51 protein-coding genes and 1 pseudogene (1 of these 52 cut by a window edge) are annotated in these 57,306 nt (G+C 59.9%); 33 read left to right on the top strand and 19 right to left on the bottom strand.

Going from position 1 to position 57,306, the window contains the following annotated elements; translation table 11 throughout:
* The 25 genes from tssG to ACTJKS_RS03790 form a co-directional block, all read left to right on the top strand.
* On the top strand, positions 1-475 hold the 3' portion of the coding sequence (gene tssG, locus ACTJKS_RS03910; protein WP_003229570.1) for a type VI secretion system baseplate subunit TssG. 533 nt of this gene lie to the left of the window's left edge; only the last 475 of its 1,008 coding nucleotides appear in the window; the start codon falls outside the window, past its left edge; the stop codon is at positions 473-475.
* An 11-nt stretch (positions 476-486) separates the two neighbouring features.
* Entirely contained in the window at positions 487-3,144 is a 2,658-nt protein-coding gene (tssH, locus tag ACTJKS_RS03905; protein WP_108184222.1) for a type VI secretion system ATPase TssH, read from the top strand.
* A gap of 10 nt (positions 3,145-3,154) precedes the next feature.
* Positions 3,155-4,675 (top strand): sigma-54 interaction domain-containing protein, encoded by a 1,521-nt coding sequence (locus tag ACTJKS_RS03900; protein ID WP_108184221.1) that lies wholly within the window; start codon positions 3,155-3,157, stop codon positions 4,673-4,675.
* 333 nt (positions 4,676-5,008) lie between these two features.
* Entirely contained in the window at positions 5,009-5,149 is a 141-nt protein-coding gene (locus ACTJKS_RS03895) for a hypothetical protein (protein ID WP_003229566.1), read from the top strand.
* Between the two features lie 18 nt (positions 5,150-5,167).
* Positions 5,168-6,361 carry a type VI secretion system-associated FHA domain protein TagH gene (gene tagH, locus ACTJKS_RS03890; protein WP_041071586.1) on the top strand — a complete coding sequence of 398 codons (1,194 nt, stop codon included), beginning with the start codon at positions 5,168-5,170 and terminating at the stop codon, positions 6,359-6,361.
* 5 nt (positions 6,362-6,366) lie between these two features.
* The gene (tssJ, locus tag ACTJKS_RS03885) at positions 6,367-6,867 is read left to right on the top strand and encodes a type VI secretion system lipoprotein TssJ (RefSeq protein ID WP_007962325.1); all 501 of its coding nucleotides are present in this window, start codon (positions 6,367-6,369) and stop codon (positions 6,865-6,867) included.
* A gap of 2 nt (positions 6,868-6,869) precedes the next feature.
* The gene (tssK, locus tag ACTJKS_RS03880) at positions 6,870-8,201 is read left to right on the top strand and encodes a type VI secretion system baseplate subunit TssK (RefSeq protein ID WP_007962327.1); all 1,332 of its coding nucleotides are present in this window, start codon (positions 6,870-6,872) and stop codon (positions 8,199-8,201) included.
* Positions 8,202-8,206: 5 nt separating this feature from the next.
* Positions 8,207-9,082 carry a type IVB secretion system protein IcmH/DotU gene (gene icmH / locus ACTJKS_RS03875; protein ID WP_047297298.1) on the top strand — a complete coding sequence of 292 codons (876 nt, stop codon included), beginning with the start codon at positions 8,207-8,209 and terminating at the stop codon, positions 9,080-9,082.
* A 13-nt stretch (positions 9,083-9,095) separates the two neighbouring features.
* On the top strand, positions 9,096-12,635 hold the full coding sequence (tssM, locus tag ACTJKS_RS03870) for a type VI secretion system membrane subunit TssM (RefSeq protein WP_108184219.1): 3,540 nt from the start codon (positions 9,096-9,098) through the stop codon (positions 12,633-12,635).
* A complete protein-coding gene (locus tag ACTJKS_RS03865; RefSeq protein ID WP_027610389.1) occupies positions 12,635-13,363 on the top strand; it encodes a PP2C family protein-serine/threonine phosphatase in 729 nt (242 codons plus the stop codon). The genes tssM and ACTJKS_RS03865 overlap by 1 nt, the downstream gene beginning before the upstream one ends.
* A complete protein-coding gene (locus ACTJKS_RS03860; protein ID WP_095695842.1) occupies positions 13,360-14,361 on the top strand; it encodes a serine/threonine-protein kinase in 1,002 nt (333 codons plus the stop codon). The genes ACTJKS_RS03865 and ACTJKS_RS03860 overlap by 4 nt, the downstream gene beginning before the upstream one ends.
* Positions 14,362-14,389: 28 nt before the next feature.
* Positions 14,390-16,426 (top strand): type VI secretion system Vgr family protein, encoded by a 2,037-nt coding sequence (locus ACTJKS_RS03855; protein ID WP_108184218.1) that lies wholly within the window; start codon positions 14,390-14,392, stop codon positions 16,424-16,426.
* Positions 16,427-16,436: 10 nt separating this feature from the next.
* Complete coding sequence (locus ACTJKS_RS03850) at positions 16,437-17,450, top strand: sel1 repeat family protein (protein ID WP_262949071.1); 1,014 nt, start codon at positions 16,437-16,439, stop codon at positions 17,448-17,450.
* A 15-nt stretch (positions 17,451-17,465) separates the two neighbouring features.
* Positions 17,466-20,588, top strand: coding sequence for a calcium-binding protein (locus ACTJKS_RS03845; protein WP_256198925.1), 3,123 nt, complete (start codon positions 17,466-17,468; stop codon positions 20,586-20,588).
* A complete protein-coding gene (locus ACTJKS_RS03840; protein ID WP_108184217.1) occupies positions 20,578-21,489 on the top strand; it encodes a tetratricopeptide repeat protein in 912 nt (303 codons plus the stop codon). The genes ACTJKS_RS03845 and ACTJKS_RS03840 overlap by 11 nt, the downstream gene beginning before the upstream one ends.
* Before the next feature lie 119 nt (positions 21,490-21,608).
* Complete coding sequence (locus ACTJKS_RS03835; protein WP_041071688.1) at positions 21,609-22,070, top strand: XAC2610-related protein; 462 nt, start codon at positions 21,609-21,611, stop codon at positions 22,068-22,070.
* A gap of 315 nt (positions 22,071-22,385) precedes the next feature.
* Positions 22,386-23,780 (top strand): TIGR01777 family oxidoreductase, encoded by a 1,395-nt coding sequence (locus ACTJKS_RS03830; protein ID WP_108184216.1) that lies wholly within the window; start codon positions 22,386-22,388, stop codon positions 23,778-23,780.
* Between the two features lie 9 nt (positions 23,781-23,789).
* Positions 23,790-26,240 (top strand): alpha/beta fold hydrolase, encoded by a 2,451-nt coding sequence (locus ACTJKS_RS03825; protein WP_108184215.1) that lies wholly within the window; start codon positions 23,790-23,792, stop codon positions 26,238-26,240.
* The gene (locus ACTJKS_RS03820) at positions 26,237-26,746 is read left to right on the top strand and encodes a hypothetical protein (protein ID WP_003229535.1); all 510 of its coding nucleotides are present in this window, start codon (positions 26,237-26,239) and stop codon (positions 26,744-26,746) included. The genes ACTJKS_RS03825 and ACTJKS_RS03820 overlap by 4 nt, the downstream gene beginning before the upstream one ends.
* Positions 26,747-26,833: 87 nt before the next feature.
* Positions 26,834-27,289 (top strand): hypothetical protein, encoded by a 456-nt coding sequence (locus tag ACTJKS_RS03815; RefSeq protein ID WP_108184448.1) that lies wholly within the window; start codon positions 26,834-26,836, stop codon positions 27,287-27,289.
* 4 nt (positions 27,290-27,293) lie between these two features.
* Positions 27,294-27,839, top strand: a complete 546-nt coding sequence (locus tag ACTJKS_RS03810; protein ID WP_108184214.1) for a hypothetical protein — start codon at positions 27,294-27,296, stop codon at positions 27,837-27,839.
* Positions 27,769-28,677: a tetratricopeptide repeat protein gene (locus tag ACTJKS_RS03805; protein WP_262949070.1), complete on the top strand. Its 909-nt coding sequence runs from the start codon at positions 27,769-27,771 to the stop codon at positions 28,675-28,677. Before ACTJKS_RS03810 ends, ACTJKS_RS03805 begins: the two co-directional genes overlap by 71 nt.
* Before the next feature lie 2 nt (positions 28,678-28,679).
* Entirely contained in the window at positions 28,680-29,435 is a 756-nt protein-coding gene (locus tag ACTJKS_RS03800) for a lysozyme inhibitor LprI family protein (protein WP_108184212.1), read from the top strand.
* Between the two features lie 88 nt (positions 29,436-29,523).
* The gene (locus ACTJKS_RS03795; protein WP_440828795.1) at positions 29,524-30,489 is read left to right on the top strand and encodes a hypothetical protein; all 966 of its coding nucleotides are present in this window, start codon (positions 29,524-29,526) and stop codon (positions 30,487-30,489) included.
* A 28-nt stretch (positions 30,490-30,517) separates the two neighbouring features.
* Entirely contained in the window at positions 30,518-31,606 is a 1,089-nt protein-coding gene (locus ACTJKS_RS03790; RefSeq protein WP_262949068.1) for a hypothetical protein, read from the top strand.
* A 63-nt stretch (positions 31,607-31,669) separates the two neighbouring features.
* On the opposite strand, the gene ACTJKS_RS03785 is transcribed toward ACTJKS_RS03790, so the two are convergent.
* The gene (locus tag ACTJKS_RS03785; protein WP_108184209.1) at positions 31,670-32,041 is read right to left on the bottom strand and encodes a DUF6124 family protein; all 372 of its coding nucleotides are present in this window, start codon (positions 32,039-32,041) and stop codon (positions 31,670-31,672) included.
* A 522-nt stretch (positions 32,042-32,563) separates the two neighbouring features.
* Between ACTJKS_RS03785 and ACTJKS_RS03780 the strand changes: the two genes are divergently transcribed.
* Positions 32,564-32,947 (top strand): helicase, encoded by a 384-nt coding sequence (locus tag ACTJKS_RS03780; protein ID WP_003229522.1) that lies wholly within the window; start codon positions 32,564-32,566, stop codon positions 32,945-32,947.
* Between the two features lie 264 nt (positions 32,948-33,211).
* Here the strand turns inward: ACTJKS_RS03780 and ACTJKS_RS03775 are convergent, their stop codons facing one another.
* The 6 genes from ACTJKS_RS03775 to exbB all read right to left on the bottom strand — a co-directional run bounded on the left by ACTJKS_RS03775 (position 33,212) and on the right by exbB (position 40,054).
* The gene (locus tag ACTJKS_RS03775; RefSeq protein ID WP_095137709.1) at positions 33,212-34,612 is read right to left on the bottom strand and encodes an aminoacyl-tRNA deacylase and HDOD domain-containing protein; all 1,401 of its coding nucleotides are present in this window, start codon (positions 34,610-34,612) and stop codon (positions 33,212-33,214) included.
* 79 nt (positions 34,613-34,691) lie between these two features.
* Positions 34,692-36,767, bottom strand: a complete 2,076-nt coding sequence (recG, locus tag ACTJKS_RS03770; protein ID WP_108184208.1) for an ATP-dependent DNA helicase RecG — start codon at positions 36,765-36,767, stop codon at positions 34,692-34,694.
* Positions 36,768-36,776: 9 nt separating this feature from the next.
* Entirely contained in the window at positions 36,777-37,706 is a 930-nt protein-coding gene (locus ACTJKS_RS03765) for a hydrogen peroxide-inducible genes activator (RefSeq protein WP_007962352.1), read from the bottom strand.
* A 210-nt stretch (positions 37,707-37,916) separates the two neighbouring features.
* Positions 37,917-38,666, bottom strand: coding sequence for a TonB family protein (locus tag ACTJKS_RS03760; protein WP_108184207.1), 750 nt, complete (start codon positions 38,664-38,666; stop codon positions 37,917-37,919).
* The gene (gene exbD, locus ACTJKS_RS03755; protein ID WP_041071566.1) at positions 38,663-39,091 is read right to left on the bottom strand and encodes a TonB system transport protein ExbD; all 429 of its coding nucleotides are present in this window, start codon (positions 39,089-39,091) and stop codon (positions 38,663-38,665) included. Before exbD ends, ACTJKS_RS03760 begins: the two co-directional genes overlap by 4 nt.
* Before the next feature lie 6 nt (positions 39,092-39,097).
* A complete protein-coding gene (gene exbB, locus ACTJKS_RS03750) occupies positions 39,098-40,054 on the bottom strand; it encodes a tonB-system energizer ExbB (protein WP_108184206.1) in 957 nt (318 codons plus the stop codon).
* A gap of 188 nt (positions 40,055-40,242) precedes the next feature.
* Between exbB and ACTJKS_RS03745 the strand changes: the two genes are divergently transcribed.
* A complete protein-coding gene (locus tag ACTJKS_RS03745) occupies positions 40,243-41,100 on the top strand; it encodes an SDR family oxidoreductase (protein ID WP_108184205.1) in 858 nt (285 codons plus the stop codon).
* Between the two features lie 132 nt (positions 41,101-41,232).
* On the opposite strand, the gene ACTJKS_RS03740 is transcribed toward ACTJKS_RS03745, so the two are convergent.
* The 6 genes from ACTJKS_RS03740 to ACTJKS_RS03715 form a co-directional block, all read right to left on the bottom strand.
* On the bottom strand, positions 41,233-41,973 hold the full coding sequence (locus tag ACTJKS_RS03740) for a hypothetical protein (RefSeq protein ID WP_027610405.1): 741 nt from the start codon (positions 41,971-41,973) through the stop codon (positions 41,233-41,235).
* 73 nt (positions 41,974-42,046) lie between these two features.
* A complete protein-coding gene (locus ACTJKS_RS03735) occupies positions 42,047-42,427 on the bottom strand; it encodes a RidA family protein (RefSeq protein ID WP_003229509.1) in 381 nt (126 codons plus the stop codon).
* 24 nt (positions 42,428-42,451) lie between these two features.
* Positions 42,452-44,557 carry a bifunctional GTP diphosphokinase/guanosine-3',5'-bis pyrophosphate 3'-pyrophosphohydrolase gene (spoT, locus tag ACTJKS_RS03730; RefSeq protein WP_041071922.1) on the bottom strand — a complete coding sequence of 702 codons (2,106 nt, stop codon included), beginning with the start codon at positions 44,555-44,557 and terminating at the stop codon, positions 42,452-42,454.
* Positions 44,558-44,614: 57 nt separating this feature from the next.
* Positions 44,615-44,878 (bottom strand): DNA-directed RNA polymerase subunit omega, encoded by a 264-nt coding sequence (rpoZ, locus tag ACTJKS_RS03725; protein WP_008030604.1) that lies wholly within the window; start codon positions 44,876-44,878, stop codon positions 44,615-44,617.
* Positions 44,879-45,045: 167 nt separating this feature from the next.
* A complete protein-coding gene (gmk, locus tag ACTJKS_RS03720) occupies positions 45,046-45,666 on the bottom strand; it encodes a guanylate kinase (RefSeq protein WP_041071927.1) in 621 nt (206 codons plus the stop codon).
* 10 nt (positions 45,667-45,676) lie between these two features.
* Positions 45,677-46,540, bottom strand: a complete 864-nt coding sequence (locus ACTJKS_RS03715) for a YicC/YloC family endoribonuclease (RefSeq protein ID WP_108184203.1) — start codon at positions 46,538-46,540, stop codon at positions 45,677-45,679.
* A gap of 270 nt (positions 46,541-46,810) precedes the next feature.
* On the opposite strand from ACTJKS_RS03715, the gene rph reads away from it, so the two are divergent.
* Positions 46,811-47,533 (top strand): ribonuclease PH, encoded by a 723-nt coding sequence (gene rph / locus ACTJKS_RS03710; protein WP_027610407.1) that lies wholly within the window; start codon positions 46,811-46,813, stop codon positions 47,531-47,533.
* Between the two features lie 29 nt (positions 47,534-47,562).
* Entirely contained in the window at positions 47,563-47,931 is a 369-nt protein-coding gene (locus tag ACTJKS_RS03705; protein WP_003229492.1) for a DUF4870 domain-containing protein, read from the top strand.
* 82 nt (positions 47,932-48,013) lie between these two features.
* On the opposite strand, the gene ACTJKS_RS03700 is transcribed toward ACTJKS_RS03705, so the two are convergent.
* Positions 48,014-48,793: an exodeoxyribonuclease III gene (locus tag ACTJKS_RS03700; protein WP_007920349.1), complete on the bottom strand. Its 780-nt coding sequence runs from the start codon at positions 48,791-48,793 to the stop codon at positions 48,014-48,016.
* A gap of 82 nt (positions 48,794-48,875) precedes the next feature.
* Here ACTJKS_RS03700 and pyrE point away from each other — a divergent pair, with 82 nt between their 5' ends.
* Positions 48,876-49,520, top strand: a complete 645-nt coding sequence (pyrE, locus tag ACTJKS_RS03695) for an orotate phosphoribosyltransferase (protein WP_041071932.1) — start codon at positions 48,876-48,878, stop codon at positions 49,518-49,520.
* Positions 49,521-49,645: 125 nt separating this feature from the next.
* On the opposite strand, the gene argB is transcribed toward pyrE, so the two are convergent.
* From argB to coaBC, 4 genes and pseudogenes are all read right to left on the bottom strand, one after another.
* Positions 49,646-50,551, bottom strand: a complete 906-nt coding sequence (gene argB, locus ACTJKS_RS03690) for an acetylglutamate kinase (protein WP_003229488.1) — start codon at positions 50,549-50,551, stop codon at positions 49,646-49,648.
* Between the two features lie 17 nt (positions 50,552-50,568).
* Positions 50,569-51,945 (bottom strand): annotated as a pseudogene (locus tag ACTJKS_RS03685) (phosphomannomutase/phosphoglucomutase); the annotation flags it as partial.
* A gap of 323 nt (positions 51,946-52,268) precedes the next feature.
* Complete coding sequence (dut, locus tag ACTJKS_RS03680; RefSeq protein ID WP_003229483.1) at positions 52,269-52,724, bottom strand: dUTP diphosphatase; 456 nt, start codon at positions 52,722-52,724, stop codon at positions 52,269-52,271.
* Positions 52,725-52,729: 5 nt separating this feature from the next.
* On the bottom strand, positions 52,730-53,938 hold the full coding sequence (coaBC, locus tag ACTJKS_RS03675) for a bifunctional phosphopantothenoylcysteine decarboxylase/phosphopantothenate--cysteine ligase CoaBC (RefSeq protein WP_108184201.1): 1,209 nt from the start codon (positions 53,936-53,938) through the stop codon (positions 52,730-52,732).
* Between the two features lie 133 nt (positions 53,939-54,071).
* On the opposite strand from coaBC, the gene radC reads away from it, so the two are divergent.
* Positions 54,072-54,746, top strand: coding sequence for a RadC family protein (gene radC, locus ACTJKS_RS03670; RefSeq protein WP_041071940.1), 675 nt, complete (start codon positions 54,072-54,074; stop codon positions 54,744-54,746).
* A gap of 70 nt (positions 54,747-54,816) precedes the next feature.
* On the opposite strand, the gene ACTJKS_RS03665 is transcribed toward radC, so the two are convergent.
* Positions 54,817-56,403: an ABC transporter substrate-binding protein gene (locus tag ACTJKS_RS03665; RefSeq protein ID WP_262948683.1), complete on the bottom strand. Its 1,587-nt coding sequence runs from the start codon at positions 56,401-56,403 to the stop codon at positions 54,817-54,819.
* A gap of 447 nt (positions 56,404-56,850) precedes the next feature.
* On the opposite strand from ACTJKS_RS03665, the gene rpmB reads away from it, so the two are divergent.
* Both rpmB and rpmG read left to right on the top strand, forming a co-directional pair.
* The gene (gene rpmB / locus ACTJKS_RS03660; protein ID WP_003229474.1) at positions 56,851-57,084 is read left to right on the top strand and encodes a 50S ribosomal protein L28; all 234 of its coding nucleotides are present in this window, start codon (positions 56,851-56,853) and stop codon (positions 57,082-57,084) included.
* Between the two features lie 11 nt (positions 57,085-57,095).
* The gene (rpmG, locus tag ACTJKS_RS03655) at positions 57,096-57,251 is read left to right on the top strand and encodes a 50S ribosomal protein L33 (protein ID WP_003177274.1); all 156 of its coding nucleotides are present in this window, start codon (positions 57,096-57,098) and stop codon (positions 57,249-57,251) included.
* The last annotated feature ends 55 nt before the right edge of the window (positions 57,252-57,306 follow it).

The raw sequence follows: 57,306 nt of genomic DNA, 5'->3' as shown, positions 1-57,306 counted from the left end.
GTACCTCGGTTTGCTCAGCTTGCGCGCGCACTCCGCGGCGCTGATCGAAGCCGTGCTGCGTTACTACTTCAAACACGAAGACCTGGTCATCGAGCAGTGCATCGAGCGCCGCGTGGAGATCCTCGACGAGCAGCGCAACCGCCTCGGTCGCGCCAACAGCCTGCTCGGTGAAGACCTGGTGCTGGGCGAGCAGGTGCGCGACCGCAGCGGTAAATTTCGCATTCACATCACCGAACTCGACTGGGAGCGATTCCACGAATTCCTGCCGATCGGTTTCGGTTACCAGCCGCTGTGCGCGCTGGTGCGGTTCACCTTGCGTGACCCGCTCGATTACGACATTCGCCTGGTGCTGCGCCCGGAAGAAATCCGCGAACTGCGCATTGGTGAGAAGAACGACTGTCGCCTGGGTTGGACCAGTTGGCTGGGCTGCGAGAAAGCAGACGGCGTGGTCACTCTGGGCAGCAAAATTCATTAAGGACGTGAGCCATGATCAACGTAGACCTGCAACAACTCATCCAGGCGCTGGACGCCGAAACCCGTCGTGATCTGGAGCGTTCGGCCGAACGTTGCGTGGCTCGTGGCGGCAGCAAGATCCTCGTCGAAGACCTGCTGCTGGGTTTGCTGGAACGTCCCAACGGCTTGCTCTCTCGCGCGCTGCAGGATGCCGACGTCGACGCCGGTGAACTGAGCGCCGCACTGCAATCTCGCGTTGAACACAGCGCCTCGCGCAACCCGGTGTTCGCCCCGGAACTGGTGCAGTGGCTGCAAGACGCGCTGCTGGTGGCGAACCTTGAACTGGGCCAGACCTCGGTGGAAGATGCCGCACTGATCCTCGCGCTGCTGCGCAACCCGATGCGCTACGCCGGCAGCCGTTACCAGCCGCTGCTCGCCAAGTTGAACATTGATCGCCTGAAGGAATTTGCCCTGTCGCAACAGGAGCAACCGGCGGCCAACGGCAAGCCGGCGGCGCAGGGCGAATCGCTGCTGCAGCGCTTCACCCACAACCTGACCCAACAGGCCCGCGACGGCAAACTCGACCCGGTGCTGTGCCGCGATGGCGCGATCCGCCAGATGGTCGACATCCTCGCCCGTCGCCGCAAGAACAACCCGATCGTGGTCGGTGAGGCCGGCGTGGGTAAGACCGCCATCGTCGAAGGCCTGGCCTCGCGCATCGCTGCCGGTGAAGTGCCGCAGGTGCTCAAGGGCGTCGAGCTGCTGTCGCTGGACATGGGCCTGCTGCAGGCTGGCGCCAGCGTCAAAGGTGAATTCGAGCGTCGCCTCAAAGGCGTGATCGACGAGGTCAAAGCCTCGCCGAAACCGATCATCCTGTTCATCGACGAAGCCCACACCCTGATCGGCGCGGGCGGCAATGCCGGCGGCTCCGACGCGGCCAACCTGCTGAAACCGGCGCTGGCTCGCGGTGAACTGCGCACCATCGCTGCGACCACTTGGGCCGAGTACAAGAAATATTTCGAGAAGGATCCGGCGCTGGCCCGTCGTTTCCAACCGGTGCAGTTGCACGAACCGACCGTCAGCGAAGCAGTGACCATTCTCCGTGGTCTGGCGCAGGTCTATGAGAAGAGCCACGGCATCTACCTGCGGGATGACGCGGTGGTCTCCGCTGCCGAGCTGTCGGCCCGCTATCTGGCCGGTCGCCAGCTGCCGGACAAAGCCGTCGACGTGCTCGACACCGCCTGTGCTCGCGTGCGCATCAGCCTCGCCGCTGCTCCGGAAAGCCTCGAACGCCTGCGTGGCGAACTGGCCGAAGGTGGCCGTCAGCGTCAGGCTCTGCGTCGCGATGCCGAGGCTGGTCTGCTGATCGACCACGAAGCGCTGGATGCACTGGAAGCGCGACTGGACGAAGCCGAAAACGAAAAAGTCGCGCTCGAAACGCTGTGGACTGAACAGAAACAACTGGCCGAGCGCCTGCTGGAACTGCGTCAGCAACTGGCCAAGGCCCGCGAAGCTGCCGCTGTCGAGCCGACCGTCAGCGTTGAAGAAGACGCCGAAGGCACGGTGATCGAAACCATCGCCGCCGAGGTCGAGGAAGGCCAGAGCGTCGAAGCGCTGGAAGCCGAACTGCACCAGACCCACAGCGCCCTGACCGCTGCTCAAGTCAAAGAGCGTCTGGTCAGCTTCGAAGTCTGCCCGCGTCTGGTGGCCGAAGTGATCAGCGCCTGGACCGGTGTGCCGCTGGCGCAACTGGCCCGCGAACACAACGCCAAGGTCGCGAGTTTCGCCACCGACCTGCGCACGCGCATCCGTGGTCAGGAACAAGCCGTGCACGCGCTGGATCGGTCGATGCGCGCCACTGCCGCCGGCCTGAACAAACCTGATGCACCGGTCGGCGTGTTCCTGCTGGTCGGCCCGAGCGGCGTCGGCAAGACCGAAACCGCGCTGGCCCTGGCTGACCTGCTGTACGGCGGCGACCGTTTCATCACCACCATCAATATGTCCGAATTCCAGGAGAAGCACACCGTATCGCGTCTGATCGGTGCGCCGCCGGGCTACGTCGGTTACGGCGAGGGTGGCATGCTCACCGAAGCGGTACGCCAGAAGCCGTACTCGGTGGTGCTGCTCGATGAAGTCGAAAAGGCTGATCCGGACGTGCTCAACCTGTTCTACCAAATCTTCGACAAAGGTGTGGCCAACGACGGCGAAGGTCGCGAGATCGACTTCCGCAACACCTTGATCCTGATGACCTCGAACCTCGGTAGCGACAAGATCAGCGACCTCTGCGAAGACGGCGCCCGCCCGACCGCCGAGCTGCTCGAAGAGACGATTCGCCCGGTGCTGAGCAAGCACTTCAAACCGGCGCTGCTGGCGCGGATGAAAGTGGTGCCGTACTACCCGGTCGGCGGCCCGGTATTGCGCGAGCTGATCGAGATCAAACTCGGTCGTCTGGGCGAGCGCCTCAACCGTCGTCAGCTGGATTTCAGCTGGTGCCAGAACCTCGTCGATCACCTGTCCGAGCGCTGCACGCAAAGCGAAAGCGGCGCGCGCCTGATCGACCATTTGCTCGATCAGCACGTGCTGCCGCTGGTGGCTGACCGCTTGCTCGATGCAATGGCCAGCGGTGAGAGCCTCAAGCGTGTGCATGCCACGCTCGACGGTAACGCCAGCGTGACGTGCGAGTTCGCCTGAGGTGGGTGTGATGTTCACTCAAGTGCCGCAGCCACTGGTCTATGCCGAAGCCTTGCTGGCGCAGTTTGCCAGCCTGTCGCGCGCGGCGGACGGTGCTGCGCTGCTGGGTGACTTCGTGCGTGGTCTGGCTGAGCTGAGCGGTTGCGAACTGACCCAGCTGTACCTGCTCGACGCCACCCACACCTGCCTGGGGATGAATGCCGAATGCCTCGACGGCGCGCTGCAACCGCGCGCCGCCACCAGCCTGCCGGCGGACTACAACGGCGAGCAGCTGCTGCAGTTTGCCCTGTGCCAGAACCGCGTGGTGTGCCTTGACGACCTGAGCGGCAGCCTGCACGAGACCAGTTTTCTGCCGGCTGCGGCGACGCCGTGGCAATCGCTGCTGTGCGTGCCGCTGGTCAATCAGCACAAAGCGGTCGAAGGCTTGTTGCTGTGCGCCAGTCGTCGTCGTGTGGACCTGCAAGGCTTTGCCGACTCACTCGGCCAGCTCGGCTCGTTCGTCCTTGGTCAGTTGCACTTGCTGCAGCGTCTGCGCCAGCCGCCGGCAGAGTCGGCCACGGTGGCGCGCAGTGTGCCGAGCATCAACGGCTATGGCCTGATCGGCAAAAGCGCAGCAATGCGCCAGACCCATTCGTTGATCAGCAAAGTCCTGCACAGCCCGTACACCGTTCTGCTGCGCGGCGAGACCGGCACCGGCAAGGAAGTCGTCGCCCGGGCGATTCACGATTGCGGCCCGCGTCGCTCTCAGGCGTTTATCGTGCAGAACTGCGCGGCTGTCCCGGAAAACCTGCTGGAAAGCGAGCTGTTCGGCTATCGCAAAGGCGCCTTCACCGGCGCTGATCGTGACCGCGCGGGGCTGTTCGATGCGGCCAACGGCGGCACGTTGTTGCTCGACGAAATCGGCGATATGCCGCTGTCGCTGCAAGCGAAGATTCTGCGGGTGTTGCAGGAGGGCGAGATTCGTCCGCTGGGTTCCAACGATACGCACAAGATCGACGTGCGGATCATCGCCGCGACGCACCGTGATCTGTCGACGCTGGTCAGCGAAGGCAAATTCCGCGAGGACCTGTATTACCGCCTCGCACAGTTTCCGATCGAGCTGCCGGCGCTGCGTCAGCGCGAAGGCGACATCCTCGAACTGGCTCAGCATTTCGCCGAGAAGACCTGCGCGTATTTGCAGCGCGACCCGGTGCGCTGGTCGAGCGCGGCGCTGGAGCACCTGTCCGGCTACACCTTCCCCGGCAACGTGCGCGAACTCAAGGCACTGGTCGAACGCGCGGTGCTGTTGTGCGAGGGCGGCGAGTTGCTGGCCGAGCATTTCTCCCTGCGCATGGAGCCGATGCCCGAAGACCACAGCGGCCTGAATCTGCGCGAACGTCTGGAAAAAGTCGAACGCACGTTGTTGCTCGATTGCCTGCGCAAGAACGACGGCAACCAGACCCTCGCTGCCCGCGAACTGGGCCTGCCACGCCGCACCCTGCTGTACCGCCTCGGGCGCCTGAATATCAACCTGGGTGATTTCGATGGTTGATCTGAACCTGGCTCTTGCCGTTTGCACAACTCCTGTCTTGAAGGGCTTCTCTGTGGCGAGGGGATTTATCCCCGATCGGCTGCGCAGCAGTCGTAATCGAGCAAGCGCGGTTCTCCTGCAAGAACCGGTGATCAGGTCTTGGGGCTGCTTCGCAGCCCATCGGGGACAAGTCCCCTCGCCACAGATTGCTCACTGGCCACAGGAGGTGCGTACGCCTCGCTGGTCTGGCTCAAGGCCCCGATGCAGAGCCTTCGAGCCCACCAAAAGAATTAATTTCAGCGCCGCCCGCAAGGGTCGGCGCTTTGTGCTTTGTCTACCCCTGGAGACCCTCTGATGTCTGTTCGTCACTGGCACGCTGTCCTGCTGACCCTCGTCGTTCTATGCGGCCTTGGCGGCTGCAGCGGCAATTACAAATTCAACGACAACGACTATCGCCCGTTGGGTGATCCGCAAGCGGTCAATCGCGGCAAGTGACCGCAAGGAGCATCAAACATGGAACTGGTTTTCGAAATGCTGAACACCAAGCAGTTCGTGCCCACCGAGTTGTGCCAGAAGACCTTCAAACAGGCCGGTGGCGTGATCGGGCGGGGCGAGGACTGCGACTGGATCATTCCTGACCGCAAGCGTCACCTGTCCAATCACCACGCGATTGTCAGCTACCGCGAAGGCACGTTTTTCCTCACCGACACCAGCAGCAACGGGGTTCAGGACGGCGACAGTGGCGCACGCCTGCACAAGGGCGAACCGGTGCGCATCGAGCACGGCAGCACCTACGTGCTCGGTGACTTCGAGATTCGTGCGCGGCTGGTGCGTGATCCGGCGACCTTCGACGGTGAAGTCGGCCGGCCGCGTGCCGCCGGCAGCATCATTCCGGACGACGCCTTCCTCGACCTCGATCCGTTGAACGCGATCGAACAGCAAGAGCGCGTCTATTCGGAAATCGACGAACTGTTGGCGCCGACCGCCAAGCCTGAGGACTCCCGTCAGCGTGCCGACTACGCGCGCATCGACATGGAAAGCCTGATGGTGCCCGAGCTGGTCGCCCCGGTTGAACCCGAGCCAGCTCCGGCCCCGAAAGCCGTCGAGCGTCAGAGTGAAGGCTTCTGGGAGCATTTCGGTGCAGCACTGGGCGTGGATCTCAAAGGCCTTGATCACGACGCCCGCGAAGCCCTGGCGCTGAACGCCGCGCGTCTGTTGCGCCAGAGCATCGGCGGACTGCAGCAGAGCCTGCGCACCCGTTCGGAGCTGAAAAACGAACTGCGTCTGGCCCAGACCACCGTGCAAGGCACCAACAAGAACCCGCTGAAATTCGCGGTTGATCCGAGTGAAGCGCTGGAGATTCTGTTGCAGCCGCACAAGCCCGGGCACCTGCCGGCCGAGCAGGCGATTTCCCGCGCGTTCCGCGATCTGCAGGCGCATCAGGTGGCCTTGCTGACCGCCAGCCGCGCCGCCGTACGCGGCACCCTCGAGCACTTCTCGCCGGAGCAACTGACCCTGCGTTTCGAGCGCGACAATAAGCCGTTGATCGCCACTTCGGGCGGACGCTGGAGAGCGTTCGGCCGTTACCACCAGGCCCTGCGTCAGGACGATGACTGGAGCGAGCGTCTGCTGGCCCGCGACTTCGCCCAGGCCTACGAAGAACAGATCCGCCTGATCTCCACCCTACACACCGACCACCAAGGATGATGCGCATGTCTCGCCGCTCGACCGCTTTTTTCAAGACGCTGACTGCGCTCACCGTGCTGGTGCTGCTCGCCGGTTGCTCGTCGCTGTCGCCGTACTCGAAAGTGACCAAGATCAACCTGAAGCTGACCGGCAGTGATCAGCTCAACCCGGACCTCAACGGCCGTCCTTCGCCGATCGTGGTGCGTCTGTTCGAACTCAAGCACCCGGTGACCTTCGAGAACGCTGATTTCTTCAGCCTCTACGAGCGCGCCAAGGAATCCCTCAACCCGGATCTGGTGGCCAGCGAAGAACTCGAACTGCGCCCGGGTGAAACCGTGGAAATGAAACTCAGCGTGGAGGAGGGCAGCCGCTACGTCGGCGTTCTCGCTGCGTACCGCGATCTGCCGGAAACCAAGTGGCGCTACACCGTTCAGGTCACCCCGCTGGAGCTGACCGAAGCCGATCTGACCCTGGATCAGGCCGGGATCCGCAACACCCATGAAGCGCTCGCCAAGGCGGATGACTGAAGATGAATACCCATAAAGTCATTTGGCAGGAAGGCATGCTGCTGCGGCCGCAGCACTTCCAGCACAACGATCGCTATTACGATCACCAGATGAAAACCCGCACCCAGTTGCTGGGTGGTTACACCTGGGGTTTCCTCAATCTGGAGATCGACTTGCAGTTCCTCAACATGGGCAAACTGGTGATCAGTGCCGCGTCGGGGATCCTGCCGGACGGCAGCCTGTTCGAACTCGGCGGCAACACCGAGCCGCTGGCGCTGGACGTGCCGCCGAACACCGGCAACACGCCGATTTACCTGGCGCTGCCGTTGGTCACCGGTAACCACATCGAAGCGCGCCGCCCGGAGCAGTCCGACGTGCTCGCGCGTTACACCGCGTACGACGCCGAAGTGGCCGACTCCAACGCCGGCGACGATTCCGCCAGCCAGGTCAGCTGTGGTCGCCCGGATTTCAAACTGTTGCTCGGCGAGCAGCAGAGCGATCAGGCCTACGTGAAGCTGAAGATCTGCGACGTGCTCGATACCACGCCTGATGGCGTGATCAGCCTCGATCCGGATTTCGTGCCGACCTACATTCAGGCTCACGCATCCAGTTATCTGCTGTCGTGCCTCAAAGAAGTCATCAGCATGCTCAACCACCGGGGCGACACGATTGCCGAGCGGATCCGCTCCAACGGCAAGGTCGGCGGTGCGGAAGTCGGCGACTTCATGATGCTGCAACTGATCAACCGTACCGAACTGCTGCTGCGCCACTACCTCGGTCTGGAGCAGGTGCACCCGGAAGAGTTGTATCGCACGCTGCTGACCATGCTCGGCGATCTGGCGACCTTCTCCAGCGACAGCAAACGCCCGCGTCTGGACAGCCGCTATTCCCACGCCGATCAGGGCGCGAGCTTCCGCAAACTGATGGAAGCGATTCGTCAGGTGCTGTCGATGGTGCTCGAACAGCACGCCATCGAACTGATTCTGCAGGCGCGTCAGTACGGGATCATCGTGTCGCCGTTGCACGACCACAAACTGCTCGGCTCGGCGTCGTTCGTGCTGGCGGCGAGTGCCAACTGCGACTCCGAAGAACTGCGCCACCGCTTGCCGGCGCACCTCAAGGTCGGCCCGGTGGAGCGCATCCGCCAACTGGTCAACCTGCACCTGCCGGGGATCAAGGTCAAACCGTTGCCGGTGGCCCCGCGGCAGATCGCGTTCCACTCGAACAAAACCTACTTCATCCTCGAACTCAGTTCCGAAGACCTGGCGCAACTCGAGCGCTCCGGCGGCTTCGCGTTCCACGTGTCCGGCGAATTCGCCGAGCTTGAACTGAAATTCTGGGCCATCAGGAACTGACCGACATGATCAAGGAAACGGATTACAACCAGGACGACAAAACCGTCCTGCTCGATCGTCAGGGCCACGGACCGGCAGCCAGTCCGCTGACCGACTTCGCCGCGCCGCCGCGCTTCGAGCAACTGGAAGAACGGATGATCTACGCCGCGCGCCTGCGCCCGGCGGAAGCGTTCAACATCAGCCTGAATTCGCTGGTGGCGGCGTCGTCCGAACTGCTCTCGGAAGTGGTGCGCCTCAAGCACAGCGAAACCCGCGAAGACCTCTACGCGCTCAACGAGCGCCTGACCGCCGGGCTCAAGCTGTTTGAAGTGCGTGCGTTGCACAACGGCGCCGAAAGCAGCCAGGTGATGGCCGCGCGTTACGTGCTCTGCACCGTGGTCGACGAAGCTGTGGTGACCACGCCGTGGGGCAACGAAAGCGAGTGGTCGCAGATGAGCCTGCTCAGCAGCTTCCACAACGAGACGTTCGGTGGCGAGAAGTTTTTCCAGCTGCTCGATCGCCTGTCGAAGAATCCGGTCAAGCATCTGCCGATGCTCGAGCTGATGTACCTGTGCCTGTCCCTCGGTTTCGAGGGCAAGTACCGCGTGCAGGCCCGTGGCATGCTTGAGCTTGAAGGCATCCGCGACGCCCTGTACCGGCAGATCCGTCAGTTGCGTGGCGACGTGCCGCGCGAGTTGTCGCCGCACTGGGAAGGCCTCAACGACCAGCGCCGCAACCTGGTGCGCATCGTGCCGGCGTGGATGGTGGTGCTGTTCACGGTGGTCTGCCTGGTGGTGATGTATTCGGGCTTCGCCTGGGTCCTGGGCGAGCAGCGCGACACCGTTCTGCAACCTTATCAGCCGCTTGATCCGGCCGCGGTGCAACCGCAGTCGCAGCCGTAAACAGGGACGTGTGATGAAAAAGTTTTTCAAGAAAGTCGGCGCCTTCCTGCGCCAGACCTGGGTCTGGACCCTGCTGCTGGTGCTGTTCGTGGCGCTGCTGGTGTGGTTCGTCGGCCCGTTGTTGGCGGTGGATGACTACAAGTTCTGGGAAAGCGCGACCTCGCGTCTGCTGACCATCGCCGTGTTGTTCCTGATCTGGGGCCTGACCATGGTCTTCGTCAGCTGGCGCGCGGGCATCCGCAAGAAAGCCGTCGAAGAAACCGAAGATGGCCAGGATCGCATCCGTCGTGACGAGCTGATCGAAGAAGAGCAGAAAGAGTTGAAGGCGCGCTTCAAGGACGCGCTGAAAACCCTGAAGACTTCGAGCCTGTATCGCGGCCGCAGCGAACGCTGGCGCAACGACTTGCCGTGGTACCTGCTGATCGGTCCGCAGGCCTCCGGCAAGACCAGCCTGCTGGACTTCTCCGGGCTGGAATTCCCGATCAACAAGATCGACCGCAAGCTGACCCGCGACACCCTCGGCACCCGTCATTGCGACTGGTACTTCGCCGATCACGGTGTGCTGATCGACACAGCCGGGCGCTACACCACCCAGCCGGACGCGGAAGTCGACGGCAGTGCCTGGACCACCTTGCTCGAACTGCTGCGCAAGCGTCGTCGCGGGCGTCCGTTGAACGGTGTGCTGGTGACCATTCCGGTGGAATCCCTGATCGGTGGCAGCGAGCAGGACATCGACACCCTGGCGCGCCAGGTGCGCGGTCGTCTGCAAGACGTCTATCAGAAACTGCACGTCGATGTGCCGGTGTATCTGGTACTGAGCAAGGCCGACAAGCTGCTCGGTTTCGACGAGTTCTTCGATCAGCTGACCCGCGAAGAAAGCGATCAGGTGCTGGGCACCAGTTTCCGCAAGGATCAGGTCGGCACCGACGTCGCAGTCCTGCGCGGCGAGTTCGAAGAGCTGCTGCGGCGCCTGAACAATCAGGTGATCATGCGCATGCACTCCGAGCGCGATACCCAGCGCCGGGGCCGCATCCTCGACTTCCCGCATCAACTGGGGCAGATCGGCGAGCGTCTGTGCCTGTTCGTCGACATGGCGTTCACTGGCAACCGGTATCAGCGCGCGTCGCTGCTGCGGGGTTTCTACCTGACCAGTGCTCCGCACCTGACGCAGGAAATGGACGCAACTACCGCCGGCATCGGCGCCAACCTCGGCATGAATGCCGGTGTGCTGCCGACCCTGCGCAGTGGCCGTTCGCGCTTCATCCATCATCTGTTCAGTCGGGTGATTTTCCCCGAGTCGGATCTGGCCGGCCTCGACAAACGCGAGCGCAGCCGCATCCATTGGGGTCAGCGTGCGTTGTACGTTGGCGCACTGGCGGCATTGGCGCTGTTCGGCATGCTCTGGGCCGGTGGTTTCTCGGCCAACTATGAGCGTCTGGAAAACCTGCGCACGCTGGCGCAGAACTGGACTCAGCAACGTTCGGCGCTGACCCCGCGTGATGACGCGATGGGCGTGCTGAAAACCCTCGACACCAGCTACGCTGCGACTCAGGTGTTCCCGAAGAAGGGCGACGTCTCCTACCACGAGCGTGGCGGTCTGTATCAGGGCGAAGACGTCAATCCGGTGGTCAGGCAAGCCTACGAGCATGAGCTCGAAGCGCAATTGCTGCCACGGGTCGCGACGATGCTCGAAGGGCAGATCCGCGCCAACATGAAGGACCGCGACAAGCTGCTCAACAGCCTGCGTGCGTACCTGATGCTGAACATGAAAGACCGTCGTGACGCGGCGTGGCTCAAGGACTGGGTCGCCACTGACTGGTCGCAGCGCTACACCGGCAACACCGCGGTGCAGAATGGTCTGAACACTCACCTTGAGCGCTTGCTGAAGCAGCCGTTCATCTACCCGCTGAACGATCAACTGGTCACTCAGGCACGTCAGGTGCTGCGCGCCGAATCGCTGGCCACCGTGGTCTACCGCATGCTCCGCGAGCAGGCGCGCAACTTGCCGGAATACCGTTTCAGCCAACACCTCGGCCCGCAAGGCTCGCTGTTCATCGGCACCGAATACGTGATCCCGGGGTTCTACACCCAGCAGGGTTATCAGCAGTATTTCTCGGTGCAGGGGTCGGCGCTGGTCACCGACATCCTGCGTGACAACTGGGTGCTGGGCGAAGGTGCGGGCATCAGCGACATGGACTTGCGTCGCCTGATGGTCGAGCTGGAGCAACTGTACTTCCGTGACTACGCCAACTACTGGAGCGAAGCCGTTGGCCAGGTGGCCTTGCCGCCGATCAGCGACGCCGGTGAAGGCGCCGAACAACTGGCGGGCCTGACCTCGGCCAACTCGCCGGTGCTGGCATTGCTCACTGAAGTACGTGAAAACACGCGCTTCCCGGCCGCTGCCGATCCGGTGGACGAAGCCGGTGATGCCGCCGATGCACTGGCCGGGCAGAAGGGCAAACTGGGCAAGGTCGGCAAACTGGCGTCTGCCGTGGCGGACAAGGCTTCGGCGATGGCCGTGGCGAAAAGCCTGCCGGACACCGCGAAGAAGTCGCTGCAACGGCGCTTCGAGCCGCTGCACCGTTTGCTCGATGACAACAACGGCCCGGCCGCTGACCTGACCCCGGCCATCAGCGCGCTCAACGACCTGCAACTGCAACTGTCCGGTCTGGCCCGCTCCAGCACGCCGGAACAAGCCGCGTTCGAAATGGCGAAAACCCGCATGAGCGGCCAGCGTGATGCGCTGACCAACCTGCGCGCGGCCTCGGGTCGCCTGCCGCGTCCACTGAGCGTGTGGTTCAACGTGCTGGCCGAAGACTCGTGGCGCCTGGTGCTCAACGATGCCTACCAATACCTGAACGGCCGTTATCAGAACGAGCTGTACAGCGTGTATGGCAAAACCATCAGCAAGCGTTATCCGTTCAGCGCGAGCAGCACCAGCGACGTGGCGATCAGCGACTTCCGCGAGTTCTTCCGGGCTCAAGGTACCGTCGACCGCTTCTTCGACAGCTACATGCGTCCGTTCGTCAGCGGTGATCCGGGCAACTACCGGATGCGCAGCGTCGACGGTCACAGCCTGCCGGTCTCGAAGATGTATCTCGACCAGATGGCAGCAGCCCTGACGATTCGTCAGAGCTTCTTCTCGATCAATCCGTCCGAGCCGACCGTGCAGTTCAAACTGGAGCCGTACACCCTCGATCCGGCCGTCAGCCGTTCCGAGTTCAAGTTCGGCGACAAGACCATGGAGTACCGCCACGGTCCGATCCTGCCAATGACGTTCAAGTGGCCGACCGATGCTGAAGACGGTCGCACCAGCCTGGTGATGGACAAGATGGCCGGGCGTCCGATCGGCATCGAGAAGAACTCCGGCCCATGGTCGCTGTTCCGTCTGTTCGACCTGATGCAGACCGAGTACCTCACCGGTCGCGACGTGCTGGTGCTGAAAGCCGACGTGGGTGGCCTGCGCGCCAACTACCTGCTGACCAGCCAGCGCACGCCGAACCCGTTCGACATGGGCGTGCTGCGCACCTTCCGTATGCCGGTGCAGCTCTGATGCTGGTGGCCAGTCCCTGGCGCAGCGCGGCGCGTACCGACCCGGGCAAGGTGCGGGCGCGCAACGAAGATGCCTTCCTCGACTCGCCACAGCAGGGGCTGTGGGTGGTCGCGGACGGCATGGGCGGTCATCAGGGTGGCGACATCGCCAGCCAGTTGATCGTCGCCAGCCTGGCTGAACTGCCGCAACACGAGGACTTCGACGAACGCCTCAAAGCCATCCGCCAGTGCCTGCACTGGCTGAACCGGCGCTTGGGGCAAGAGTTGACGGTCACCGCCGGACGCCACGACAGCATCATGGGCAGCACCGTTGTGGCGCTGCTGGTGGAAGGCAACCGCGCGGCCTGCATCTGGGCCGGCGACAGCCGTTGCTATATGTGGCGCGGGCAGCGGCTGTATCAGCTGTCCAAGGATCATTCGCTGCAGCAGCAACTGATCGACGAGCAACAGATGAGCGTCGAACAGGCGGCAGCGCACCCGGCGGCTCAGGCCTTGACCCGAGCCGTCGGTGCGGCCGAACAGCTGACCCTGGACGTCCTCGAACTCGAGGTCTATCCGGGCGATGCGTTTTTGTTGTGCAGCGATGGTTTGTATCAGGGGCTGAGCAGCGATGCTCTCGGCAACGCCCTCAGCCTCAGCGCGCCGCATGTGGCGCTGGAACGTCTGTTCGACGGCGCCCTGCGTGGCGCCGCCCGGGATAACCTGACTGCCGTGGTGATCCGCCAATGACTGAAATCGAATCCTCAGTCGATGACTTGCTGATGAGCGAAGAGCAGGCCAGCAACCTGACCTACTTCGCCTTCGCCAAGGCAAACAACGCCGAGCCGCTGCTGGCGCCGACCAAGGCCAGCATCGGTGCATTGCCGGACGTACTCGCCGGCCGCTACCACCTCGAGCGTCTGCTCGGGGCGGGTGGCATGGGTGCGGTCTATCGGGCGCGAGATCTGCTGCACGAGCAGTTCGGCGATCCCGACCCTTACATCGCGCTGAAAATCCTCAGCGAAGAATTTGCCGAATCGCCGGACGCCAGTGCCTTGCTCTACAGCGAGTTCGCCCTGACCCGGCGCCTGCGCCACGACAACGTCGTGCGTGCACACACCTTTGAAGTCGACACCGACTGCCAGCGGGCCTTCATCACCATGGAATACATGCGTGGCCTGACCCTGGACAAACTGCTCTGCGAGCGGCCTCTCGGCCTGCCGTGGAAAGAAACGCGCGACATCGCGCTGCCGCTGCTCGATACGCTGGCCTACGCCCACCGTCGTGGCGTGCTGCACGGTGACATGAAACCGAGCAACGTCATGCTCAGTGAAGACGGCCTGCGCCTGTTCGACTTCGGTCTCGGCCAGGCAGACGAGGGCGTGTTGCCCGGCCTGCCGCACCTGAGCCGCGAGCGCTTCAACGCCTGGACCCCGGGCTACGCCGCCCCCGAACTGCTTGAGGGCCAACCGTTGTCGGCCAGCGCGGACGTGTACGGCGTGGCCTGCGTGATCTATGAACTGGCGAGCGGCAAACACCCGTTCCGCCGCTTGCCCTCGACCCAGGCCCGCGACGAGCACCTGGAGCGCGAGCTGCAAGCCCCGGCGAACTTACCGAAACACGGCTGGCCAGCGCTGCGAACCGCGCTGAGCTTCAATGCGGCAGAACGCACCATCACTGCTGCCCAATTGCGTGACGCCTTGGGCGCCACTTCGTCCTGGCTGCAACGGTTGCGACTTCGGGCGTAACGGACGACATTCGAACAGGGAGCGCTTTATGTTCAACCCAGCTAACGAAACCCACTTCAGCCTCAAGGTCGAAGACTACGTGGGCGACCTGCAAGTGCTGTCGTTCACCGGCACCGAAGGCATCAGCCAGCCGTTTCGTTTCGACCTCGAACTGGTCAGCGAAAACCCCGATCTGGACCTGGAAAAACTCCTGCACAAGCAGGCGTTTCTCGCATTCGATCCGCAGGGCTCGGGCATTCACGGCCAGATCTACCGCGTCGCCCAGGGCGATGCCGGCAAGCGCCTGACCCGCTACAAGGTCTCGCTGGTGCCGCAACTGCAGTACCTGCATCACCGCACCAACCAGCGCATCTACCAGCAGATGTCGGCGCCAAAAATCATCGCACTGATCCTCGACGAACACGGGATCAAGGGCAACGCCTACAGCTTCCAGCTCAGCCAGCCGTGCCCGGATCGCGACTACTGCGTGCAGTACGACGAAACCGATCTGCACTTCGTCCAGCGTCTGTGCGAAGAGGAGGGTATTCACTACCACTTCCAGCACAGCGAAAAGGCTCACCTGCTGGTGTTCGGCGACGACCAGACCGTGTTCCCCGACCTCGGCCAGCCGACCGCGTACGTGCAGGGCAGCGGCATGGTCGCCGAAGAACCGGTGATCAAAGGTTTCAAACTGCGCCTGGAAACCCGCACCAGCCGCACCACGCGCCGCGACTACGACTTCGAAAAACCGCGCCTGCAAATGGAAGCAGCGTACAAACCCGATGGCGAGAGCACTGAACCGGATCTCGAAGACTACGACTACCCGGGCCGCTTCATCGACCGTGCGCGCGGCAAGTTCCTCAGCCAGCGCGCCCTCGAACGCCACCGCGCCGACTACCGCCAGGCCGAAGGTCGCGGCGACCAGACCAAACTGGTCAGCGGCCACTTCATGGCCATGTCCGACCACCCGCGCAGCGAGTGGAACGACCTGTGGCTGCTCACCGAAATCTTCCACGAAGGCAAACAGCCGCAAGTCCTCGAAGAAGGCGTGACCAGCGACACCACCGACAACAAGGACGATTTCCACCAGGGCTACCGCAACACCTTCCTCGCCACCCCGTGGGACGTGTTCTACCGCCCGGCCCTCGAACACCCGAAACCGCGGGTGCTCGGCAGCCAGACCGCCATGGTCACCGGCCCCAAAGGCGAAGAAATCCACTGCGACCAATACGGCCGCATCAAAGTCCAGTTCCACTGGGACCGCGAAGGCCTGGCCGACGACAAAACCAGCTGCTGGCTGCGCGTCTCCAGCTCCTGGGCCGGCGACCGCTACGGCGCCATCAGCATCCCGCGCATCGGCATGGAAGTCCTCGTCACCTTCCTCGAAGGCGACCCCGACCAACCCCTCGTCACCGGCTGCCTGTACCACAAGGAAAACCCGGTGCCGTACGCCCTGCCGGCGAACAAAACCCGCAGCGTGTTCAAGACCCTTAGCTCCCCGGGGGGCGGCGGCTACAACGAACTGCGCATCGAAGACAAAAAAGGCGCCGAACAAATCTTCATCCACGCCCAGCGCGACTGGGATGAAAACGTCGAACACGACCAGAAAATCCGCGTCGGGAATGAACGCCACGACACTGTGGTGAAGAACACCTACACCGAGCTGAAGGCCGAAGAACATCGCACCACGATTTCCGATCGCAAGGTTGAAGCGAAGCTGGATGATCATCTGACGGTTGGGCAGAACCAGCATGTGAAACTGGGCACGGCACAACTGACCAGCGTGGGGAAAGAGATTCACCTCAAGGCTGGTGACAAGATTGTTATTGAGGCGGGGACGGAGCTGACCATGCTTGGGGGTGGGAGCTTTATCAAGCTCGATGGCGGTGGGGTGACGGTGGTTGGGCCGGTGGTGAAGATCAACGCAGGGGGCTCGCCGGGAGCGGGCACTGGCATCGGGATCAAACCGCCGGTGCTGCCGGGGGCGGCGGATAAGGATAAGGCGGGGAGTTTGATGGATCAGGCGTTGTTGAATGCGCCGCCTGAGAAGGTTAAGCCGAAGGCTTTTTTTGTGTTTTCTGAGTGATGAGTTCGTGATGACAAAGAACAATCGAGTGCGTCAATTCAAGCTGCAATGTCTGGTGCTTTTGGCGTTTGGGTTTTGTTCAGACGCCTTTGCGGCGCAATCTAGCACCGTGCAATGCCCGAGCGACAACTTCGCAGATTTCGTAAAAGAGTTCTCGTCCAAGCCTGAGGTGCAGCAAGCGTTTATCGCCTCGCCCGTGATCGAGCAAAAGGTAGTCTCCACCGAGTCAAAGCCGCGAGTGGTGGAGCGAAAGTCGAGGTTGTTGGACCTTCAATCGTTGGTGATGCTTGCTCCTGACAACATCGCGAAATCTGGGCTGAGCATGCAAGTCCAGCTGCCGAGCAACGTGATTGTTCGCGATTCAAACGGTGAAGTGCTCAAGATCTTCACTTTCAAACATAACGACTGTTGGGTATTGACCCGTGCTGAAGACTGGTCGCTTGAGGCTGTACTTGATGCTCAATACCCGAATTTAAAGGCTTCACCGGGTGAACGCGCACTAAAAAGAGGGGCGATGTATAACCAGCTGGGTATCGATACCGACTCCTCTTCTTCCAGTCAATTGTACATTTCTGCTCTGAATAGTTATTTACATGGGGCAGACCAAGGCTCCGCAGAGGCCGCCTTTGCAGCGGCGGGGATCAGCCTTTCAGGTCAAGCTCCACGGTTGGAAAACGTAAAGATCCTTCAACTACTGGAGTCAGCTGCCAAGAGCGTACCTGAAGCAGGGATTGCCCTTGCTGACTTCTATTGCGATGAAGGCAATTACGAAGAGAAGCGAGCCTGTGTAAATCCAGAAAAGTCATTGGGGGCTCTTGTAAGCTCTGCCCGGCTCGGTTCCCCGAGTGCATTGATTCAACTAGGCGGCGCCTATGAAGCCGGCGCAATCATCCCTAGTGATTTGGCTCGGGCGATGGCGTGTTATCAGGAGGCCGACAAGAAAGGCAATGAGGCAGGTGCTAGAGGCGTCGAACGACTAAGCACCCAAGGCATTACCGCAAATAATTCAATTCATTGCCTTTAAAGCAGGATGCTATTGATGAGTACAGGTCTACTTGAACAGCGCGCGAAATACCCTTATAGCGGATATGAATACGGTTATGGTAAAGGCGGATCTGCGGACGAAGACGGTAATGGTCGGAAGGAAATTGATTGTTCCCACTTACTAAATCTAATGCTCCGTGATGCGGGGTATGACATCCCTTACCGCACTACAAGTCAACTTGCGACAGACACCACGCATTTCGAGTTCATTGCCCTCGACAGCGTTCAGCCGGGTGATATCGCGCTATGGACAGGAATGCACCATACCGGCGTGATTGAGGACATGGACGCTAACCGGGTCAAGGGGAATTTCTTCGGCTCACAGAGTTCGACCGGGCCAAAGTCCGCAAAGTACGGTGCGGGTAGCGGCTACTGGCCGATGCCGAACAAGTACCTCCGGCCGAAGGCGGAGTACAGGACCGGTGCGCAACCGACGCCTGCTCCTGCTCCGGCGCCTGCAGCGACCCCGGCTCCGGCAGGATCACCGCTCATGAGTTTTCAATACCCGTTCAGAAAGGCGGACGGGAAGCAATTCGAGAGCGCCGACGAAATATATAAAGCACTAGAAAAAGAAACATCGGGCCACTATCTCTTGGGCAGTAATAAGTTCTGGCATGGTGGTATTCACATTAGCAATGCCAGTGCCCCTCAATGCATCTTGAACGAACCGATCCGCTGCATGGCTGACGGCGAGGTTGTGGCCTATCGGCTTAACGAAGACTATCTAGAATCTACGTTCGGCGAAAATGAGAAAAAACTGCAGTATTCCAACTCGTTTTGTTTGGTGCGACATGAGTACAAATCTGCGCCAAACCCAGAAGAAGGACCGAATAAAGGCAAACAAAACAAGCTGAACTTCTACAGCTTGTACATGCACCTTCTGCCCTTCAAGCGTTATCCGCTGACTGAGGAAGAAACTCCGAAGCCTCAAGTGACCATGAAGGTAAGTGACTTCAACGCTTACGACGATTTCCCTGAATCCAGTAGCGTTCAGAACGTTGGCAAGCTCGTTGCGGGGACCAAACTTGAAATACTGGATCAAAAGGCCCTAGGCAACGTTACCTATGCGAAAGGGAAAATTCTTTCAGGTAGCGTTAAAAAGAACGGTCACAAAGTTCGCGAGGCTGGAAAGGAGGTCTGGTTCGCATACTTGAAAGACGGAGTACCCTACAAAAACTCCAAACCCGCACGTATATGGCTGGCAGACCCGATCCCGGAGCGTTTAAAGCCAAAATATTGGCAAGGTAAGGTGAAAGGAACCGCGTTGACAAGATTGGATCTTTATCAGGGTCCTATCTCTGCCCAAAATGGGCAAAATGCCGGTGATAAGATTGGCTCGCTGCAACTTAACCCTCAAAGTTCGGTGGAATTTGAAAGCAAAGAGGTACTGAACCTCAATGTTGCAGGGACAATTCGTCGAATGGCGAAATGTACGAGCAGCGGTAGCTTGGCTGGGGAAGGAAGCCTTCCTCCCAGCTTCTGGGCAATTGTGGAAAACGACTTTGTTGCTTGGGATGTAATCCCGAGCAGCTTTGACTCTGTGGAGTCCGCAAGCATTGGAATCAAGGCTGGAGATCCGATTGGCTACCTGGGACTGACTGAAAACCTGACCGGTGAAGATGGCGGTGTAGCGAGTAAGTATCAAGTGCACGTCGAGATATTCACTGCTGAAGCAGACGTAAAAGACTTCCTCAAGAATACGGCTGGGCTGAAGATCGGCAAGCAATATCTGTATTTGCCGGCTGGAGGTGAGCTGAAGAAAAAAGCACCTGCGACGGATAGTACGGTGCTGAAAACGGAACATGCAGTTGATTTGAACAAGACGCCGGTCATCAAAGTGGGTACCGACGATTACTACGATGTGACCGTTACTGACAATGCTCAGGCCGTCAATGGCCTAGTCAAGAAAGTGGGCGCACAAATTATCACTCAGCATGATTGGGAAAAGCTGGGGTTTCAGATCGTCGAAGAAACCAATGCGACAGCGGACGGGTTTCTCGATCCAAAGGACATGCCTGCGTTCTTTCAGGATCTGTTCACGAAGGTCGATAAAGACCAGAGCGGGGACGTCGATCCGGCCGAGTTGGCCGAGGCGTTGAAAAACCCTGATACGCGGTCGCAATGGTCCAAGCTGGTTGCACATCATCCGACGGAGTGGAAAGCGAAAGCAGATGCTCCAAAATGGAGCCGGCTTGATACTGAGCTTGAGCACGCCCCGAAGACACTGAAGCATGAGAAAGAAAGGATCAGCAGCTATGTGTTTTGGGATGAACTGAAAGAAAAGGCTGCTATCAGTACCGACTTGATATGGCATTTCCATTCGATTGCCTTTGTAGCGAATGCGCTGTCGGCCGTTTGTATCCCACTCAGCAAGGCCAAAGAAATCGCACTATTGGTTTCCTCCGGATACGAAGGAAAGAGCAAGTTGGATTATGAGGCACTGGCCGGTAATTTCGATGGTCAAGGTATGTCTTTCGGTGTTATTCAGTGGAACTTCGGGCAGGGCACGTTAGGGCCGGTTCTGCTGGAGATGCGTGGAGCAGATCAAGCCACGTTTGACGGATGTTTTGGTGCCAACATGAATTTCCAGACACTGATGAATTCGTTGAACTCTGCGAATACCGCCGCCCAAATGAGTTGGGCGACGGGAGTAATCGCCAGCAACAATGCAGGATGGAAATCGGCTTTCAAGAAGCTTGGCGAGGTCGAAGCGTTTCAAAAGATTCAGCTGAATCATGCGGCGAAATATAATGAGAATGTGATGTCTTGTATCAAGTTGATGCGCGAATTGGCACCGAATCTGATGGTGAAAATTCAACTGCGTACTTACTGTGCGCTATACGACTTGTGTGTTCAGCAAAATCATCTCGCGAAGGCGGAGCAGCTTATTAGAACCGAGTTCCCTAGTGCTAATATTACTACCCAAAAAGAGCTACTGATTTTTGTTTGTAAAAAACGAGCGGAAAAAGCCTCAGAGGCGTATAGGGCCGATGCCTTCAGTCGCCGGATGGGAATCATTCAGGGGCAAAAGTATACCGCTACAATGAGTGGCAATACTGCCACGCGAGAAAATGGCAATTACGGAATAATCGTAGAGGGTGACATCTGTGAGCTTTAAATTTCGCTGGTTTATTATTTTGATTTTTTTTTCGTCTCCAGCGTGGAGCGAAGGGAAAAAGCTGGCATGCGATCCTGATACCAATATTTGCTCAGTGGCTATTTCTGAGAACTTCTGTGGTTCTGATGGCGTTCCAAAGGCAAAGTTTGATATCAGGAGCCAGAGTTATATATTGAGCTGTGAATGTGACTGTAGCTCTCAGGAAAACACCTTCTGGATTTTGAGTGCTGACGGAAAAGTGCAAACACTTGATGCGAGCAAGATCGTAAGTGGCGTGGATATTATCAAGAATAAATCCGGAGTACCTGACGCTTTCGGTGTGGTTCCTTATTGCCAACCAATTAATGCAAGTGGTGAAAGTCTGGTGTATCTACAGAAAGGTCCTGGCTCTGCGGGGCAACCACAACCATATTGCTATTCAGTGCTTGAACATGATGAAGCGCAGAAATGTGAAAGCGCTGAATGTCTGAGTAAGATAGAAATGGTCTCTGGTGTTGAGAAAAATATAAAAGAAGAACTTTTGGTCGAGTTCAAAAACGCCACGTCGCGCCTTTATAAGGATAAAGCAAGATTTTCTAGCTTTCCGAAACGTGATTTTATTGAACGCTACATTGGTGAGTATGGTTACTCTTCTGCCAGCCAACAAGTTTTCAATGACGTAGCATTTTTTTGGCAGCAAGCAGGCTTCAATACCGACGCAATTTGGCTCTTGAAAAAAGTTATTTCAGAAAATCCGAAGCGGACAGTTGCCTATCTTAATCTCGCAGATGCTTATTGGGAGGCGGGTGATAAAACATCCGCAGGAAAGAACTATAAGGTATACACCGATCTCATGAGCGAGAATGGCAAGCAAGCCAAGGTTCCTGATCGGGTTAGGCAGCGTGCTACAACGCAGCAATAGAAGAAGTTGCAGACTACTCTCCTTCTGTTAAGGCTCGCGGGTCATGACTAGGCCTTGGAAACTTTATTGTTTGATGGGACGTTTGCTACGGGGCTTTAATGGATCTGTTCTGCGAGTACATGCATTTCAAAACTTTAGCGTTATCACTGCTGGGCCTGCTGTGGACGATCCCGTCGCTAGCCGAAACCGCTACGTTCAGCCCAACCCAAGGCGTTGAAACAACGCTGGTTCTCAAAGGCTCCACGCTGAACGTCGCGGTTAAAGGCGAAACGCATAACGAGTCGCGGACGGTCGATTTTGAAGCCGTAAACGAACTCCACATGCAGTTCGACGATTTCAATTTCGACGGCGCTCAGGATTTCGCGATCTGGCAGCTTGATGACGGCATGGGTACTTACGACTACTACCGGGTGTTCATTTACCAAGCCAGAATCGGCACCTTCGAAGAATTGCAGCCGGATTGCGGCGATGGATTCGTTAATTTGCGCGTCGACAAAAAGCGTAAAGTGTTGCTCAGCACCTACTGGGAAATGAACATAACCAAGCAATGCGTCACCCGGTTCTCCAAACGCAAAGCCTGAATGACTCAAGGAAGAACACAGTGAAACGGTTTGTGGCGAGCTTAGAACGAAGGATATGTCTCGGGCGTTAGACTGTTATCAAATGGCGGCTGACAAAGGTAATCAGTTGGGCCTCTTCAAGTGGGGCGATTGGGATCGTCAGGCACCGCGCCGATCAAGGCTAGTCGCTGCATCTGAGTTTTGGGGCATGTTTGATGCGCTTTCGCACGCGTTGAGCCTGAATCCCTCACGCTAAAACGTTTAATGCTTGAGCATCTGACGACTGCGATTTTCCTTTAAACTCCCCACCCCCAAGGAATGCGCTCAGGACACGGAATGCCAGCCCCCTCGATCTCCCTTCGCCCCGCGTTAGTACTCTGGCTATACGCCGCCGCAATCGTGCACATTCTCGCCGGCCTCACCCTGACTTGGGCCGGTCACTCCGGATTACTCGACGGCTATTTGCACACCCTCGAACTCGCATTCTGGGGCGCCGATGCGGTGCCTGCGGCCGGCCGCGAACAACAAGTCTGGTGGCTCGCGCTGTTCGGCGCGACGCTGCAAAGTTATTCGCTGTACATGCTCGCGCTGGTGCACTTGGGCAATCGCTTGAAAGCCCCGGCAGTTTGGGGCTGGTTGATCGCGGGCATCCTGTTATGGGCGCCTCAGGACATGTGGCTCTCAGCGCAACAACAGGTTTGGTCGCATCTATGGCTAGATGGTTTTGCATTGCTGGTGTTGGTGCCGCCGTTATTCTGGCTGTATCGACATGACCGCCGAAAATCTCCTTCAGTAAAGACTCCGAGCCAATCCAACCCGTTTGCCGGCGGCGCTTTCAATCGTGTGCTGATCACTGGCGGCACCGGGTTTATCGGTGAAGCCTTGGTCAATCAATTACTCGACGCGGGCCACTCGGTCAGCGTACTGACGCGCGATCCGTTGAGCGCGGCCAATCTGTTCAACGGCCGCGCTCGCTGTGTGCATTCGTTCAGCGAACTCAGCCACTACGAAGCCTTTGACGTAGTGATCAATCTCGCCGGCGCCCCTGTCGCCGGCCCACGCTGGACTCCCAAACGTCAGGCGCAACTGCTCGCCAGTCGAGTCGGCACCACCGAAGCGCTGATGACTTGGTTGCAGAACACCGAGCACAAACCAGCACTATGGATTCAAGCCTCGGCCATCGGCTTCTACGGCGTGCGCGATGCCAGCGAAAGCCTCGATGAACACGCCAGCAAGGGCGACGGTTTCATGGCCGAACTATGCGCGCGTTGGGAAGCCGCCGCGCAACCGGCCACTGAGTTTGGCGTGCGTCAGGTGGTGCTACGCCTCGGCGTGGTCTTCGGCCCGGGCGGCGCGTTGACGCCGTTGCTGCTGCCGTTCCGCTTGGGCTTCGGCGGGCGCATGGGCGATGGTCGGCAGATCATGAGTTGGGTGCATCGCGATGATGTGCTTCAGGTGATCGCAAGGGCTTTCAATGACGACAGTCTGCGTGGCACCTACAACATGGTGGCGCCGGAAACGGTCAGTCAGGCAGCGTTCGCCGAGCAGGCCGGCAAGGTCCTCAAGCGTCCGGTGTGGTTCCATATTCCCGCCGCGCCAGTGCGTGCAATGGCAGGGGAAATGGCGCAGTTGTTCTTCGACGGCCAGCGCGTGGTGCCGCAGCGTTTGACCGAGGCTGGTTACACATTCCGTTATCCAACCCTCGACGCCGCTCTGCGCGATCTGACCTGAGGATCGCTCATGGGCAAGCCCTTGATGTACCTGTTGGCCGGCAACGGCAGCGCCGCGGATTGGTGGGATGACGCGCTGCCGCACTTCCAGCGATACGACGTGGTTCCGCTGGAGTTGCCGGGCTTCGGCGCCAATCCGCAGCCACCTTGCGAGGATCTGGCGGACTACGCGCAGACTTTGCTGGCGATGACGCAGAAGGGCAGCGCGGTCATGGCAGTAGGGGTCAATGCGTTGCTGGTGTTGCATGCGTTACAACGTCGGCCCGGACACTTCTCCCGCAGCGTTTTGTTGGCGCCAGTCGGTGCGTTTCTGTGGCAGCGGCGGTTGCCTGCACTTATGTCGCCGCTGCCGATTCGCAGGACCATTCACTGGTTGCTCTCGAACAAACCGACGCTGTTCGCGCGCAAGTTCTCCAACCAGACCTGGACGCCCGCGCAGTACCAGCGCATGGGCGCCGGTTATGCGCGTTGCCGTGCGTTTGTGCCGCACTGGGATCTGATCCGTGCCGACACCGCGCTGCCGCTGCTGGAGTGGATCACCGATCCGGTCGAGCTGGTCTGGGGCGATCAGGACAAGGTGCTCGGCATCGAACAAGCCGCCGCATGGTCGGCGATTCTTGCGCGCGCAGACCTGACCATCAGCCTGAAACCCGGTTGGGGCCATTACCCATGGATCGACGCGCCCATGCAGTTCGCGCAATGGCTGGAGTCGGGCGAGCGCGGGTTTGTTGCGCACACCAAGGGCGGGCGTTTGCGCCTGGCTGAACTGGCGCGGCAAGCGGTGCCGGCGGCGCTGACGCTCAACGATTGCAATGATCCGCGTCTGCCAACATTTCTCGCTGCCCAACCCGACGTGACTTGGGCGGTGCGCTCCTCCAGTTATGGCGAGGATCAGGCCGATTCGGCGAATGCCGGTTTGAGCACAACCTATCTGCGCGAGCCGCCCGCCAATGTGCCGAAACGCATCGCCGAACTCACGGCCGAAGGCGTCGAGGAAGTGGTGGTGCAACGCTTCATCACGCCGGTGGTTTCCGGGATCGCATTCGTGCGCCATCTCTCGGTAGAACTGGAATGGGTTGAAGGTCATCTCGAATCGCTGGCCGACGGTCAAGTCAGCCCCTCACAAGCAACGCTTTCGCGACTCGGCGATGCGTGGCGCAGTGGCACGTTCACGCCGTCCCACGGCTTGACCGAAGACCTGCTCTGGCGCTTCCTGCAAGACGTGTTGCGCGTGTTCCACTACGTGCCCGGCGACGTCGAATGGGCCTGGGACGGCTCGCAACTCTGGCTGCTGCAATACCGGCCGATCAGCGACTACGGCTGGCGCCGGCACCTGACCGCCGCGAACATCGCCGAGATCCTGCCACCGCAACCGAGCGTGCTGGTGGAGTACGCCCAGCGCCGCGCGGCGGTGAGTATCCCGGCGATCATGGCGCGCTGGGATGCGCGAGTGTTGCAGGACAACGAGCCGTTCACTGCTGTGTTCGGCGGCGCGTCCTACATCAACAATGACCTGTTTCTTGCCCGGTTGGCCGACTGGGGCATCAGCGCCGATAACTACGCCGGTGAAGTTGGTGGTGCGACGCCGCATCTGCCGTGGCGACCGCTGAAGATGCTGCGTTCGTTGCCGCTGTTTTTGCGTATGCAACGCAAGGCTCGCGGCCATTTGCTGAACCTTGAAAACGGCTTGCAGCGCTTCGATCGGGAGCTGGCCGAATTGGTCGCCCAAAGTGCCAATGGCCAGCAATTAGCAGACTGGTTCACCCGGTTCTACGTGTTCGTGGTGCAAGGCAATTTGTGCATTGCCACTGCACTGGCCAGCAGCGGTGGTGATTGGCTGGGCCGCCCGCCGACCGCGTACGACAATCTGGAAAACAGTCCTCATCGACTGCCGTGGGAAACCGATCCGGCTACCCCGCGACCCGCGTCGAGCGAACTGCCGCTACAGCCATTCCCGCAATGGTCCGGGCTGATCCGCCTCGCGCATTCGACCGGCCTGCCGGGCCTGCGCGGTTACTACCTGCAAGTACGCGAGTGGTATCGCGACAATCTGATGCGCATCTTCTTCCGTCTGCACCACGCCATGCCCATGGCGGATCGCGAGCATTGGTTCGCGCCGCATCCCGACGTGCGCACCCGCGATGGCAGCTTCTGGCAGGACGGTCGCGAAGGTGCGGAGCAGGCCACCGGTTTCATGATTTATCCGGGGCAAGTGCAAGGCATTCTCGGCGTGGACATCTTGTTGGAAGACACCCTAGATCCGGGGCGGCATGCGCACTACCAAACCGCGCGGGCGGTGATTGCGCGGATGGGCGGGCGGCTGTCGCATGGTTCGACGTTGTTGCGGGAACTGCGCAAGCCCTCGGCGGTGATGCCGCAGGTGGATCTGGCGTGGATCGGGTGCGAAGTGTTGTATCGGGATGGTGAACTGGAATTGATGAATTCGAAGGATGTGAAGTGAAACGACTGCTGGTGTTATTCATGAGCTGGTTGCCGATAGCCGTTATGGCGGCAGGTGTCTGCAATCAGGAAACTGACTCTAAATATTTCTTATCTCAATGGCCGGAGAGCAGCGGAGATCAGGAAGACATACTTTCCAGTCTCGATGGAAAAGAATTCTCTATCGAGCCAGGCCACGTAGTCTTCCGTGGCGACCTAAACGGCGATGGTATCGAAGACTTCATCTTCAATTCCCGCGTAGGCATTGGTTCTTCGATGGACAGCACATTCGCCTTCCTGATCCAGTGCCGTGGTTACTTGAAGTATTCGGGTGGCGATTACTTCGCCGGGGTCAAAGTTCTGGACGGTCCGCCTAAAGGTGGCGGTGAATTCAAGGACATCGAGATCTACTCCTACATTAGGGACAAGCGAGGGCGGATTCGCTACAAGGGCGAAGAGGGCATGACCCGGCCACATCTGTGGCAATTCAACCCGCAGACACAGCGTTATGAAGGTCAGTCCGAGTAAGCCAACGGTTTCCCACTGCTGTTATGGAGTTAGTACTTGAAAGGATTTTCGATTGTTCTCGGCAGCTTGCTATCAGCTGCCACTTCCATGGCATTCGCCGCCGATCCCGACTTCAAGGATTACGCCGTCACCCCCGTTTTCAGCGGCCCCAACCATGAACCGGTGCAGCAGGAACAAAGCAACTCGGTCATGGACAGCACCCGGGCGAAGGCCCTGCAAGGCAAGGTCAACTTCGCCGGCCATTACATCCTGTACAGGTTCGGCTGTGGCGGCGGGGCCATTTGTGGCGAAGTGCTGGACGCCCAGACCGGTGATGTCGTTGGCGGTCTTCCGAATGCCTATGACGGCAGCACTTTCGACACGACGTATTTGCCCGATAGTCGCTTGATCATCATTTCCGGCGTCACGCTCGATGGCGAAGAAGACGCCCAGGGAAATCGCCTGGAAAACCGTAACCGGGATCGGTACTACGAATTCGTGAACAATGAGTTCCGGCTGCTTGGCATGACCGACGTGGAATCACCGTCGATCGATGAGGAGTGAGTCGATGAACCGTCTTCTTGCGAGCAGCCTTTCGCTGTTGCTCTCGTTTCCAGCTTTCGCCGCTCCCAAGGGCGCCTACACCCAGCGCGATGTCATGCAATGTGGCGGTGTTGAAGTGGTGATGGTGTCGTCCTGCCGATCCGTAACGGTGGATGACGCAGAAACCCACCTCATACCGGTCTGCTCCGATCAGACGATCAACATTGGCGGCAAAGTGTTGCGGCGCAATATCGACAAGGTTTCACAGCTCACGTCTGACGGTAAGAAGACGAAGATGCTGAGTAACGTGGCAGTGGAGATGGATTGTGTAAAAGGAAGCAAGGGCGGCCTGGTGTTCATCGGCGGTTATGGCGGGTGTGGATCCTGCCCGGAGTGGCGCGGGTATTACTCCACCGCTGGAAGGTTGGAGCATTACAGCTACAGCAATAGTTATCGGTCGTTTGGTTCGAAGGGGTCCTGGGAAGGGCTCATAGAGGCTTATGGCATCACTGAAAGACAGTTACAGCAAACAAGCCCTGCGGCTAAAAGGATCGAGTATGGGCAGCCTTAGATCCGCACTATTGCTCGCGGGTCTGTTGCTGGCGAATGGGGCTACGGCAGAAGAAGTGCGAATCACTGGAGTCGACGGGCACACACTGACATTGCATTTGAAAGCAAAAGTATGGCCCGAACACTCAGTGGAAGCGGCGAGCGCGACCTTTACCGCGAATGGAAAAACATTCCCGCTCTACGGAACCGATATTGGGGTCGAAGTCCTTCCTCGATGGCTTAGCCCTGACAAGAAGACCTTACTCGTGAACCAAACGATGTATGGAATGTTGTCAGACGGGAGTGGTGAAGACAGCTTCCAGTCACGAAGTCACTGCGATGTGATTTCGATGGAGACCGGTTGTGTGCTGCTTCAGCGTGATGATCAGTTCTGCGCTGGCAAATGGGTGGGCAATAGCTGGACTACCGACGAGGGTGAAGTACTCAAACCTGAAATGGAGACACCTTCCCCACAGGCACTACTGAAAACCCTCTCGAACATTGAATCTGCGCAATATCGAGCCAGCGAGATCGAATGGAGCTTGGTCATGGGGGCGGATTCGTACATGGCTTGCCATCCACCGGCTCGAAATGTTCAGGGTCTTAATGATCTTGGCTTCTATTTAGCCGAGGGCGGCAACGATGCACTGGCGCTGAAGTTGTATCGCGGCGTTGAGGCCGTCGGTAAACGCACAGTACTGATGTTGAACATCGCCGATTCACTCTGGCGCCTTGATCGCAAAGATGAAGCGCAGCGCTATTACAGCCAGTACCGCGACGCGATGAGCGCCGACGGCAAGGCGCAGAAAATACCTCGACGCGTAGTTGAGCGATCCGCAATTCAGGGAATGAAACATTGAACATGTTTGTGCGCTTTATCGCGTTGTCCTTAGGCCTGCTGTCCGCTTCAATCGCGCTCGCTGAGGACAACTGCAAAGTCATCACGGTGAGCTGGCAATACGACCAATGCGTGGAAGCCGACCGCAAGAGTGCCGATGCAAAACTCAATGCCAGCTACAAACTATTGATGACTCGATTCGAGTCTCAATGGAAGCGTCAGCCTGAACAAGCGAAGACATACATGGCCATGGCCAGAGACTCGCAACGTGCGTGGATCAAGTTGCGCGACACCACATGCCCTCTAGAAGCCATAGAGACTGAAACCGGATCCAAGGCATACACCACGCTGACCAATAACTGCATCGCCAGAATGAGTCTGGAGCGAGCCGCTTATCTGGACGCCGTCGCACCGGATGATACGAGTGAAGTGGTCGATGTCGCCAAGGTTTCCAACTCTGCTTCTCAACGCTTTGGTGATGTTGTTGCTCGTTACGTCACCACGTTTGGTAGTCCGTGCCTCGATGTGCAAATCCTTGCGCCAGAGGGTAATTGGAGGGTGTTGGCGTCCAAGCGCTTTTGCAGTTTTGACGGTAAGTCGTTCAGGTCGGGTTATAGCTATGCCGGGTTTGAAGATCACGTATTTGCGGACGACGGTTTGCACGTGACGCTTAGCCTGACAGATCTACGTCCTACCGGCGAAAAGCGCCTTGCCTGCGTGATTCCGATTCAGAACGAGCAGATCAGAGAGCTGAAATGCGGCGCACCTGAATCATCGTGAGGCCACTCGCGCTGGTTTTTGAAGATTGATCAATTTGTCGATCAACAAGGAAGTAATGAAAGTGACCAGGGTCTCAAGTTGTGTGTGCATGCTCGTATCGATCATCGGTTTCACAGCGCAACCGGCAACGGCTGATGACCTGCAAACCATCAAGCAAATGCATCCGCCGGTGGTGGCATCGGTGGGCGAGCAGAAGATCACCGTGTTGTTCTTGAAGAACACGCTCAAGGGTCAGACGACAGGCGCCTACGTTCCGGGTGGTGAGGTTTTTTACACGACGATGAGTCCCACGAAGCCAGAACTCTCTTTTGTGGCGCCGCTCATAGGAGATGAAATCGCGTCAGTGTTTTTCTTTGAACGCAAATTTCCTGAGCGAGCGGGGAAATCCCTGTACGTGCTCACGAAGCTAAAAGAGTCATACGGTAACTTTGAAGGCTACACCTATTGGACGCTGGAATTGCCGCTCATCAAGCAGGGGGAGCAGTTGTCTTTGCGGTTTTTCCGCGGTGATCCACCAGACCCCGAATTGCAGAACTGTCGCGACGGCCGAGACCTTGAACATGGTGTCGATGTCGTGTGTGCCTACAAGGATGCAGCGAGTATCAAAAAGCGTCTGGCAGACCTTGATGCAAAGATCATTGCCGATTCGAAACTGCAAAAGGAGATCCGCCAGAAAGCTTTAAAGACCGACGATGACGTGACCGGTGTTGCGTGCCCCTCACCCAACTTTTCAACCTTCCTCTCAGCCTTCTCTGAACGCGCGGACGTGCAGAAAGCCTTCGTCCAGCAGCCGCTGAAAATGGTCACGACTGTGGCCAGTGATCCCGAGCCCGAGATGCAAAAAAGCAGCCTCAGCGGCGATCAGCTCAAGTTCCCGATCATCCCGGATGTAGCGAAGCGAGAGGCTCAGGGCCTGACGTTGACCGTCAAGGAAGAGCAAGGTGATCACGCCGTTGCGATCCTGCAGAAACCGGATACCGATTATGTCTTCGAGTATCGGTTTGTTCGTGGGCAATGCTGGCGGCTGGAAGAAGTGATGGATTACTCGCTTTGAAACAGGTGGCAAGTTGAAAAGATTAGGCTTGATCACGTTATTGCTGTGTTCTTTCTCTGCGGTGGCGGGGCCGATGTTCCCGTCACTCACGTCGTGCAGGGACGTTGGCAGCGACTGCGCGCTGGCGCTGAAGGACAATTTTCTGGTGGACGTACATTCCGGGCAGCGCCTATCCGAGACGGCGGAGCCGGCAGGGGCGATGAGTGACTTCTGGCTGTATCGAGATGGCGAGCGGTACATCCTTCAGGAAGAAAACTACTCCCAGGCGAAGTCGCGTCGTTGGCTGGTTTTCGCCTACGACAGCGGCAAAGTGGTGCTCGACGGCGCTTATGTTTTCTCTATCGACATTGATATGAACACTGGGCCCTACTGGCATGGCTATGACTGCCGAGGTGATGCCAAGCCGTTCGCCGTGCCAACGAATGACTCGTTCAGTGAAGTCGCTTTGGAGGCGTTATGCGGGGAGGTCGAAGGCTGGTTCGTCTCGGGCGAGGATACCAAGGTGCCGGTGTCAGCCAAGGGGCTGGCTGTCAGTGTTCCCGTTTATCACGCCCGCAAACGCGATGGTTCAGCGACTTTCCTGTTCGCTGAAAGCGATGTTCCGGATCTTTCGAAACTGGTTTGTCTGTCCAACTGTGCCGATGTCGAGAAAACACCGGAGCGCGTTTCGCATGGGACGGCGCCATTGAGGTGGGGGGAAGAAGTAACGTTGTGTTCGGATGACGAAGATATTTACTTCAGTTGCCCATTAGATGGCGGCAAGACGGTTTCTGTTTGCGCGCGGGGGAACAGCAAACCCACGGTTGGTTCTGTTCAGTATCGATATGGTGTGCCGGGGAACATCGAGATGGTTTACCCGAAGAATGCTGTGCCGCCTAGGGGCAAGTTTTTCGTTGTGAATGCGACGGAAGGAAGCGCGAGCCTGAACATCATCAAGTTCAAGCTCGGTACGTATACCTACCTCGTTAACCAGGCATTCGTGAGTTATCTGACGGTGCTCAAAGAGGAAGAAGTTGTATTCAGGCAGCGATGCGGCGCAGGAAGTTATTCCTTCATAAACCGAGCGGCGCTCCAAGGGTTGGAGTCACGACCAAAAAGCGCACAAGACTTTCGCTAGTCGCTAATGCCGAAGCTCATGAAAGGGGACTTAACGTCCCCTTTTTTTCATCCGCAAATCCCACTACGACTTGGCCGCCACGTTCCCCACTTCAATGTGGTCGAGCGTCCCTTCCACCATCAATCGCACCCCATCCGCCATTCTGCTCAGGGCCAGTGCTACCGAGCGGCGGGAGCCGTGGAGGTCGTCGGCGAGGTCGCAGGCAATGGCGCTGATGGACAGGAGGTCTTCGGAGGCGTTGGCCATGAGGGCTTCGGCGTCGGTGCCGGGGGCGAGGCTGAAGAGGCCGGTTTCGCGTTTGGGTTGGGATTCGGTACGCGGTTTGAAGTGGTGGTCGAGGGCGCGTTCGGCGGCTTCGTGGAATTTCTTGGATTCCAGCGATTCGTAGGGCGATATGTCTGGGGTTTCGGGGGGATTGGGTGTTGGTTTGATCATGGTGCAGCTTCCTGGAGTTGTGAGGCCGACACCTATTCGCTTTGCACTTCGAAAGAGGTGGCAGCTGTGCGTTGGTGTGCAAGACCGGTCCAGGTGGCCGGCAGACCCGAAGGTCTCCGACGCACAGCCGCCATAACGATCCGCGAGCATAGGAAAACGCTCGGCGAAATGCCATCAACGAATGTGCACCTGAACCGGACTTGCACGTCCGAGTCACCGATTTGGCGGCGACACACAGAGGCTATCGACGAACTGCCAACCAGCCTAGTTCATAGGTATCGCGGCGCTTTGCAGGAAATTTCCCATAGGTTTGCAGGCTGGAAGATCAGAAGATCGCAGCCTTCGGCAGCTCCTACAGGGATGTGTTTCAACAGGTGTAGGAAGTGGGGTGCAGAAGCGTGACTTGGCGGTCATCGTGCGGGAAATGGGTTGCATCATCTTCCAATAGCGGCGGATAGTGGCGTTATCGTTCGAATCCCTTACACTGCCCCGGCCGTTCACTTTCCTTTTGAGGCTGTGCGCATGAAATTTCGTTTTCTTCTGTGGATGATGGGTTTGTTGATGGGTAAGGCCAGCCGGACAAATCCTGCGTTCCAGCAGCAGTTGGGTGACAAGGATCTGGTGTTTCAGTTGCAGACGCTGGACGGGAAAGTGGCGCGGCATTTCGTGGTGAAGAATCAGCGCGTTACCAGCAAATCTGGGGTGGTGGCGGAGCCGGCGTTTGCGATTGCGTTCAAGGATGCGGGTTATGCCTTTGCCACGATGCAGGCGAAGAACAAGCAGTTGGCGTTTATGCAGGGGATTCAGGACAAGTCGATTCAGCTGAAAGGTAATCCGGCGCTGGTGATGTGGTTTCAGGGGTTGATGAAGTATTTGAAGCCGAGGAAGGCCAAGCCGAAGGCTTGAGTAGACGGGCTTGAGTGGATGGGCTGTTGTGGTGAGGGGATTTATCCCCGATGGGCTGCGCAGCGGCCCCAAAACCTGAGACCTCGATATAACTGACACATCCTGTTGGCTGGGTTTGCGACTGCTACGCAGTCGGTCGGGGATAAATCCCCTCACCACAGGTTTTGTGTCAGGCAGGTAGATTGGGGTGGATTCTTCGCGAGCAAGCTCGCTCCCACAGGAGGTCACCGAAACCTTGTGGGAGCGAGCTTGCTCGCGAAGTTTTCAAGCCTGGCTGAATTGCGAAGCTAGCTCACGCAGCAGGACTTCAGCCTCAAGCACTTTGCTGACCACGTCGTTGGCTTTGTCGCGGGTCAGGCCGACGCGTTCGAGCAGGGCGTCGGGGATGTCTTCGTCGGGGCCGGAGCCGATGCCGCGGCTGCGCAGCAGGCGCACGGCCAGGCAGACGAGGTTCGGGTATTCGGCGTAGGCGCCGTCGTAGCTTGGGTCGTGCTGGAAGCGCAGGGCGGTGGCCAGTTCATCGGGCATGTCCCAATAGCGCATCAGCCACGAGCCGATCTGTTCGCGGCTGATGCCCAGCAGGTGCTGCTCGATGTAGCTGTGGCACAGGTGCGGGTTGACCTCCAGGTGGCGGCAGATCAGCGAGAAGTGCGGCGGGAACACGTGGGCCAGCAGCAGGTAGCCGAAGTTGTGCAGCAGACCGGCCAGATAGGTCAGGCCGGCTTCCGGACGCTGGGCGCGCGGCATGGCGCGGGTCAGGCCCTCGATAACGGCGGCGGTGTAGATCGATTGCTGCCAGTACGGCGTGGTGTGTTGCGGGTGGTCTTTGGGCAGGCTCAGGGTCTTGCCGAGGGCCAGGCCCAGCGCGAGGTTGATCACCAGATCGAAGCCCAGCACGCGAACGATCGCGTCTTCCACCGAACGGATCTTGCCCGGCGAAGCGTAGTACGGCGACGCCGCCCAGCTCACCACTTGTGCAGCCAGCGCCGGGTCGGTTTCGACCACGCCGGTGATGTCGTCGATGGTGGCGTTGGGGTCGACGCGCAGTTTGATGATTTTTTGCGCCGTCTCGGCCAGCGGTGGAATCTCGATGGTCGCTTCCAGACGCTGCTGAATCCGGCGTGCGGTGAACGCCTGCACGGCCTGGGTGATTTCCTCGCGGTCATCGTCCGGGCGGTCGAGGTTCGGGCGGATGCTGCTCAGGGCTTCGCCGAAGTTGGCGGCGCTGGCCTTGGTCAGCATGCTCTTGAAGGCTTCGCTGGTGATTTCCAGCAGCAGGCCCGGCTCGCCGGAGTTGATCAGCAGCTTCGGCTCGCGCAGCAGGCTTTCTTCGTAGAGGCACGGCGAACTGGTCAGCGCCGGCAGGCCCGGCAGCAGGCTCAGGCTGTGTTTGCCGAGCATCTTTTCCAGGCGCTCGGTGGACACGGCGGTCAGGCGCCGGCCCGTCAGTTCGGCGAGGCGGTTGAGGTCGAGCAACTGGCTCTGCGGAAACAGCACCATCAGCGCGCCGACGGCATCGTCCAGCAACACGGCTTGTACCTTGCGCGAAGCATTGAGGCCGTGGTGGTCGAGCACTTCTTCGTAGGCGATACCCAGCTTGCCGAGCAGTAGCCGAATTACAGACGGCGCGTGCGGAAGTTCGGGGGCGAGAGCTGCGTCAGTCATGGTCTGTATCCGTTTTTGAAACAATGGCAGGAGTATAACCAGCTCTGTCGGAACGATCCTTCACAAACTGCGACGGTGCTCACACTTGGCCGTATTGCTGCCCATGACGCAGCCAGCGGTCGAGCAATGGGCTGACGTGGGTTGGCCAGCGTTCCAGCAGCGCTTGCGCGGCATCGCGCACGGCGGGCAGCAAGTCGGCGTCGCGCATCAGGTCGGCGACTTTGAATTGCAGCAGGCCGGTCTGACGGGTGCCGAGCATTTCGCCGGGGCCGCGCAGTTCGAGGTCTTTTTCAGCGATGACGAAACCGTCGTTGGTCTCGCGCATGATGCCCAGGCGCTGGCGGCCGATCTGTGACAGCGGCGGATGGTAGAGCAGCACGCAATGGCTGACCGCGCTGCCCCGGCCGACGCGACCGCGCAACTGGTGCAGTTGCGCGAGGCCGAGACGCTCGGGGTTTTCGATGATCATCAGGCTGGCGTTGGGCACGTCGACGCCGACTTCGATCACGGTGGTGGCAACCAGCAGTTGCAGATTGCCGGCCTTGAATTCAGCCATGACTGCCGCTTTTTCCGCTGGTTTCATGCGCCCATGGATCAGCCCAACCTTGAGCTCACCGAGGGCGGCGGTGAGGTCTTCGAACGTGGTTTCGGCGGCCTGACAGGTCAGCTCTTCCGACTCTTCGATCAGCGTGCACACCCAATAGGCCTGACGCCCTTCGGCGCAGGCGCTGCGCACCCGTTCGATGACTTCGACGCGGCGGGTGTCGGTGACCAGCACGGTGTTGACCGGGGTGCGACCGGGCGGCAGTTCGTCGAGGATCGAGGTGTCGAGGTCGGCGTAGGCGCTCATCGCTAGGGTGCGTGGAATCGGCGTGGCGGTCATGATCAGTTGGTGCGGGCACATGCGCCCGCCGACGCCTTTCTGCCGCAATGCCAAGCGTTGCTGCACGCCGAAGCGGTGTTGTTCGTCGATGATCACCAACGCGAGGTTCTTGAACTGCACTTCGTCCTGGAACAGCGCGTGGGTGCCGACCACCATCGGCGTGCCGCTGGCGATCTGTTCCAGTGCGCTGGCGCGGTTCTTGCCCTTGAGCTTGCCGGCCAGCCACGCGACGTCGATGCCCAGCGGTTCGAGCCAGCGCTTGAAGGTGATGAAGTGTTGCTCGGCGAGGATCTCGGTCGGCGCCATCAGTGCGACCTGATAACCGGCCTCCAGCGCTTGCAGTGCCGCGAGGGCGGCGACCACGGTTTTGCCCGCGCCAACATCGCCCTGAATCAGTCGCAGCATCGGTTCGTGCTGGCTGAGGTCGTAGGCGATTTCGTTGCCCACGCGTTGTTGCGCGCCGGTCGGATTAAAGCCGAGGTTGGCCAGGTATTTCGCCGGCAGCTTCGTAGCCTTTGGCATCGCTGGCGCGCGTAACGAACGCAGGCTTTCGCGCAGACGCTGCTGCGACAGTTGATGGGTCAGCAGTTCTTCGAAAGCCAGCCGATGCTGCGCCCAGTGATGACCGAGGGCGAGCTCATCGACATCGGCGTCGGCGGGCGGGTTGTGCAGGTAGCGTATCGCATCGGCCAGCGGCGCCAGTTGGTAGTCGCGGGCCAGTTCGGTCGGCAGCCAGTCGGGCAGGGTGTTCGGCTTGAGCAGGGTCAGGGTCTGCATGCACAACTGGCGCAGGCGCTGTTGGGTCAGGCCTTCGGTGAGCGGGTAGACCGGGGTCAGGGTTTCATCCACGGGCGGCGGTTCGTCACCGGTGATGGCGCGGTATTCCGGGTGGTAGATTTCCAGCCCCGAAGCGCCGGGCCGTACTTCGCCGTAGCAGCGAATCCGTGTGCCGCGCTTGAGGCCTTCTTTCTGCGCGTTGCTGAAATGGTAGAAGCGCAGACTCAGCCCGCCAGTGCCGTCCTGCATGCGCACGACGAGGCTGCGGCGCCGGCCCATGACCACGTCGGCACCGCTGACGGTGCCTTCGACCACCGCGTCCTGGCCCGGGCGCAAGTGGCCGATCGGCACCACGCGGGTGCGATCCTGATAACGCAGCGGCAGGTGAAACAGCACGTCCTGGAGATTCTCCAGGCCGACCTTGGCCAGTTTCTCGGCCATGGCTTCGCCGACACCCTTGAGTGCCGTCACCGACACTTGCGACAGCTCGGTCATGACCCTGGCTTAACCGGCCGTGACCGGCGCGGCGGGCTTGGCCACCGAGCACAGGCGAACGGAGTCGGCGAGGATCTCGATGGCTTTCGGCCGTGGGAAGCTGGCGCGCCAGGCGATGGCGACGGTGCGGAATGGCACCGGCGCCGACAGCGGCCGCACTTCGATCACGCCTGGGGCGTAGTGATGGCTGTCCACCGCCGACAGCGGCAGGATCGAGATCCCCAGACCGGACGCGACCATGTGGCGGATGGTCTCCAGCGAGCTGGATTCCACCGTGGTGTGCTTGGCGCCGTCGTTGCCCTTGGTCAGGGTCGGGCAGGCTTCCAGCACCTGATCGCGGAAGCAGTGGCCTTCGCCGAGCAGCAGCAGGCTCTTGTCGTTGAGCAGGCCCGGGTCGATGGATTCTTTTTGCGTCCACGGGTGCTGGGCCGGCATCAGGACGTAGAACGGCTCGTCGTACAGCGGCAGGGTCAGTACGTCGGCTTCGTTGAACGGCAGTGCGATGATGATTGCATCGAGCTCGCCGTTGCGCAGTTTGTCGCGCAGCACGTGGGTGAAGTTTTCTTCGATGTACAACGGCATCTGCGGGGCGACCCGGTGCAGTTGTGGAATCAGGTGCGGGAACAGGTACGGCCCGACGGTGTAGATCGCACCGACTTTCAGCGGCGCGGTCAGCTGGTTCTTGCCGGCCTGGGCCAGTTCACGGATGCCTTGCGCTTGCTCCAGCACCTTTTGCGCTTGGGCGACGATGCCTTCGCCAACCGGAGTCAGGCGCACGGCGCTTTTGCTGCGCTCGAAAATCAGCACACCGAGTTCGTCTTCAAGTTTTTTCACGCCCACCGACAGGGTTGGCTGGCTGACGTGGCAACGCTCGGCGGCGTGGCCGAAGTGCTGCTCTTGGGCGAGGGTAACGATGTAGCGTAATTCTGTGAGGGTCATAGCGAGCGTCCATGAAGTTGCGGGCCAAGCATAACGGCTGCAATCGATAGACGCACGTTATCAGACTGAGTGAGGAATGCGACACCGGGCAATGTGAGTTTGCCGTTTATGGATGAGCTGAAAAACAAAAGATCGCAGCCTTCGGCAGCTCCTACAGGGGGCGAATACCTGTAGGAGCTGCCGAAGGCTGCGATCTTTTGATCTTGCTACTTAACGACGACGGTCCAGCGAGTACACAAACGGCGCCACAATTTCGATCGAGCCGTTGTTCAGCATATCGGCCGGCGGCTTGGGCAGCGGTTGCGCGCGACGGATCATTTCCAGGGTGGCCCGATCCAGGTCGGCGTTGCCCGAGCGGCCCACCAGTTCGAATGACAGCACGTTGCCTTCAGCGTCGACCACAAAGCGCAAACGGTTCACGCCTTCCTTGCCGCGAGCCTGTGCGCTGGCCGGGTACTTCTTGTATTTGCCCAAGTGCGCGAGCAGGGTGCCTTGCCAACTGGCCTTGGCGGCCATTTGTGCCGGCGACGGGCCCGGTGCGGGCTGGGCGGATTTCTCCGTCGGCGCCTGAGTCGGTTGGGTGTCAGCCGGTTTTTCCTCGGCCGGTTTTTCCTTCACCGGCTCCGGTTTCTTTTCGACGGGCTTGGGCGGCTGCGGTTTCGGCTTTGGCTTGGGTTTGGGCTTCGGTACGGCAATCTCGGCCTTGGGTGCTTCAGCCAGTTTCGGGATCGGCAACTCTTCGACCGGAGCTGGTGGCTGCGGCGGTGTGACGACTTTCGGCGGAGCAGGCGGTGGCTGGGTCGGAACCGGTGCCAGCTCGACCATCATTGCCTGCGGCGGCAGTTCGATGGGCGGGCGGGCGGTCCAGTTCAGCGCCAGCGCGATGGCCAGCGCGTGAACGCCCAGCACCACGGCCAGGCTACCGCTGTAACGCGTCAGCTTATGGCGCGTCGTGATCATTTCTTGGCTGCGCTCTCAAGGCCCACCAGACCGACCTTCAGGTAACCGGCCGAGCGCAATTTATCCATCACGCTCATCAGGTCGCCGTAGTCCACACCCTTGTCGGCCTGGAAGAAGATGGTGGTGTCTTTTTTGCCCTGGGTCTTGGCGTCGAGCGTTGCGCCGAGGGTATCGGCGTTGACTTCGTCGTCGCCGATGTAAAGGCGCTGATCGGCTTTTACGCTGAGGAACACCGGTTTCTCCGGGCGCGGTGCCGGTTTGGCGGTCGACGCCGGCAGGTCGACCTTGATGTCCACAGTGGCCAGTGGCGCGGCCACCATGAAGATGATCAACAGCACCAGCATCACGTCGATGAACGGCGTGACGTTGATTTCGTGGTTCTCGGCCAGATCGTCGTCTGCGCCTTCTTTCAAATGCAGGCCCATGGCCGATTACCCCACTTTCACCATGTGTGGTTGCGAGCTGCTGCGCTCAGGCTGGTGATCGAGGTCACGGCTGACCAGCAACAGGACCTGCGCCGAAGCGTCGGACACCTGCGCCTTGTAGCCGGCGATGGAGCGGGCGAACACGTTGTAGATCACCACCGCAGGAATCGCAGCAACCAGACCCAGAGCAGTGGCCAGCAGCGCTTCGGCGATGCCCGGCGCCACGACGGCAAGGTTGGTGGTCTGGGTCTTGGCGATGCCGATGAAGCTGTTCATGATGCCCCACACGGTGCCGAACAGGCCGACGAACGGCGCGGTGGAACCGATGGTGGCGAGGACGCCGGTGCCGCTGCTCATGTTGCGGCCACAGGCGGCGACCAGGCGCTCAAGGCGGAAGCTGACGCGCTCCTTGATGCCTTCCTTCTCGCGGCTGTTGACCGACAGGCGCATCTCTTCGAGGGCGTCGTGCACCAGCAGGTTGGCGAGGGTGCCTTCCTTCGCCGCAGTGGCGCTGGCTTCCTTGAGGGTCGCGGCTTTTTTCAGAGCCGCGATTTCACCACGCAGACGCCGCTTGGCGCCCATCAGCTCGAAGCCTTTGGCGATCCAGATGGTCCAGGTGATGATGGAAGCGATGGCCAGACCGATCATCACGATTTTCACGATGATGTCGGCGTTCTGGTACATGCCCCATGGCGACAGGTCGTGGGCCATGCCCAAGGTGTTGTCGGGTTCGAGCACTTCAGGAGCGTCTGCCGGAGCGGCGTCTACTGCCTGCACCGGATCGGTGGTGGCTGGCGCGGCTGCAGTTGGTGCGTGCTGTTCGGTGGCAGCCGGAGCGGTTGGCGCTTGTGCGTCGGCGAAAGCGGCGGTCGGTGCCAGCATCAGGCTGAGCAGCAGGGCCGCCACTGCGCTGAAGGCGCGAGGTCGTTTGGTTGGCGAAGCGGGGTTTTGATTACGTGTCATGCTGGCCGGACCTGAAGTAGAAAAACGGTGATGCTCTTCCAGGCCTCGTGAGGCCGAGAACAAAAGTGGGGTGCATTATTGCAAGTAATTCTTGTTAACAAAAGTAATAGAGTTTCTTTTTTTCCTTCATTGCTAGCCGTTCGTCCTTTGCGAGGGCTAGTCTGTTCCTTTCTTTCGGGAGTTTTTTGATGTCCGCGCCCTCTGTTTTGATTGCCGGTTGTGGTGATGTCGGCAGTCGTCTGGCTACGCAATTGTTGGCCGCCGGCTGGGAGGTGCAGGGTCTGCGCCGTGATGTGTCGCGTTTGCCGGACGGCGTCATTGGCGTCGCTGGTGATTTGTTCAAGGAAGATTGCCCGGAAAACTGGCCATTCGGGGCGGTGGACTATCTGGTGTATTGCGCGGCGGCGACCGATCACGATGAAGCCGGTTATCGTGCGGCTTACGTGCAGGGTTTGCAGAATGTACTGAGTTGGCTGGACGACTACGGGCAGACGCCTGATCGGCTACTGTTCGTTTCCAGCAGCAGTGTGTACGGGCAGCAGGAAGGGGAGTGGGTCGACGAACATTCAGCGACCGTCGCCAGCGGCTATTCCGGGCGAGTGATGCTTGAGGCTGAGCAAGTGGCGCTGAACAGCGGCATCCCGGCGAGCATTGTGCGCCTGACCGGCATTTACGGCCCGGGACGTGAATGGCTGTTGACCCAGGTGCGTCGCGGTTATCGAGTGGCGGTCGAGCCGCCGCTGTACGGCAATCGCATCCATGCTGATGACGCGGCGGGGCTGATGGCGTTTCTGCTGCAGGCGGCTCATCAGGGCAAGCCGTTGCAGGATATCTATATTGGTGTGGACGATGCGCCGGCACCGTTGGCCGAAGTGGTCGCCTGGCTGCGGGAGTATCTGGGGGTTACCGAATGGGCTGACGACGCCAGCGTACGCCGCACTGGCAGTAAACGCTGCAGCAATGCTCGTGCGAAGGCGCTGGGCTGGATGCCGAAATATCCGAGTTACCGCGAAGGTTATGCGGCGATTCTTGAAGGCAAGTGCTGACCTTCTAACGCCACAAACCACTGTGGGAGCGGGCTTGCCCGCGATGGCGNCAGTCAACTAAAGTGTTGAGTCTGATGGCCTCATCGCGGGCAAGCCCGCTCCCACAGGGTTATGTGTTGCTCTCAGGCGCGGTTACTGCTTCTCAAGCAACCACTTGCGCTCACCCGGGGTGAACTGCGGCATTTCATCCGCCAGTGCGGTATTCACTGCCTGGAAAATTTCCAGCGCCTTGCCTTTGCGGGCAAAGATCCAGTTGTTGCCCTGGCCGTTGAGCTGCAGCCACATGCTGTCGTGGTCGCTGTTCATCGAGGCGCAGTCGCCTGCCAGGCACAGCGCATAACGGTCGGCGCCGGGCAGGCCGGACACCTGGCCGTCGGCCTGGAATTGCACGGTGTTGCCTTCGCCGTCGCCGCTGGCAATCTTCCAGCTGCCGCCCAGGTAAGCCGAATACAGTGCGCGTTCGAAGCTGGCACCGATTGGCGCGCCTTCCGGTACGGGGATTTGTGCGCGGTCGAACAACTGGTCGGGTTCGTTCTCGGTGGCGGCTTGTTTCATCCGGCCGCCGTCGCGTTTCAGCTCGCTGCCGGAGCTGCCATAGAAGTCGACTTTCCAGGCGCCGGACTGTTCGCCCTGCAGCCGTCCTTCGACGTTCTCGAAACCGTTGGTGTAGCGGGCCTGACCGGCCTTGGTGTTGACGTCCCACTCCAGGTTCGGGCCATAGGCCTGAAGCGCTTCGCGCAGGGGGCCGCCCTTGGCAGCGGCATCGATCGCCACCTGGTTGATCCAGGTGCCGCTGATGTCACGGTCGGCGGGGTCGCTGGCACAGCCGCCGAGGAAAATGGCGAGCAGCGAGAGAGCAAGCGCTTTGCGCATGGTGGAATCCTTTCAAAACCTTTTCTTTACCGCAGAGCAGTCGGCGCAGCGGTTGAAGGCTGCGCCGTGTGCATTACTCGATGACGAGGATGGCATCCATTTCGACTTGCGAACCCTTCGGCAGGGCTGCAACGCCGATGGCGGCGCGGGCCGGATAAGGCTGGTCGAAGTATTTGCCCATGATTTCGTTGACCTTGGCGAAGTGGCTCAGGTCGGTGAGGAAGATGTTCAGCTTGACGATGTCCTTGAACGAACCACCGGCAGCTTCAGCTACGGCTTTGAGGTTCTCGAACACCTGGACGGTCTGGGCTTCGAAGCCTTCAACCAGCTCCATGGTCTTTGGGTCCAGAGGAATCTGGCCCGACATGTAGACAGTGTTGCCGGCCTTGATCGCCTGGGAGTAAGTACCGATGGCGGCCGGGGCCTTGTCGCTGGTGATAACAGTCTTGGTCATGTATGACTCCTTGTTAGGTGTGAATTAGGCACGCATGCGGGTGATGCGGATGACCCCGGTCAGGGCGCGCAGTTTCTTGATCACGCGGGCCAGGTGCACACGGTCGTGGACGCTGACCACCAGTTGGACGACGCTGATGCGGCCATCGCGCTCGTCCATGCTGATTTTCTCGATATTGCCGTCGGCCGCGTTGACACTGCTGGCCAGCAGGGCGATCAGGCCGCGCTGGTGCTCCAACTCGACGCGCAGCTCGACGTTGAATTCGCCGGTGACATCCTTGGCCCACGAGAGCTGGATGCATTTTTCCGGGTTGTGCCGGATTTCGCTGATGTTGCGGCAGTTGTCCAGGTGCACGACCATGCCTTTGCCCGCCGACAGGTGGCCGACAATCGGGTCGCCCGGGATCGGCGTGCAGCACTTGGCGTAGCTCAGCACCAGCCCTTCGGTGCCGCGAATCGCCAGCGGCCCTTCCGGACTCGGCAGCTGCTCGCCTTCGCCGAGCAGACGGCGCGCCACGACATAGGCCATGCGGTTGCCCAGGCCGATGTCTTCGAGCAAATCTTCGATCAGTTCCAGACGATATTCGGCGAGCATTGCCTTGACGCGCTCGGCCGGGATCTTCTCCAGCGCGCTGTCGAAACCGTTGAGCACTTTGTTCAGCAGGCGTTCACCGAGGCTGATCGACTCGGAGCGGCGCTGCAGTTTCAGCGCATGACGGATGTGCGTGCGTGCCTTGCCGGTGACCACGAAGTTGAGCCACGCCGGGTTCGGCCGTGCGCCGGGCGCGCTGACGATCTCGACCGTGGAGCCGCTTTGCAGCGGTTCGGACAGCGGTGCGAGGCGGCGGTTGATCCGGCAGGCAATGCAGCTGTTGCCGACATCGGTGTGTACCGCGTAGGCAAAGTCGACCGCCGTGGAGCCTTTGGGCAGCTCCATGATCCGGCCTTTGGGCGTGAACACGTAGACCTCGTCCGGGAACAGGTCGATCTTCACGCTCTCGATGAATTCCAGCGAGTTGCCGGCACGTTGCTGCATTTCCAGCACGCCTTTGACCCACTGACGGGCGCGGGCGTGAGTGCCTTTCGGCTGCTCGTCACCGCTGGATTTGTACAGCCAGTGGGCGGCAATGCCGTTGTTGGCCATCTCTTCCATTTCGCGGGTACGGATCTGGATCTCGATCGGTACGCCGTGCATGCCAAACAGCGTGGTGTGCAGCGACTGATAGCCGTTGGCCTTGGGAATCGCGATGTAATCCTTGAAGCGCCCCGGCAACGGCTTGTACAAATTATGCACGGCACCCAGCACGCGGTAGCAGGTATCGACCTTGTCGACGATGATCCGGAACGCATAGACGTCCATGATCTCGTTGAAGGCCCGACGCTTGCCGCGCATTTTCTTGTAGATGCCGTAGAGGTGTTTCTGGCGTCCGCTGACTTCGCCCTGGATGCCGTCGATGGCGAGGCAATGGCCAAGGGATTCTTCGATCTTGTTGACGATTTCCTTGCGGTTGCCCCGGGCGCGTTTGACCGCCTGGTAAATCCGCGCGGAACGCATCGGGTGCATCGCCTTGAAGCCGAGGTCTTCGAACTCGATACGAATCGCGTGCATGCCCAGCCGGTTGGCGATGGGCGCGTAGATTTCGAGGGTTTCCTTGGCGATGCGGCGGCGTTTTTCCCCGGACAACACCTCCAGCGTGCGCATGTTGTGCAGGCGGTCGGCGAGTTTGACCAGGATCACGCGAATGTCGCGTGCCATGGCCATGGCCATTTTCTGGAAGTTCTCGGCCTGGGCTTCGGCCTTGGTCTCGAAGTTCATCTGGGTCAGTTTGCTGACCCCGTCGACCAGTTCGGCCACGGTTTCACCGAACTGCGCTTGCAGCGCTTCTTTGGCGATACCGGTGTCTTCGATCACGTCATGCAGCATCGCCGCCATCAGGCTCTGATGGTCCATGTGCATGTCGGCAAGAATATTCGCCACCGCAAGCGGATGCGTGACGTACGCCTCGCCGCTGCGACGGCGCTGACCGTCATGGGCTTGTTCGGCGTAGAAATACGCTCGGCGGACCAGGTTGACCTGGTCGTTGCCGAGGTAGGTCGATAAGCGATCGGCGAGGGCGTCTATGCTCGGCATGATGACTCCTGCCGTAGGCTGTGTTCCCGCGCCGTGCTACGTCGACCAGGCATAGGCTTAGACGGCCTCGTTGGACTCGTCCTCGAAAGCAGCGAAGAGCGGTTCATCCTGGACGATTTCCTGCTCGGCGATGAACTCGTAGCTCATCAGGCCTTCAGCGATTTCACGCAGGGCGACAACGGTCGGCTTGTCGTTTTCCCACTGGACCAGTGGCTCTTTGCCGCCGGTGGCCAGTTGACGGGCACGCTTGGTAGAGAGCATGACCAGCTCAAAGCGGTTTTCCACGTGTTCTAGGCAGTCTTCAACGGTTACGCGGGCCATGGTATTCCTCGGAGCGAATGCAATATGCGCGCTGCCCGGTTGGGCGAGCGGACTCAACAGTTTAAAAAATCACCAGCGATTAGGGAAGCGCTGATTTTTTGACCAGACCCTTCAACGCGCTGCAGGCACCAATGTAAAGCGCTTGCAGCGGTTTTGGGAAGTGCTGATTAACCCAGCAATTCAGCCAGCAATCTGCCGAAACGCACTTGCTGGCGCTTCTGCTGCAGCTGATTGGCACGGAAAATCGCTTTCAGATCGTCCAGCGCGTGGGCGAAATCATCGTTGATGATCAAGTAATCGTATTCGACGTAGTGGCTCATCTCGCTGACCGCTTCGCGCATCCGGCCGTCGATGATCTCGTCGCTGTCCTGGCCACGGTTGGTCAGGCGCTGGTGCAGGGCCTGCAGCGACGGCGGCAGGATGAAGATCGAGCGGGCTTGCGGCATCAACTTGCGGACCTGCTCGGCGCCTTGCCAGTCGATCTCCAGAATCAGGTCGTGGCCTTCGTCCAGCGTCTGCTGCAGACGGCTTTGCGAGGTGCCGTAGAAGTTGCCGAAGACTTCGGCGCGTTCGAGGAAGTCGCCGTGCTCGCCCATCTTCACGAACTCTTCGCGGGTCACGAAGTGATAGTTCACGCCATCCACTTCGCCCGGGCGCATGGCGCGGGTGGTGTGGGAAATCGAGACGCGGATTTCCGGGTTGGTGTCGGTCAACGCCTTGACCAGGCTGCTCTTGCCCGCGCCCGAAGGGGCGGAAATGATGTACAGGGTGCCGGTGTGGTGGGTCATGTCTGTAGCCTTACTCAATATTCTGCACTTGTTCGCGCATCTGCTCGATCAACACCTTGAGGTTGACGGCGGCCTGGGTGCTGCGCGGGTCGAAGGCCTTGGAGCCCAGTGTGTTGGCTTCGCGGTTGAGTTCCTGCATCAGGAAGTCGAGGCGCCGGCCAGCAGCACCGCCGGACTTGAGCACTCGGCGGACTTCAATGATGTGGGTGCTCAGACGATCCAGTTCTTCGGCCACATCGCTCTTTTGCGCGAGCATGACCATCTCCTGTTCCAGACGCTGCGGATCCAGTTCGGCCTTCATGTCGGCGAAGCGGTCGAGGACTTTCTGGCGCTGGGTCGCGAGCATCTGCGGCACCAGTTCACGCAGGGTCACGACGTCTTCTTCTATGGAAGTCAGGCGCTCGTTGATCAGGCGTGCCAGCTCCGCGCCTTCGCGCTCGCGGCCGGCCTTGAGTTCCTTGAGACCTTGATTGAACAACGCCAGCGCATCGGCATTCAGCGCCTGTGGATCAGTCGCGTCGGCCACCAGTACGCCGGGCCAGGCCAGCACTTCCAGCGGGTTGAGTGCTGCCGGGTTCTTGATCAGGCCGGCAACGGTTTCGGCGGCGGCGACCAATTGCGCGGCGCGCTCGCGGTCGACCTGCAACGGCTTGCCGGTGCTTTCTTCGGTGAAGCGCAGGGTGCATTCCAGTTTGCCCCGCGACAGGCCCTGACGCAGGGCTTCACGCACTGAGCCCTCGAGGTCGCGGAACGACTCCGGAAGACGCAGGTGCGGTTCCAGATAGCGGCTGTTGACCGAGCGCAGTTCCCAGCTCAGGGTGCCCTGGGCGCCGGCTTTCTCAACGCGGGCGAAGGCGGTCATGCTGTGCACCATGGCGGTGACCTCGCAATGCAGATCGGCGCAGAAGGGATGTTCCGCAGGCTCGATATCAATGAATTTAAGCCGACTGGCAGCAAAGGCGCAGGATTGTAGCGCAGTGCGGCGGATGCGCCCAAACACACGGTGTGACAAAGGGCTGCAGGCCGTCGGTTATGTGCGTTTCAGGGCTCTGGGTCGACGGCCGGAATTTTTAACCCGTGCCCAGGCGCGGTGCAGCGCTCTATAATGCTCGGCAGTTTTCCGTCCCCAGTACAGGTATTCCCTATGAAACGTCCAAGTGGTCGCGCTGCCGATCAGCTCCGCTCGATCCGCATTACCCGCAACTACACCAAACACGCCGAGGGATCCGTACTGGTCGAATTCGGTGATACCAAGGTCATCTGCACTGTCAGCGTCGAAAACGGCGTGCCGCGTTTCCTCAAGGGCCAGGGCCAGGGCTGGTTGACCGCCGAGTACGGCATGCTGCCGCGTGCCACTGGCGAGCGTAACCAGCGTGAAGCGAGCCGTGGCAAGCAGGGCGGTCGCACCCTGGAAATCCAGCGCCTGATCGGCCGCTCCCTGCGCGCTGCGCTGGACATGTCCAAGCTGGGCGACGTGACCCTGTACGTCGACTGCGACGTGATTCAGGCTGACGGCGGCACCCGCACCGCCTCCATCACTGGCGCCATGGTGGCCCTGGTTGATGCACTGAAAGTGATCAAGAAGCGTGGCGGCCTCAAGGGCGGCGACCCGCTCAAGCAAATGATCGGCGCGGTGTCGGTCGGCATGTATCAGGGTGAGCCGGTGCTGGATCTGGACTATCTTGAAGATTCCGCCGCCGAGACCGACCTCAACGTGGTGATGACCAGCACCGGTGGCTTCATCGAAGTCCAGGGCACCGCCGAAGGCGCGCCGTTCCAGCCTGAAGATCTGAATGCCATGCTGGAACTGGCCAAGAAAGGCATGAACGAAATCTTCGAACTGCAAAAGGCTGCACTGGCCGACTGAGCAGGTTCGCAACCCGCAAGGATGACGCGATGAGTGACGAGCAAGAGTTGCTGCCAAAACCGAGCCAGGAGGTTCGCCAATGGGCGATGTTTTGTCACTTGTCCGCCTTGCTGGGGATCTGGATTCCGTTCGGCAACCTGATCGGGCCGCTGATTCTGTGGCAGATGAAGCGCGAAACTGATCCGTTCATCGACGCTCAGGGCAAAGAGGCACTGAATTTCCAGATCACCGTGGCGATTGCTGCCGCGATCTGTCTGCTTTTGATGGTGCTGATCATCGGCTTCTTCTTGCTGGGCCTGCTGGCCATCGGCGCGCTGGTGTTGACGATCATTGCCGGGGTGAAGGCGAACGAAGGGTTCCCCTACCGTTATCCGTTCACCTGGCGGTTGATCAAATAACGATCAGCACAAATGACCTGTAATCAGCGCGCACAAAAAAGCCGACAGCGATGTCGGCTTTTTTGCATCCACAAATCGACGCTTAGATGGTCAGCGTCCAGTCGTAGTCGACGATCAGCGGCGCGTGCTGCGAGAACCGTGGCTGCCGCGGCAGGCGTGCACTGCGCACGAAGCGTCGCAGGCCCGGGGTCAGGATCTGGTAGTCGAAACGCCAGCCCAGATTCAGCATCTCGGCCTGTTCGTTGTCCGGCCACCAGCTGTACTGATCGCCTTCGCGGCTGACTTCGCGCAGGGCATCGACGTAACCCATGTTGCCGACAATCTCGTCCATCCAGGCGCGTTCTGGCGCCAGGAAGCCCGGGGATTGCTGGCTGTCGCGCCAGTTCTTGATGTCGAGCTTCTGCTGCGCCACGTACAGCGAGCCACAATAAATGTACTCGCGACGTTTACGCCGCTGCTTGTCCAGGTACTTGCCGAAGTCGTCCATGAGCTTGAACTTCTGGTTCAAGTCCTCATCGCCGTTCATCCCCGAAGGAAGCAGCAAGGTGGCAATACTGACTTTGTCGAAATCTGCTTGCAGGTAGCGCCCGTAGCGGTCGGCCGTCTCGAAACCGAGACCGCTGATGACAGCCTTCGGTTGCAACCGCGAATACAAAGCCACGCCACCTTGGGCAGGGACTTCAGCATCGCAGGCATAAAGGAAGTAGCCATCCAGTTGGAAGGCTGGGTCGTCCAGTTCAAAGGCGGAGGCACGGGTGTCCTGCAGACAGATGACGTCGGCATTCTGAGCTTGCAGCCAACTGAGCAAACCACGCTCGACTGCCGCCTGAATACCATTGACGTTCACACTGATGATCCGCATAAATGGCCCCAAAAATCGCGTGAGTGTATGATACACGGCGTCAAGCTAATTAGCTAAATCCGTGGTATTTGGGGTTTTTTTCATGCAAGCGTATCAGCGCGATTTCATTCGTTTTGCCATCGATCGCGGCGTTTTGCGCTTCGGTGAGTTCACCCTGAAGTCCGGGCGCACCAGTCCTTACTTCTTCAACGCCGGCCTGTTCAACACGGGCTCGGCCCTGGCGCAGCTGGGGCGTTTCTACGCGGCAGCCATCGCCGAAAGCGGCATTTCTTTCGACGTCCTGTTTGGCCCGGCCTACAAAGGCATCCCGCTGGCGGCAACCACTGCCGTCGCGCTGGCCGAGCATCACGACCGCGACCTGCCGTGGTGCTTCAACCGCAAGGAAGCCAAGGCCCACGGCGAAGGCGGCAGTCTGGTCGGCGCACCGCTGACCGGCGACGTGCTGATCATCGACGACGTGATCACCGCCGGCACCGCGATCCGTGAAGTGATGCAAATCATCGCGTCCCAGGACGGCGCCAAGGCCGCTGGCGTGCTGATCGCCCTGAACCGTCAGGAGCGTGGCAACGGCGAGTTGTCGGCAATCCAGGAAGTCGAGCGTGATTTCGGTATTCCGGTGATCAGCATCGTTTCGCTGAACCAGGTGCTGGAATTCCTCGCTGACGATCCGCAGCTCAAGCAGCATCTGCCAGCCGTGGAAGCGTACCGCGCCCAGTTCGGCGTCTGATGCGCTGCCCTTGTAGGAGCTGCCGAAGGCTGCGATCTTTNCTTCGGCAGCTCCTACAGGGATTGCAGGCAAAAAAAGACCCCGCTCAGTCAGGCTGAGCGGGGTCTTTTGGTTTCCGCGACGCCTTACGGACGCTTGCGATTGCTGATCAGCGTGCCCACACCGGTATCGGTGAAGATTTCCAGCAGGATCGCGTTCGGTACGCGACCGTCGATGATCAGCGAGCTGCCGACACCGCCCTGAACTGCTTCCAGTGCACAACGGATCTTTGGCAGCATGCCGCCGTAGATGGTGCCGTCGGCGATCAGGTCGTCGACCTGCTGGGTGCTCAGGCCGGTCAACACGGTGCCCGACTTGTCCATCAAGCCGGCGATGTTGGTCAGCAGCATCAGCTTCTCGGCTTTCAGCGCCTCGGCGACCTTGCCGGCCACCAGATCAGCGTTGATGTTGTACGACTCGCCGTTCTCACCGACGCCGATTGGCGCGATCACCGGAATGAAGTTGCCTTTGACCAGCAGATTCAACAGTTCAGTGTTGATCCCGACCACTTCACCGACCTGACCGATGTCGATGATTTCCGGCTGGGTCATCTCCGGGGTCTGGCGGGTGACGGTCAGTTTCTTCGCCCGAATCAGTCCGGCGTCTTTACCGGTCAGGCCGATGGCGCTGCCACCGTGGCGGTTGATCAGGTTGACGATGCTTTTATTGACCTGGCCGCCGAGGACCATTTCCACCACGTCCATGGTCGCCGCGTCGGTGACGCGCATGCCATCGACAAAGTGGCTTTCGATCGACAGGCGTTTGAGCAGATCACCGATCTGCGGGCCGCCGCCGTGAACCACCACTGGGTTGATGCCCACGGCTTTCATCAAGACGATGTCGCGGGCGAAGCCGGTTTTCAGCTCCTCGCTTTCCATCGCGTTGCCGCCGTATTTGATCACCAGAGTCTTGCCGACATAACGTCGGATGTAAGGCAACGCTTCGGACAGGACCTGGGCGGTGTGGGCGGCGGCTTCGCGTTCGAGGGTCATTCAGGGCTCCGGGTGAATCAGAACGGTAGTTGGAGATCAGGTGCAACGCGTTTCAGTTGGGTGTGGAACACCGCCTTGATACGCGCAAGTTCTGCCTCGTCATCGGCCTCGAAACGCAGCACCAGCACCGGTGTGGTGTTGGAGGCGCGCACCAGGCCCCAGCCTTTGGCGTAATCGACTCGCACGCCGTCGATGGTGGTCAGGTCGGCGCCTGGGCCCCACTGTGCGTCGTGCAGTGCATCAATGATGCTGAATTTGCTCTCTTCGGTCACATGGATATTGATTTCCGGCGTAGAAATATCGTTCGGGAAGGTCGCAAACAGCTCTTCGGCGGTGGATTTTTCCTTGCTGAGGATCTCCAGCAGGCGTGCGGCGCTGTAGATGCCGTCATCGAAACCGAACCAGCGCTCCTTGAAGAAGATGTGTCCGCTCATTTCACCGGCCAATAGAGCACCGGATTGTTTCATTTTCTTTTTGATCAACGAATGACCGGTCTTCCACATTAGCGGGCGACCACCGTATTCCTTGATCAGTGGCACCAGGCGGCGGGTGCATTTGACGTCGAAGATGATTTCCGCATCGGGATTGCGCGCCACCACGTCGCGGGCAAACAGCATCAGCAGGCGATCCGGGTAGACGATGCTGCCGGTATTGGTCACCACGCCGACACGGTCGCCGTCGCCGTCGAAGGCCAGGCCGAGATCGGCGTTGGTTTCCTTGACCTTGGCGATCAGGTCGACGAGGTTCTCGGGCTTGCCCGGGTCCGGGTGGTGGTTGGGGAAGTTGCCGTCGACTTCGCAGAACAGCGGGATGACTTCGCAGTTCAGCGCTTCGATCAGTTGCGGGGCGATCACGCCGGCCGCACCGTTGCCGCAGTCGACCACGACTTTCAGGCGGCGGGCCAGTTTGACGTCCTGGACGATTTCGGTGGTGTAGCGGTCAAGGATTTCGACTTGAGTGACGCTGCCTTGACCGCTGGTCAGGTCATTGGTCTTGATGCGCTCGTGCAGCACCTGGATCTGCTCGTTGGCGAGGGTGTCGCCGGCGATCACGATCTTGAAGCCGTTGTAGTTCGACGGGTTGTGGCTACCGGTGAGCATTACGCCAGACTTGCCGGCCAGCACGTTGGCCGCGTAGTACAGCGCCGGGGTCGGAACCAGGCCAACGTCGCTGACATGGCAGCCGCTCTCGGCGATACCGCGGATCAGTTCGGCAACCAGCTCCGGGCCGGACAGGCGCCCGTCGCGGCCGACCGACACGTTCGGTTCACCCTGGGCCAGGCTCTGCGAGCCGATGGCGCGGCCAATCCAGTACGCGGTTTCGGCATTGAGGAATTCCGGCACGGTGCCGCGAATGTCATAGGCGCGGAAGATGCTGTCAGGTAGCTTCGGGGCGATCTTGGCTGGGGTGCTCATCTGCACAAATGCTCCATCTCGAAAAGGGCGGGACAGACCGACGATTCACTCGGCGGCAGGCTCAAACTGAAGGGTATGACGGCGTTTTCCACAGAGAGTTCGTGGTGTGAAAGGGCCATGACGCCTCGGCTGGCGTGGCTTTCGGCCGGCAAAACCTTGATTTTCGGTGCTAAACCTTCCGTGTGAATCTGCACAAATTCCCCCTGTAGGAGCTGCCGCAGGCTGCGATCTTTTGATCTTGCTCTTGAAAAACAAAGTCAAAAGATCGCAGCCTGCGGCAGCTCCTACAGGGAGACATTCGGTTATTTGGTGCCGGTATGACCGAAGCCGCCCGCGCCGCGCTCGGTTTCGACGAACTCTTCCACCATTTCGAAGTGCGCCTGTACTACCGGCACCAGCACCAGCTGCGCCAGACGCTCGCCGACGGTCATGGTGAAGTCGCTCTGGCCACGGTTCCAGCAGGAGACCATCAGCGGGCCCTGGTAATCCGAGTCGATCAGGCCGACGAGGTTGCCCAGCACGATGCCGTGCTTGTGGCCCATCCCCGAGCGCGGCAGGATCAGCGCGGCGAGGTTCGGGTCGCCGATGTAGACCGACAGGCCGGTAGGGATCAGCACGGTTTCACCCGGCTTGATCACGATGTCCTGCTCCAGCATGGCGCGCAGGTCGAGGCCGGCGGAGCCCGGGGTGGCGTATTGTGGCAGCGGGAATTCGGTACCGATGCGGGGGTCGAGGATCTTGGCTTGCAAAGCGTGCATGTAAATTAAACCTGGTTCAGACGTTCGGCGATAAAAGTGACCAGTTGGCGAGCGATCTTGCCCTTGCTGGTCTGGGCGAAAACGGTGGCGTGAAGCTCACGGTCGATCACGCTGCAGGCGTTTTCTTCGCTGTTGAACCCGATGCTCGGATTGGCCACGTCGTTGGCGACGATCAAATCGAGATTCTTGTCTTTCAGCTTGCGTGCAGCGTAGTCGAGCAGGTGTTCGGTCTCGGCGGCAAAGCCGACACTGAACGGACGGTCGGGACGGGTCGCGATGGTGGCCAGGATGTCCGGGTTACGCACCATTTGCAGGACGAAGCCGTCGCCGCTTGTAGGGTCTTTCTTGAGTTTTTGCGGGGCAACGACTTCCGGACGGTAGTCCGCCACCGCTGCCGAGGCGATGAACACATCACACGGGATGGCGGATTCGCAGGCCGCGAGCATGTCGCGGGCACTGACCACGTCGATGCGGGTGACGCGATCCGGCGTTGGCAGGTGCACCGGGCCGCTGATCAGGGTCACGCGGGCGCCGGCTTCCACCGCGGCTTCGGCCAGAGCAAAGCCCATTTTCCCGGAACTGTGGTTGGTGATGTAGCGCACCGGGTCGATGTTTTCCTGAGTCGGGCCGGCGGTGATCACCACGTGTTTGCCGGTCAGTGCCTGACGCTGGAAGCAGTCCGCCGCACACTGCGCCAGATCGGTGGCTTCCATCATCCGGCCCATGCCGACGTCACCGCAGGCCTGGCTGCCGGAGGCCGGGCCGAAGGTCTTCAGGCCACGGCTTTCAAGAAGTTGCAGGTTGGCCTGGGTCGCCGGATCGCGCCACATGGCCTGGTTCATTGCCGGCGCGATCGCCACTACGGCGTCGGTAGCAAGAACCAGCGTGGTCAGCAAATCGTTGGCGATGCCCTGGGCCAGACGGGCGATCAGGTCGGCGGTAGCCGGGGCGATCAATACCAGATCGGCCCACTTGGCCAGCTCGATGTGGCCCATCGCCGCTTCGGCAGCCGGGTCGAGCAAGTCGAGGTGAACCGGGTGCCCCGACAGGGCCTGCATGGTCAGCGGGGTGATGAACTCGGCGCCGCCATGGGTCATGACCACGCGCACTTCGGCACCCTGGTCGATCAGGCGACGAACCAGATCGGCGCTCTTGTAGGCTGCAATGCCGCCGCCGACGCCCAGAACGATGCGTTTCCGATACAGCCGCTGCATAGGTCTGCCTTTCATTTCGTGGTTGATACGTGGCGAAACCCCCTCCCCAGGGTGAATTCGCCCGCAAAAAAGATGGGCTACGATATCACAGCGACCGCTACGGAACAGCGGCGCCCACAGACAAGGAAGGTGTATGAGTATTCGCGATTGGCCGGCGGCGGAGCGGCCGCGAGAAAGGTTGTTGGAACAGGGCCCTGCGAGCCTTTCAGACGCCGAGTTGCTGGCGATTTTTTTGCGTACGGGAGTCGCTGGAAAAAGCGCAGTGGACCTGGCGCGACACTTGTTGAATCAGTTCGGCAGCCTGCGTTTGTTGCTTGAGGCCGATCAGGAAGCATTCAGCAAACAGTTGGGGCTGGGGCCCGCAAAGTTTGCGCAGTTGCAGGCTGCCCAAGAAATGAACCGCCGGTATCTGGCCGAGCGCTCACGTAGAGAGCCGGCACTGGAGAATCCACAGGCTGTTCGGGATTACCTCAAATCCATGCTGCGCCATGAGCCCCACGAGGTGTTTGGCTGCCTGTTTCTTGATTCCAAGCATCAAGTGCTGACGTTCGAGGCGCTGTTTCGCGGCTCGATCGACAATACCAGTGTGCATCCCCGGGAAGTGGTGAAGCGCTCATTGGCCAACAATGCGGCGGCGGTGATTCTCTGCCACAACCACCCATCGGGGAACAGCGATCCGAGCCAGGCGGATCGGCAACTGACCAAGCGTCTGCAGAAGGCTCTGGATCTGATTGATGTACGGGTGCTGGATCACTTCATCATTGGCGACGGCGAGCCGCTGTCGATGGCGGAATGTGGCTGGATGTAGCCGGCCTACCCCCTGTAGGAGCTGCCGGAGGCNTCCGGCAGCTCCTACAGGGGGATTGTGCTGTGGTGGGTTATTTGAGGTTGACCTTGGAGTAGTCTTGGCGGCCAAACGGGCTCACCGAGTAACCCTGCACATCCTTGCGCGTCAGCGCATAAGCGGTCGGGTGTGCCAGCGGCAACCACAGCGCCTGCTGCTGAATCTGCGCCTGCGCCTGTTCATACAGTTTGGTGCGCACGCCTTGCTCGCTGGTGGTTTTGCCGGCGCTGATCAGCTTGTCCAGGTCGGCATTGCAGTAGCGGGCGAAGTTGGTGCCGGACTTCACTGCTGCGCAGGAAAACTGCGGCGTGAGGAAGTTGTCCGGATCACCGTTGTCGCCGGCCCAGCCCATGAACAGCAGGTCATGCTCGCCAGCCTTGGCGCGGCGAATCAGTTCGCCCCACTCGATCACGCGGATTTCCGCCTGAATGCCGATCTCTGCCAGGTCCGATTGCAGCAACTGCGCGCCCAGACTCGGGTTCGGGTTGAGCAGGCTGCCGGACGGACGCGTCCAGATGGTGGTCTGGAAGCCGTCCTTGAGTCCGGCCTTGGCCAGCAGCGCCTTGGCTTTGGCCACGTCGTGCGGATAGCCCGGCAGGTTCTTGGCGTAGCTCCAGGTGTTCGGCGGGTAAGGGCCGTTGGCCGGTTCCGCGGTGTCTTCGAATACGGCTTTGACGTAGTTGGCCTTGTCAAAGGCGAGGTTGATCGCCTGACGTACTTCCGGCTTGTCCAGCGGTGGATGCTGGCTGTTGATGCCGACGAAAGCGGTCATGTACGCGTCAGTCTTTTCCACTTTCAGCGTCGGCTCTTCCTGCGCAGACTTCACGTCCAGCGGTTTTGGCGACAGAGCGATCTGGCACTCGTTGCGCCGCAGTTTTTGCAGGCGCACGTTGGCGTCAGGGGTGATGGCGAAGATCAGCGGATCGACCGCAGGCTTGCCGCCGAAATAGTCCGGGTTGGCCTTGTAGCGCACCGAGGCGTCTTTCTGGAAGCGCGTGAACACGAACGGGCCGGTACCGATCGGTTGGCTGTTGAGCTTGTCGGTGGCGTCGGCCTTGAGCAGCTTGTCCGCATATTCGGCGGAATAGATGGAGGCGAAGCCCATGCTCAGTGTCGCGAGGAACGTCGAATCCGGGTGGTCAAGGGTAAAGCGCACGGTCAGCGGGTCGAGTGCGTCGATCTTCTTGATCAGCGTCGGCAACTGCATGGACTGGGCGTGCGGGAAGCCGCTTTGCGCCACTTTGTGCCATGGGTTGGCCGGGTCGAGCATGCGGTCGAAGCTGAACTTGACGTCTTCGGCGCTCAGGGTGCGGGTCGGCTTGAAATAGTCAGTGCTGTGAAACTTCACCTGCGGGTGCAGCTTGAATACGTAACTCAGGCCATCGGGGCTGACTTCCCAGCTGTCGGCCAGGCTTGGCACGACTTTGCCGCTGGCGGTGTCGAAGTCCACCAGGCGGTTCATCAGTACGTCGGCCGAGGCATTGGTGGTGGTCAGCGAGTTGTATTGCACCACGTCGAACCCTTCAGGGCTGGCCTCGGTGCACACACTCAGGGCGGCAGCCTGGGCCAATGGGCTCAGCAGAAGCGGGGCGAGCAACAGGGGTAGGGCAGCGAGGCGCATGGTCGGCTTCCTTTACAGATCGAAGGCCCATCTGCAGGTGCAGTCTGGAAAAGGGTTACCCTAGAGGGCTGGATTCCAAATGACTATCCCCTTTTTGCATTTTTCGGGCCGGGACAGTGGTGTTTTTCAGACCACGGTGCGCGAGGAAAAGTCGGGAACCTCTTTTACAGCGGTTTTCTGCGACGAGTGGTCAAAACGCGCCTCAGCCTTTATCCAAAGCGTCCGCAGCCGGAAAATGCGCGTTTTTACCGGTCGATTGCACATCCATTGTTGTTGCACCCCGGTCTTTCTGGTATAAAGCAGCGCTCTTTTCTAGGGGCCCGGTTCCTTCACTGTAGGTGTAGCCGGTAAGACCTCTAAAGAAACGCGGCGCCTGGCGCCAAATGACTGAGAGATTAAGCGGCCAACCCATGCCGGGTTGGGCATGTGGTTTTAGAGGGCTGAGGCATGTCGAGAGTATGTCAAGTTACCGGTAAGGGTCCGGTAACCGGGAATAACATTTCCCACGCAAACAACAAAACCCGTCGTCGTTTCCTGCCGAACCTGCAGCATCACCGCTTCTGGGTTGAAGAAGAGAAACGTTTCGTACGCCTGCGCGTTTCCGCCAAAGGCATGCGTATCATCGACAAGCGTGGCATCAGCGTTGTGCTGGCCGAGCTGCGTCGCGACGGCAAGATTTAAGGGAGCTAATCATGCGTGAATTGATTCGTTTGATTTCGAGCGCCGGTACTGGTCACTTCTACACTACCGACAAGAACAAGCGTACTACCCCGGACAAAATCGAGATCAAGAAATATGATCCGGTTGTTCGCAAGCACGTGATCTACAAGGAAGGCAAAATCAAGTAATTGATTTTTCCCGACTTACGAAAAAGGCCCGTATCTCACGATACGGGCCTTTTTT

It is taken from the genome of Pseudomonas sp. 22189, assembly GCF_052045635.1.
Classification (GTDB): domain Bacteria; phylum Pseudomonadota; class Gammaproteobacteria; order Pseudomonadales; family Pseudomonadaceae; genus Aquipseudomonas; species Aquipseudomonas parakoreensis.
This window is presented reverse-complemented; position numbering and strand designations above follow the sequence as displayed.

Bases quoted from the DNA above. Each gene is read 5' to 3' on its own strand.
- spoT (WP_041071922.1), bottom strand. From the start codon at position 44,557: ATGCCGAGCATAGACGCCCTCGCCGATCGCTTATCGACCTACCTCGGC.
- ACTJKS_RS03850 (WP_262949071.1), top strand. From the start codon at position 16,437: ATGACAAAGAACAATCGAGTGCGTCAATTCAAGCTGCAATGTCTGGTG.
- dut (WP_003229483.1), bottom strand. From the start codon at position 52,724: ATGCACGCTTTGCAAGCCAAGATCCTCGACCCCCGCATCGGTACCGAA.
- rph (WP_027610407.1), top strand. From the start codon at position 46,811: ATGAAACGTCCAAGTGGTCGCGCTGCCGATCAGCTCCGCTCGATCCGC.
- ACTJKS_RS03665 (WP_262948683.1), bottom strand. From the start codon at position 56,403: ATGCGCCTCGCTGCCCTACCCCTGTTGCTCGCCCCGCTTCTGCTGAGC.
- ACTJKS_RS03745 (WP_108184205.1), top strand. From the start codon at position 40,243: ATGTCCGCGCCCTCTGTTTTGATTGCCGGTTGTGGTGATGTCGGCAGT.
- tssJ (WP_007962325.1), top strand. From the start codon at position 6,367: ATGTCTCGCCGCTCGACCGCTTTTTTCAAGACGCTGACTGCGCTCACC.
- exbB (WP_108184206.1), bottom strand. From the start codon at position 40,054: ATGACACGTAATCAAAACCCCGCTTCGCCAACCAAACGACCTCGCGCC.
- rpmG (WP_003177274.1), top strand. From the start codon at position 57,096: ATGCGTGAATTGATTCGTTTGATTTCGAGCGCCGGTACTGGTCACTTC.
- exbD (WP_041071566.1), bottom strand. From the start codon at position 39,091: ATGGGCCTGCATTTGAAAGAAGGCGCAGACGACGATCTGGCCGAGAAC.
- ACTJKS_RS03825 (WP_108184215.1), top strand. From the start codon at position 23,790: ATGGGCAAGCCCTTGATGTACCTGTTGGCCGGCAACGGCAGCGCCGCG.
- ACTJKS_RS03855 (WP_108184218.1), top strand. From the start codon at position 14,390: ATGTTCAACCCAGCTAACGAAACCCACTTCAGCCTCAAGGTCGAAGAC.
- ACTJKS_RS03845 (WP_256198925.1), top strand. From the start codon at position 17,466: ATGAGTACAGGTCTACTTGAACAGCGCGCGAAATACCCTTATAGCGGA.
- ACTJKS_RS03705 (WP_003229492.1), top strand. From the start codon at position 47,563: ATGAGTGACGAGCAAGAGTTGCTGCCAAAACCGAGCCAGGAGGTTCGC.
- ACTJKS_RS03805 (WP_262949070.1), top strand. From the start codon at position 27,769: ATGGCATCACTGAAAGACAGTTACAGCAAACAAGCCCTGCGGCTAAAA.
- ACTJKS_RS03700 (WP_007920349.1), bottom strand. From the start codon at position 48,793: ATGCGGATCATCAGTGTGAACGTCAATGGTATTCAGGCGGCAGTCGAG.
- ACTJKS_RS03795 (WP_440828795.1), top strand. From the start codon at position 29,524: ATGCTCGTATCGATCATCGGTTTCACAGCGCAACCGGCAACGGCTGAT.
- ACTJKS_RS03765 (WP_007962352.1), bottom strand. From the start codon at position 37,706: ATGACCCTCACAGAATTACGCTACATCGTTACCCTCGCCCAAGAGCAG.
- ACTJKS_RS03865 (WP_027610389.1), top strand. From the start codon at position 12,635: ATGCTGGTGGCCAGTCCCTGGCGCAGCGCGGCGCGTACCGACCCGGGC.
- tssH (WP_108184222.1), top strand. From the start codon at position 487: ATGATCAACGTAGACCTGCAACAACTCATCCAGGCGCTGGACGCCGAA.
- radC (WP_041071940.1), top strand. From the start codon at position 54,072: ATGAGTATTCGCGATTGGCCGGCGGCGGAGCGGCCGCGAGAAAGGTTG.
- tagH (WP_041071586.1), top strand. From the start codon at position 5,168: ATGGAACTGGTTTTCGAAATGCTGAACACCAAGCAGTTCGTGCCCACC.
- ACTJKS_RS03740 (WP_027610405.1), bottom strand. From the start codon at position 41,973: ATGCGCAAAGCGCTTGCTCTCTCGCTGCTCGCCATTTTCCTCGGCGGC.
- ACTJKS_RS03775 (WP_095137709.1), bottom strand. From the start codon at position 34,612: ATGACTGACGCAGCTCTCGCCCCCGAACTTCCGCACGCGCCGTCTGTA.
- ACTJKS_RS03895 (WP_003229566.1), top strand. From the start codon at position 5,009: ATGTCTGTTCGTCACTGGCACGCTGTCCTGCTGACCCTCGTCGTTCTA.
- pyrE (WP_041071932.1), top strand. From the start codon at position 48,876: ATGCAAGCGTATCAGCGCGATTTCATTCGTTTTGCCATCGATCGCGGC.
- coaBC (WP_108184201.1), bottom strand. From the start codon at position 53,938: ATGCAGCGGCTGTATCGGAAACGCATCGTTCTGGGCGTCGGCGGCGGC.
- ACTJKS_RS03815 (WP_108184448.1), top strand. From the start codon at position 26,834: ATGGCATTCGCCGCCGATCCCGACTTCAAGGATTACGCCGTCACCCCC.
- tssM (WP_108184219.1), top strand. From the start codon at position 9,096: ATGAAAAAGTTTTTCAAGAAAGTCGGCGCCTTCCTGCGCCAGACCTGG.
- ACTJKS_RS03900 (WP_108184221.1), top strand. From the start codon at position 3,155: ATGTTCACTCAAGTGCCGCAGCCACTGGTCTATGCCGAAGCCTTGCTG.
- ACTJKS_RS03785 (WP_108184209.1), bottom strand. From the start codon at position 32,041: ATGATCAAACCAACACCCAATCCCCCCGAAACCCCAGACATATCGCCC.
- ACTJKS_RS03810 (WP_108184214.1), top strand. From the start codon at position 27,294: ATGAACCGTCTTCTTGCGAGCAGCCTTTCGCTGTTGCTCTCGTTTCCA.
- recG (WP_108184208.1), bottom strand. From the start codon at position 36,767: ATGACCGAGCTGTCGCAAGTGTCGGTGACGGCACTCAAGGGTGTCGGC.
- ACTJKS_RS03715 (WP_108184203.1), bottom strand. From the start codon at position 46,540: ATGGTGCACAGCATGACCGCCTTCGCCCGCGTTGAGAAAGCCGGCGCC.
- ACTJKS_RS03835 (WP_041071688.1), top strand. From the start codon at position 21,609: ATGCATTTCAAAACTTTAGCGTTATCACTGCTGGGCCTGCTGTGGACG.
- ACTJKS_RS03800 (WP_108184212.1), top strand. From the start codon at position 28,680: ATGTTTGTGCGCTTTATCGCGTTGTCCTTAGGCCTGCTGTCCGCTTCA.
- argB (WP_003229488.1), bottom strand. From the start codon at position 50,551: ATGACCCTCGAACGCGAAGCCGCCGCCCACACCGCCCAGGTCCTGTCC.
- rpoZ (WP_008030604.1), bottom strand. From the start codon at position 44,878: ATGGCCCGCGTAACCGTTGAAGACTGCCTAGAACACGTGGAAAACCGC.
- ACTJKS_RS03760 (WP_108184207.1), bottom strand. From the start codon at position 38,666: ATGATCACGACGCGCCATAAGCTGACGCGTTACAGCGGTAGCCTGGCC.
- ACTJKS_RS03830 (WP_108184216.1), top strand. From the start codon at position 22,386: ATGCCAGCCCCCTCGATCTCCCTTCGCCCCGCGTTAGTACTCTGGCTA.
- ACTJKS_RS03735 (WP_003229509.1), bottom strand. From the start codon at position 42,427: ATGACCAAGACTGTTATCACCAGCGACAAGGCCCCGGCCGCCATCGGT.
- icmH (WP_047297298.1), top strand. From the start codon at position 8,207: ATGATCAAGGAAACGGATTACAACCAGGACGACAAAACCGTCCTGCTC.
- tssK (WP_007962327.1), top strand. From the start codon at position 6,870: ATGAATACCCATAAAGTCATTTGGCAGGAAGGCATGCTGCTGCGGCCG.
- rpmB (WP_003229474.1), top strand. From the start codon at position 56,851: ATGTCGAGAGTATGTCAAGTTACCGGTAAGGGTCCGGTAACCGGGAAT.
- gmk (WP_041071927.1), bottom strand. From the start codon at position 45,666: ATGACCCACCACACCGGCACCCTGTACATCATTTCCGCCCCTTCGGGC.
- ACTJKS_RS03780 (WP_003229522.1), top strand. From the start codon at position 32,564: ATGAAATTTCGTTTTCTTCTGTGGATGATGGGTTTGTTGATGGGTAAG.
- ACTJKS_RS03860 (WP_095695842.1), top strand. From the start codon at position 13,360: ATGACTGAAATCGAATCCTCAGTCGATGACTTGCTGATGAGCGAAGAG.